At 35.7% G+C, this 53,684-nt stretch carries 52 protein-coding genes and 1 riboswitch; of the genes, 4 read left to right on the forward strand and 48 right to left on the reverse strand.

The window, feature by feature from the left end; genetic code table 11:
- Positions 1-92: 92 nt before the first annotated feature.
- The 7 genes from A3M5_RS25890 to A3M5_RS0121520 are packed head-to-tail and all read right to left on the reverse strand — an operon-like array spanning position 93 to position 5,518.
- A complete protein-coding gene (locus tag A3M5_RS25890; protein ID WP_018395816.1) occupies positions 93-260 on the reverse strand; it encodes a hypothetical protein in 168 nt (55 codons plus the stop codon).
- Between the two features lie 21 nt (positions 261-281).
- A complete protein-coding gene (locus tag A3M5_RS25620; RefSeq protein WP_018395817.1) occupies positions 282-440 on the reverse strand; it encodes a hypothetical protein in 159 nt (52 codons plus the stop codon).
- A 16-nt stretch (positions 441-456) separates the two neighbouring features.
- Positions 457-1,314, reverse strand: coding sequence for a hypothetical protein (locus A3M5_RS0121500; protein ID WP_018395818.1), 858 nt, complete (start codon positions 1,312-1,314; stop codon positions 457-459).
- A 27-nt stretch (positions 1,315-1,341) separates the two neighbouring features.
- Positions 1,342-2,283 (reverse strand): hypothetical protein, encoded by a 942-nt coding sequence (locus tag A3M5_RS0121505; RefSeq protein ID WP_018395819.1) that lies wholly within the window; start codon positions 2,281-2,283, stop codon positions 1,342-1,344.
- A gap of 3 nt (positions 2,284-2,286) precedes the next feature.
- Positions 2,287-3,810: an ATPase, T2SS/T4P/T4SS family gene (locus A3M5_RS23480; RefSeq protein ID WP_018395820.1), complete on the reverse strand. Its 1,524-nt coding sequence runs from the start codon at positions 3,808-3,810 to the stop codon at positions 2,287-2,289.
- Positions 3,811-3,835: 25 nt separating this feature from the next.
- Positions 3,836-4,621 carry a CpaE/TadZ family protein gene (locus A3M5_RS0121515; RefSeq protein ID WP_018395821.1) on the reverse strand — a complete coding sequence of 262 codons (786 nt, stop codon included), beginning with the start codon at positions 4,619-4,621 and terminating at the stop codon, positions 3,836-3,838.
- 30 nt (positions 4,622-4,651) lie between these two features.
- Entirely contained in the window at positions 4,652-5,518 is an 867-nt protein-coding gene (locus A3M5_RS0121520) for an SAF domain-containing protein (protein ID WP_018395822.1), read from the reverse strand.
- A 215-nt stretch (positions 5,519-5,733) separates the two neighbouring features.
- On the opposite strand from A3M5_RS0121520, the gene A3M5_RS23485 reads away from it, so the two are divergent.
- On the forward strand, positions 5,734-6,135 hold the full coding sequence (locus A3M5_RS23485) for a helix-turn-helix domain-containing protein (protein WP_018395823.1): 402 nt from the start codon (positions 5,734-5,736) through the stop codon (positions 6,133-6,135).
- 327 nt (positions 6,136-6,462) lie between these two features.
- Positions 6,463-6,550: riboswitch (cyclic di-GMP riboswitch) on the reverse strand.
- A 98-nt stretch (positions 6,551-6,648) separates the two neighbouring features.
- Here the strand turns inward: A3M5_RS23485 and A3M5_RS25625 are convergent.
- The 8 genes from A3M5_RS25625 to A3M5_RS0121570 form a co-directional block, all read right to left on the reverse strand.
- Entirely contained in the window at positions 6,649-6,819 is a 171-nt protein-coding gene (locus A3M5_RS25625; protein ID WP_018395825.1) for a hypothetical protein, read from the reverse strand.
- Between the two features lie 362 nt (positions 6,820-7,181).
- Complete coding sequence (locus tag A3M5_RS23940; RefSeq protein WP_018395826.1) at positions 7,182-8,354, reverse strand: hypothetical protein; 1,173 nt, start codon at positions 8,352-8,354, stop codon at positions 7,182-7,184.
- Positions 8,355-8,695: 341 nt separating this feature from the next.
- Positions 8,696-8,953: a hypothetical protein gene (locus A3M5_RS23495; RefSeq protein WP_155894794.1), complete on the reverse strand. Its 258-nt coding sequence runs from the start codon at positions 8,951-8,953 to the stop codon at positions 8,696-8,698.
- Positions 8,950-9,789 (reverse strand): ParA family protein, encoded by an 840-nt coding sequence (locus tag A3M5_RS0121550; RefSeq protein ID WP_018395828.1) that lies wholly within the window; start codon positions 9,787-9,789, stop codon positions 8,950-8,952. Before A3M5_RS0121550 ends, A3M5_RS23495 begins: the two co-directional genes overlap by 4 nt.
- A gap of 77 nt (positions 9,790-9,866) precedes the next feature.
- Positions 9,867-10,022 carry a hypothetical protein gene (locus A3M5_RS25630; protein ID WP_018395829.1) on the reverse strand — a complete coding sequence of 52 codons (156 nt, stop codon included), beginning with the start codon at positions 10,020-10,022 and terminating at the stop codon, positions 9,867-9,869.
- A gap of 286 nt (positions 10,023-10,308) precedes the next feature.
- Positions 10,309-11,667 (reverse strand): hypothetical protein, encoded by a 1,359-nt coding sequence (locus A3M5_RS0121560; protein ID WP_018395830.1) that lies wholly within the window; start codon positions 11,665-11,667, stop codon positions 10,309-10,311.
- Positions 11,660-11,875, reverse strand: coding sequence for a hypothetical protein (locus A3M5_RS0121565; RefSeq protein ID WP_018395831.1), 216 nt, complete (start codon positions 11,873-11,875; stop codon positions 11,660-11,662). The genes A3M5_RS0121560 and A3M5_RS0121565 overlap by 8 nt, the downstream gene beginning before the upstream one ends.
- A gap of 254 nt (positions 11,876-12,129) precedes the next feature.
- A complete protein-coding gene (locus tag A3M5_RS0121570) occupies positions 12,130-12,729 on the reverse strand; it encodes a recombinase family protein (protein WP_018395832.1) in 600 nt (199 codons plus the stop codon).
- A 520-nt stretch (positions 12,730-13,249) separates the two neighbouring features.
- Between A3M5_RS0121570 and A3M5_RS0121575 the strand changes: the two genes are divergently transcribed.
- Positions 13,250-14,860 (forward strand): RES family NAD+ phosphorylase, encoded by a 1,611-nt coding sequence (locus tag A3M5_RS0121575; protein ID WP_018395833.1) that lies wholly within the window; start codon positions 13,250-13,252, stop codon positions 14,858-14,860.
- A 71-nt stretch (positions 14,861-14,931) separates the two neighbouring features.
- Here A3M5_RS0121575 and A3M5_RS0121580 read toward each other — a convergent pair whose 3' ends face one another.
- The 4 genes from A3M5_RS0121580 to A3M5_RS0121605 form a co-directional block, all read right to left on the reverse strand.
- Positions 14,932-15,126, reverse strand: a complete 195-nt coding sequence (locus A3M5_RS0121580; protein WP_018395834.1) for a hypothetical protein — start codon at positions 15,124-15,126, stop codon at positions 14,932-14,934.
- A gap of 1,591 nt (positions 15,127-16,717) precedes the next feature.
- The gene (locus A3M5_RS0121590) at positions 16,718-18,001 is read right to left on the reverse strand and encodes a Y-family DNA polymerase (protein WP_018395835.1); all 1,284 of its coding nucleotides are present in this window, start codon (positions 17,999-18,001) and stop codon (positions 16,718-16,720) included.
- Positions 17,991-18,329, reverse strand: coding sequence for a YolD-like family protein (locus A3M5_RS23500; protein WP_018395836.1), 339 nt, complete (start codon positions 18,327-18,329; stop codon positions 17,991-17,993). The genes A3M5_RS0121590 and A3M5_RS23500 overlap by 11 nt, the downstream gene beginning before the upstream one ends.
- A gap of 579 nt (positions 18,330-18,908) precedes the next feature.
- On the reverse strand, positions 18,909-20,087 hold the full coding sequence (locus A3M5_RS0121605) for a hypothetical protein (RefSeq protein ID WP_018395838.1): 1,179 nt from the start codon (positions 20,085-20,087) through the stop codon (positions 18,909-18,911).
- Positions 20,088-20,398: 311 nt separating this feature from the next.
- Between A3M5_RS0121605 and A3M5_RS0121610 the strand changes: the two genes are divergently transcribed.
- Entirely contained in the window at positions 20,399-20,836 is a 438-nt protein-coding gene (locus A3M5_RS0121610) for an immunoglobulin-like domain-containing protein (RefSeq protein ID WP_018395839.1), read from the forward strand.
- Positions 20,837-21,233: 397 nt separating this feature from the next.
- Here the strand turns inward: A3M5_RS0121610 and A3M5_RS0121620 are convergent, their stop codons facing one another.
- From A3M5_RS0121620 to A3M5_RS0121740, 25 genes are all read right to left on the reverse strand, one after another.
- On the reverse strand, positions 21,234-22,193 hold the full coding sequence (locus A3M5_RS0121620; RefSeq protein ID WP_018395841.1) for a DUF3991 domain-containing protein: 960 nt from the start codon (positions 22,191-22,193) through the stop codon (positions 21,234-21,236).
- A 17-nt stretch (positions 22,194-22,210) separates the two neighbouring features.
- Complete coding sequence (locus tag A3M5_RS0121625) at positions 22,211-24,355, reverse strand: type IA DNA topoisomerase (RefSeq protein WP_018395842.1); 2,145 nt, start codon at positions 24,353-24,355, stop codon at positions 22,211-22,213.
- Positions 24,356-24,371: 16 nt separating this feature from the next.
- Entirely contained in the window at positions 24,372-24,665 is a 294-nt protein-coding gene (locus tag A3M5_RS0121630; protein ID WP_018395843.1) for a hypothetical protein, read from the reverse strand.
- 68 nt (positions 24,666-24,733) lie between these two features.
- A complete protein-coding gene (locus A3M5_RS23505; RefSeq protein ID WP_018395844.1) occupies positions 24,734-26,704 on the reverse strand; it encodes an LPD25 domain-containing protein in 1,971 nt (656 codons plus the stop codon).
- Positions 26,705-26,710: 6 nt separating this feature from the next.
- On the reverse strand, positions 26,711-26,998 hold the full coding sequence (locus A3M5_RS0121640) for a hypothetical protein (RefSeq protein WP_018395845.1): 288 nt from the start codon (positions 26,996-26,998) through the stop codon (positions 26,711-26,713).
- Positions 26,999-27,023: 25 nt separating this feature from the next.
- Entirely contained in the window at positions 27,024-27,428 is a 405-nt protein-coding gene (locus A3M5_RS0121645) for a hypothetical protein (protein ID WP_018395846.1), read from the reverse strand.
- Between the two features lie 6 nt (positions 27,429-27,434).
- On the reverse strand, positions 27,435-28,607 hold the full coding sequence (mobP2, locus tag A3M5_RS0121650) for a MobP2 family relaxase (protein WP_018395847.1): 1,173 nt from the start codon (positions 28,605-28,607) through the stop codon (positions 27,435-27,437).
- Positions 28,604-28,858, reverse strand: coding sequence for a hypothetical protein (locus A3M5_RS0121655; RefSeq protein ID WP_018395848.1), 255 nt, complete (start codon positions 28,856-28,858; stop codon positions 28,604-28,606). The genes mobP2 and A3M5_RS0121655 overlap by 4 nt, the downstream gene beginning before the upstream one ends.
- Before the next feature lie 224 nt (positions 28,859-29,082).
- Positions 29,083-29,922 carry a hypothetical protein gene (locus A3M5_RS0121660; protein ID WP_018395849.1) on the reverse strand — a complete coding sequence of 280 codons (840 nt, stop codon included), beginning with the start codon at positions 29,920-29,922 and terminating at the stop codon, positions 29,083-29,085.
- 17 nt (positions 29,923-29,939) lie between these two features.
- On the reverse strand, positions 29,940-30,527 hold the full coding sequence (locus tag A3M5_RS0121665; protein ID WP_018395850.1) for a YddI family membrane protein: 588 nt from the start codon (positions 30,525-30,527) through the stop codon (positions 29,940-29,942).
- Between the two features lie 20 nt (positions 30,528-30,547).
- Positions 30,548-31,651 (reverse strand): bifunctional lytic transglycosylase/C40 family peptidase, encoded by a 1,104-nt coding sequence (locus A3M5_RS0121670; protein ID WP_018395851.1) that lies wholly within the window; start codon positions 31,649-31,651, stop codon positions 30,548-30,550.
- Positions 31,652-31,653: 2 nt separating this feature from the next.
- The gene (locus A3M5_RS0121675; RefSeq protein WP_018395852.1) at positions 31,654-33,600 is read right to left on the reverse strand and encodes a VirB4 family type IV secretion system protein; all 1,947 of its coding nucleotides are present in this window, start codon (positions 33,598-33,600) and stop codon (positions 31,654-31,656) included.
- A gap of 11 nt (positions 33,601-33,611) precedes the next feature.
- On the reverse strand, positions 33,612-35,009 hold the full coding sequence (locus A3M5_RS25635; RefSeq protein WP_018395853.1) for a TraC-like domain-containing protein: 1,398 nt from the start codon (positions 35,007-35,009) through the stop codon (positions 33,612-33,614).
- Positions 35,010-35,028: 19 nt separating this feature from the next.
- Positions 35,029-35,313 carry a DUF5592 family protein gene (locus A3M5_RS0121685; RefSeq protein WP_018395854.1) on the reverse strand — a complete coding sequence of 95 codons (285 nt, stop codon included), beginning with the start codon at positions 35,311-35,313 and terminating at the stop codon, positions 35,029-35,031.
- 72 nt (positions 35,314-35,385) lie between these two features.
- Positions 35,386-37,857: a pLS20_p028 family conjugation system transmembrane protein gene (locus A3M5_RS23950; RefSeq protein WP_018395855.1), complete on the reverse strand. Its 2,472-nt coding sequence runs from the start codon at positions 37,855-37,857 to the stop codon at positions 35,386-35,388.
- Positions 37,858-37,879: 22 nt separating this feature from the next.
- Entirely contained in the window at positions 37,880-40,399 is a 2,520-nt protein-coding gene (locus tag A3M5_RS0121695) for a VirD4-like conjugal transfer protein, CD1115 family (protein WP_018395856.1), read from the reverse strand.
- A 19-nt stretch (positions 40,400-40,418) separates the two neighbouring features.
- The gene (locus A3M5_RS0121700; protein WP_018395857.1) at positions 40,419-40,898 is read right to left on the reverse strand and encodes a hypothetical protein; all 480 of its coding nucleotides are present in this window, start codon (positions 40,896-40,898) and stop codon (positions 40,419-40,421) included.
- Between the two features lie 70 nt (positions 40,899-40,968).
- The gene (locus tag A3M5_RS0121705; protein WP_018395858.1) at positions 40,969-41,247 is read right to left on the reverse strand and encodes a hypothetical protein; all 279 of its coding nucleotides are present in this window, start codon (positions 41,245-41,247) and stop codon (positions 40,969-40,971) included.
- Between the two features lie 16 nt (positions 41,248-41,263).
- Positions 41,264-41,539: a hypothetical protein gene (locus A3M5_RS0121710; protein WP_018395859.1), complete on the reverse strand. Its 276-nt coding sequence runs from the start codon at positions 41,537-41,539 to the stop codon at positions 41,264-41,266.
- A 5-nt stretch (positions 41,540-41,544) separates the two neighbouring features.
- A complete protein-coding gene (locus A3M5_RS0121715) occupies positions 41,545-41,997 on the reverse strand; it encodes a hypothetical protein (protein ID WP_018395860.1) in 453 nt (150 codons plus the stop codon).
- 292 nt (positions 41,998-42,289) lie between these two features.
- Positions 42,290-42,544, reverse strand: a complete 255-nt coding sequence (locus tag A3M5_RS0121720; RefSeq protein ID WP_018395861.1) for a hypothetical protein — start codon at positions 42,542-42,544, stop codon at positions 42,290-42,292.
- A 49-nt stretch (positions 42,545-42,593) separates the two neighbouring features.
- Positions 42,594-42,827 carry a helix-turn-helix domain-containing protein gene (locus A3M5_RS23520; RefSeq protein WP_018395862.1) on the reverse strand — a complete coding sequence of 78 codons (234 nt, stop codon included), beginning with the start codon at positions 42,825-42,827 and terminating at the stop codon, positions 42,594-42,596.
- A gap of 261 nt (positions 42,828-43,088) precedes the next feature.
- Positions 43,089-43,538: a hypothetical protein gene (locus A3M5_RS0121730; RefSeq protein WP_018395863.1), complete on the reverse strand. Its 450-nt coding sequence runs from the start codon at positions 43,536-43,538 to the stop codon at positions 43,089-43,091.
- A gap of 20 nt (positions 43,539-43,558) precedes the next feature.
- Positions 43,559-50,410 (reverse strand): RCC1 domain-containing protein, encoded by a 6,852-nt coding sequence (locus A3M5_RS23955; protein ID WP_018395864.1) that lies wholly within the window; start codon positions 50,408-50,410, stop codon positions 43,559-43,561.
- On the reverse strand, positions 50,407-51,924 hold the full coding sequence (locus A3M5_RS0121740) for an S-layer homology domain-containing protein (protein ID WP_018395865.1): 1,518 nt from the start codon (positions 51,922-51,924) through the stop codon (positions 50,407-50,409). Before A3M5_RS0121740 ends, A3M5_RS23955 begins: the two co-directional genes overlap by 4 nt.
- Positions 51,925-52,080: 156 nt before the next feature.
- On the opposite strand from A3M5_RS0121740, the gene A3M5_RS25640 reads away from it, so the two are divergent.
- Entirely contained in the window at positions 52,081-52,257 is a 177-nt protein-coding gene (locus A3M5_RS25640) for a hypothetical protein (RefSeq protein ID WP_018395866.1), read from the forward strand.
- A gap of 15 nt (positions 52,258-52,272) precedes the next feature.
- On the opposite strand, the gene A3M5_RS0121750 is transcribed toward A3M5_RS25640, so the two are convergent.
- From A3M5_RS0121750 to A3M5_RS25900, 4 genes are all read right to left on the reverse strand, one after another.
- On the reverse strand, positions 52,273-52,770 hold the full coding sequence (locus tag A3M5_RS0121750; protein WP_018395867.1) for a hypothetical protein: 498 nt from the start codon (positions 52,768-52,770) through the stop codon (positions 52,273-52,275).
- Positions 52,767-53,207, reverse strand: coding sequence for a hypothetical protein (locus A3M5_RS0121755; RefSeq protein ID WP_018395868.1), 441 nt, complete (start codon positions 53,205-53,207; stop codon positions 52,767-52,769). Before A3M5_RS0121755 ends, A3M5_RS0121750 begins: the two co-directional genes overlap by 4 nt.
- Before the next feature lie 75 nt (positions 53,208-53,282).
- Complete coding sequence (locus A3M5_RS25895; protein WP_018395869.1) at positions 53,283-53,444, reverse strand: hypothetical protein; 162 nt, start codon at positions 53,442-53,444, stop codon at positions 53,283-53,285.
- A 21-nt stretch (positions 53,445-53,465) separates the two neighbouring features.
- The gene (locus A3M5_RS25900; protein WP_018395870.1) at positions 53,466-53,633 is read right to left on the reverse strand and encodes a hypothetical protein; all 168 of its coding nucleotides are present in this window, start codon (positions 53,631-53,633) and stop codon (positions 53,466-53,468) included.
- Positions 53,634-53,684: the final 51 nt, after the last annotated feature.

Consider the following 53,684-nt stretch of genomic DNA (forward strand, 5'->3'; position numbering starts at 1 on the left):
CCCATAATCACGACCATCACGATCACTACCGCAAGAATAATCAAGCCTATCTTTGATATAAGATCTTGCATTCTCCTTCACTCTCCTCTGTTTTATGGTGCTACTGTTGGTGGTGCATATCCGTCAATCACCGCATCAACATGGTCTGCCCCTTCGTCTCCCATGTTATTTGAACTTGCTTTGAATACTCCCATGATCACTACCATCACAATCACAACCGCAAGAATAATCAAACCTATCTTCGATATAAGATCTTGCACTCTACTTCCCCCCTCCTATTTTTATGGTTCTGTATACTGGTTAACATCTTGAATAAGTTTTTCGCCTAATTTTGCATTACTGTCCATCAATGAATTGCCATCACCAGTAGAAAGAATGTAACCAAGAACCAATGCACAAGCAAAAATGATCCAACCTAATTTAACAATTAAATCATGCAAGATGACCCTCCCCCATTTACATAAAATCATCCATATTTTTAATGTAGTCGATCCCAAATCCGACGGTTAAGAAATTTGTTGTCAATACTAAAATTGTAGTGAAGACAAGAGCAAACAATATATTAGATCTATGTTCATTTCTCTTTCTTTTCGCCGTTTCGCGTCTAGTTCGATAAATATCTTGATATGCATCTAGTTGTTGCTTCAGATCTTCAGGATTCAAGTCGTCTAATTTTAAGAACACCTGACAGATATTCTTAGCTTCTGCTGTTCCTATTGCTGTTTCAAAGTATTGAACAGCCAGGTCTTTTTCACCAAGCTGCCAGTAACTCATGAAACGGTTAAACACCTCCCTTGTATAATTCGTGTATTGCCGTACTTCTTCCAGCACTCGTTGTGAGGAAGGTGGACGGTTTTTCTTGATTAAAAAACTGTTTTTCATTTGTGCTACTGCTAAATACAGTTCATCATTATATCGTGCGCGTCGATGTACTAACGCACTATCAATCACCAATTGAAATGGCGAGCGATAACGGAAAATGTGTGTAACTGGTTTTGTGATGAAATACAAAATCAATGTTAAAATCAAAATATATACGTTGGCTTCTTTTCCTACTAAATAACCGAATAAAAAGCTAAGAGCCAATAGTAAAAGGCTAATCCAACGGACTAATTGATAATGGTATAAACTAAAGGGGATGCCTGCCTTGACCATGATTAAATGAACTTCATCACTGTCATATTGGCGTTTAATCTCCATTCTCAAACGATTCACTTTTTCAATTTGTTTCGTTATCTCTTCTTCATCTAAACCGAATGAAAAGAACATTAATAAACATCCGGCGACAAACAGACAGAGGATTAAAACAAACATTATTTTTTCCCCCTATCCAATGAAAGATTAAAAGTCATTTTTTTCATTACGGAAATTCAGAAAGGTCAGTCCTGATATTGCAACAGCAATAAGTGAATAAAAAAACATCCTAAAACCAACCTCATTAAGGAATTGATACTCTATATATTTCGCAAATGTGAAATCGGCGTATTTGAGAATCATGATGAGCCCACCGACAATAATCCCCGGTATAAACCAATAAATCATAATTGTTCCTTCAAGATTAATCTGTCTATTTTTTTCATTTACCTGATCCAATTCTGCCAAATCCTTTGATAAATCAATTAACCCTTCTGTAATGTCATCCCCTTCGTAAACAGCTGCATAGATGAGGTTAGATAAGAGTACCGCCCATTTTGTGTTAATTTTATAATTGATCCGGTTCACCACTTCACGTAATTCTTCTGCATTTCTATAATCCTTCATTTCGAGTGCAACGTTAGCCATTAAACTTTTTACATGTGGATAATTTTTCAAGCCAATAACGGTCTGATCGACAGCTTCACTGATATTCTTATGGTGTATTCGATAATTGTTTAACAGCTCATCAATCATGTACTTTCCTTCATTTGACGTTTTCACTTGCATAGCCCGTATTCTATATAAAACGAAAGCAAAAATTAGAACAGGCGTCCCTATTGTCCATAAAAGGAGTTCATTTAAAGAAGCCCCGCTTGCATGAAGGGTTGTGAACGTGATGATAGAGACAGATACTAATATAGCGATAAAACGATAGGCAGCACCTATGCTGCTTTGCCCAAACGCTATCCCTAGCAGTTGTTGAATCTTTGATATAAAAGGACCTGCTCTTTTCTTTTCAATTTTTGCCCTCTTTGATAGAAATTTTTCTTTAAAGAGCCTTATGAAATCTTCATAAAACATGAACCAAATGCCGGTAAACAAGAGACCCCATAAAACTTGTCGAATTAGTGTTTCATACCACATCATCCGTCACCCCCCAGTTGGAATAAGCAAGCTGAATGGTGATATTCTAGTTGGATCAAAGCCTTGTTCCATCGGCTTTTCTTCAGCTAACTTTTTTAATGTCTCCCTAAATACAGCAAAGGCTTCCTCATCTTCTTCTTCTCCAATCTGAACGACTCGATCACTTAGATCAAAATTGTATTCCCAATCTTTCGACTTTTTATTGTAGCGACAGATCATATTGGTACTGACAATTAGCGTTTTAAGATCCAATCGAATTTCATGGATACCTTTTAATTTCTTCTCACTACGATTTTCCGTACTAGATGCAAATTCAAAAAGGAAGTGAAAGCCCTTTGCCGCCTGTATCATATAAGCCCATTCACTTCCCCCATACGAATTGACTATTTCTTGTGCAATATCAAAACAAAAATCCTCAGCATTACCGGTATGGAACGTGCCTTTTACACGTCGTGTTCCTTTTTTCGTAATCAATACCATTTGTCGCAATGCTTTACCATCCCTTGCTTCTCCCATGATGAGGTAATCACCATCGGAACGCATAAGAGGTTTTACAATCCCATCTAAGTCCTCATTATCTGCTATCATCTGAATGATAGGAGAGACAGGCATAATGTTATGAAGAGGAATTTCAGGATCGGTTTCGAGTAATACACCTTCCAACATCTCTTTTTCATATGATTGATAGGTTGTAAGAAAAGTTGTTTTACCGCATCTGACCGGCCCCACCATATTTACATTAAAACCACATGCTACCATTGCTTTAAGCATTGGAATACTCGCTTTATCAATTGTGTTCAAGTTGGCTATATGTTCGAATTTATATTCTTTTACAACGTATTTCCGGAAAATAATCGTCGGTTGTTTCGTATTATTGTAAATTTCAATTCGTGTACCATCTGTCATGTACACTTCTTGATAGGGCTCATTTTCACGTTTTTTTGTATCTGTCATAAGTAATGCTTTTTTCAACTGTTTAAAACGATCTTCTGATAACTTTTGTGGCTGTAAGACCATTTCGCCATGTTCCATAAAATAAATACGAGGTTGAATAACTTTGCATGAAGAGCTATTCGGATTTTTAACCCATTTCTGTATTCCTGCAAGTCCCCAATTCTCATGAAAGACACCTTCTGCAAGGCTGTCATACCACGGCAGTGTTTGTATACTCGTCTTATTCTTTGATTCGAGATAAGATCTAATATGCTCCATATAGTAATCAACTTCTTCTGGATAGCCCAAAATAGCCTTTTTTTGCTTTTCCAGCCATTGATCTGTATCTTTTTGAAACTCTTCATCAAAATAGGTTCTTACTTCTTCACATAAAGAATAGAAACTGCTGAACTGTTCTTCATCATTACGATCCACCAGGATTTCCACTTTATTTTCTTCTTGCAGAAGCACTTCTGTTTTTATATCTTCTGAAGATGGGTTTCCCGTTTCATCCATTGATTGATTCATTTGTTCTATAGGATGAAGTGTCGCAACTTTCGTTTGCTCTTCCATAAACTGATGCAATTGAAATCTCAATTTTTCCCCTCCCTTACTTTTACTTTTACTTCATCACGGCAGCGAAGCGTGCAAAGGGTGATTCCTTCTTTTCTTCTCTTTCCTCAAACAGACAATTCTCTTTTTGAGCTAATAATTGTCCTATCTTAACAAGTTGATTCTTAAAGATAGGATCGAGAAGGGATAGAGGACTTCGATTATTTTCTGATTCTTCACCTAAACGAGACTTTGGTAAAACCCCAAGCACTGTTCCTCCCATAATCTCTAATTGCTCATCCACGTTTGCTATGTCATGTTCATATTTGTTTATTAGATATAACAGTTTATCCTTTTGAATTTTCAATCCCGGAGTGATAATTTGTTCCATCTTACGCTGAAACTCTGCAAACACTGATGGTTGTTCCGTAATAACTGATACGTGATGACGTGCGCTTTGTATTGCTGAAACAAATAGAGGACTATCCACATCTGTTCCAGCATCAAGTAAGATAAAATAACGTTCCTCATCATCTAGCTGCTTTAACAATTGATTCATTGCTTTAATGGAGTACATTCTTACTTTGATAATCTCACGTGGTCCCGGTATGACACTGTAACCATTTTCATTGAATTTCGCCTTTTCAATCTCTTCGGCTGGAATGTATTCATTTGTTAAATAACTCTGAAGATGGTCTAAACTTCTATCTGTTGGAGAGATAAATTCATCGTCAGGCTTCGTTGCTAAACTCAACACTAAAACTTCTTTGTTAATTTGAGGTGCTAAAACTTCTGCTAATGAATGAACAATTTGGGTAGTACCAACCTTATGATCCCCACCGAAAAATGCAATCATATTTGTTCTCCTTCCTTATAAACGTAGTTTTTATTTACTGACTGCTGCTGTAGATTCCCTATTCGCGTCCTCATCTGCTGGATCTGTATGTTCTTCAGTCTTAAAGGGATTGTCTGTGTACATAAAGATTAATTTGTGGCCAGAATTGATCTTCGCTTCAATTTTGTTAAACTCATCCAGCGTTGTAACAATTTCAACTGCTCCAATTGCAGAGCTACCATCAAGACGATCTCCTGTACTCACAGTCACTACTTCACGGTTCGCAGAATCTTTAACATAGGCCACTTTTGTTTTAAGTAGTTCTTCAAAGTTTGATGTAGCACTCGTTGTCGTCTTTGTCGTAGAAGTAGTTGGTTTATTAGTCGAACTATTTGCGTTTGTGGCTACTGACTGACTCTGAAGCTTTTTTAACAATTCCTGATCGTATAGCGCTGAATACATGATGATGTTATCACCGCGTCGTAAAGTATCTGGTATAGCTAATGTCCACTCAATAGGAATTTGAGCGATAAATTCTCCTTCCCTTAAAACCAGTCCATTTTCGGCTAAGTAGCTTTTGTCTATTTGAGCTGATTTAGGAATAAAATGATTGGCTTGTTTGCCAATTACCATATCGGGATTCTTGAGAACTCCTTCAGCAAGCTGTGTTTTCTCGACTTTCATAAAGTTCAAATCAGTTTCCTGAATTAATTGACCTTTTTTAATGGCTTCTTTTGCTACAACTACATCTTCATAGAGCAATAACTCACGTCCGCCCCCTAGTTCATACCAAGCTCCGGCTCCAGCTGAACTTACGGCTAGAATAAGCCCCACTATAGCGTTGTTTCGCCTTTTATTAACAACCTTTTTTTTCTTCGGAGTTTTCACCTGATCCTGTTCTGTTTTTTTTTTCAGCACTTTTCACCCTCCATTCCAAAATCTTATTTAGATTACCTAAAGGAATAATTATTCATCAACATAAAATTACCTAAAGTAATTTATTGTCTACATAATAACACATACAAAGGCAATGTCAAACAATATTTATATCTTTTTCCACACAAAATTAAGAATTATGTTATGACTTATGGTAATAAAGAAGTTAAACTAATAAAAAAGGAGAGTTGCGTAGAGTGAATACTTTTGGAGAAAGATTGAAGCATGTTAGAAAGGCCAAGAAGCTAAGACAAAATGAGTTAGGTCAAACATTAGGACTAACTCAGTCAACTATTTCTCAATATGAGAAAAATCAGAAAACCCCTGATATTAATACACTAAAAAAAATAGCAGATACATTAAATGTATCTGCGGAATACTTATTATTAAGAACCGATGATCCTATAAACTATACAAGGGAACACAGAGAACTAATTGAAAAAGAAAACATTACTCCATTTATAACTCCTGAAGAGTTAAAAAAGAATTATCGGTTTATGTTAGATGGAAGAGAAGCCAAACCAGAGGAAATTGAAGAAGCAATAAGGTATATCCTTATTCAACGTGAAATGAGAAAAAAAGATAATTTTGATAATTAAGATGATCTTATTTAGTTTGTTGCCTAATAGCAATATCCAGTTTTAATTGTGGCATTAGCTGAGTTAGATCAATTTCTGTACGTTGGTTTGTACTCTTTTTTACCTCATTGACGATTGGCACTATATAAGATTGATACAATTTCAAAATAAAACCCCTTTTCTTTAACAAGCCCCTTTGAATGAACTTACGTTATCTTTTCCATTGCGATCTGTTATTTTGCTTATTTTTTAAAAGTAAGCAAAATAACTTTTCATGAGATGAATAAAGACTAATAAGACATAACAAAAAACTCTCCATTTTGTAAGCCTTGACTCACAAAACGAGAGTCTGGCAACCAGACGACCATACGCTGTATTAGCGATTAGGCTCATGGCTTTGCGTCCTATCCTTTCGAATAGTTTGCCTTTTCAGATTTTTCTATCTAATGATAAATCCATTTTAAGAACATGTTTTTGGTTGAGTATCTACGTTCTATTTAATATTAAAAAAAAAAGGTTATTTAGTCAACCTTTTTACCTATTATTTTCGACATATTCCGTCAATAATCGCTCGACAAGTTCCGACAATTTTTGTCGATCATACCCCATATCGTCTTCAAGTTTGTTTAATAATCCTACTGGTACTTTTAAAAAAATTTTAACAGGATAGTCTTTTTGATAGTCATACTTTCTTTGTCTTGGCATGCAATACTCCATTCATTTAAAGAACTAACTTCGACTCCTTATTTGTTTTTTCTTTTGAGTATAGCATAGTATTAAATTATCCTTATATGTTAAAATTTAACAAATTACTAGTTTTCTACTTTATTTGCTTACATTTTTAAATTTAGGTAAAAAGATTCATGAAAAAGGATCTATAAATATTGTTATAACAATCCCTCTTTATTATGTTTTTAAAAAAGATTGATCAAAATAGGAAAACTTCGGTACTCCCAGTTGTCGAGTCATTGGAATTTTAATGATTTAGTGGAAATAATTAAGCTTTTATTTTTTAAAATATAAGTAATAAGGCCCGTAAAAATAACCTATTAAACAGATATACCTTATCACATATCTTCAGGCATTCTGAATCCATCTATCTCTACCATTTTAGTTTTTAACATACTGTTTTGGATTTTTGCTGCAAGTTCATTGAATAATGTGCGTAGGGAAATAAACAGATAGCTATCCGGTTTTTTGATTTTAGCATCTGTACGAATTTTTCTTATATTGTTTATAACAGTCAAGATGACTTCTTCAGCAATGTTTTCATTTTCAAGACTAATAAGCATGTCAAAATTCTTTTCAACAGCTCGTTTTGCTCTTAAAAGGGTATTTAACCAGACATCTGCTTGTTTAATGTCCTCAGCAAAATTAACAATCACTTCTGGAATACGTCTATTAATTCCAGAAGGATTATTCGCCAAAAATGCTTTTTTATATAAAAAGTCTTTTTCACTCTTACTGTATATTAAAAATTCATTTTTCAAGTTTGAGCGTAAAGCATGAATTTCTGTATCTATTTTTGTATCTCTTATAGTATCTGTTTTTAAAGTGTTAGAGATATTTACTTGAGTGTTAGGTACATTAATGGGTTTTAAAAGTGAAACGGTCACCGTTTTAGTTTTGAAACGGTTTGATAGATCAACGTTTTTAGAAAAAACCTTGATATAATCAACCGTTTTAATTTTGAAACGATATGGCGTAGCAGCCTTTTTCACTTCTGGTTGTTTCACTGTCGATTTTTTTGGACGACCACCTTGAACAGCAAATGTTCTCGCTGTTGAAGAATACTCAGTATCATAATCTCTAATTTTCTCAAGACCCTTTGTTTCCAGCACTTTTTTGTTTTGTGGGTAATTATAAACAATAATGTTTAGAGCCTTTTGGCCAATTTTCGCATGATCTTTCCATTCACACACGTCAATTAATCCAACATTCCAAAGTGGCTTTAAAATTGTACGATAAAAGGTAGACTTACTTACTTTGAAAATGTTTTTCGCAACGTTTTCAATAGAACGAGGTATAGTGTTTTTATTACCGTATTTCTCCATAGCGTTTGTGTCACGGTTGACGAGTGTGATTAATTTTAGCCAGCCGCAAAATGCTTTTTCGCCTAATACGTCTATCCAGTTATTCATCATAAATGGATCAGCAGCCGGATAGTGAAGGATTGGAAGGTAATGCTCTTCACGGGATCTTTTGCCTTCTGTTACGTTTACAAATGTTTGATTTGTCATAATAAAAAACCTCCATTTAAATCACCTGACGACGACACAACGGCAGAAGATTCAAATAGAGGACATATAAATGTATTTTTTCCTTTTAAAAACCATGACAATATGCTATAATACTCACATATAGGTTTGAAAAAAATAAAAAATTCTCTAATTGAAATTTCTCTGCATGGTGACTTATTTATTGGTAAGTTTGGCGACCGAACAATAAATAAGGGGACAGGGATTTTTCTTTTTTTTGTTTAATTTTGATAACTCATGAAAAGTATAACTTATTAGTTAATAACTATCAATCTAAAAAAAATTACTCTGAATTATTTTATTATAAAAAAAGAGCAACAATGTTACTCTTTTTCTTGTGCATTCTGCTCTTTTTCTTCTTGTTCTTTTTCTTGTGCTATGAGTACAGCCACAGCTTTTTGCACCATTTCAACGATTTTCATGTCGCTAAAATAAGCCAACCTTTTTAATTGTTTATAATCCTCTTCATAAATGCGAATGGTTTTGTATGTAGAATCAACCTGTTTTTTCGTAAAAGGATTTTCTCTGGTTGCTGAAAATTTACTTGTATCTATTTCTTCAAACCTTTTTTTTGCCATCATTCGTTCACCCTTTCAATAAATTCGTTCAATACTTCTTGATACATATTCAAAACAGTTTCATCATGCATGTCTTTTTCTTGAATCCCATGTTTATTAAACCGTTTAACACGCTCTCTATGCATGATTGGTTTCTCAAACAGTAGATCTCCAAATAATTTTTGTGCATCCTTTATAACCTCTATATCCACATTGCCCCGTTTTTGAACTAAGTATGGGATGACACCGAGTAATTCAATATCTATATCTACTAATAGGTCCCTTAAATAATCTTCAGTATCTTCTTTTAGGTTCTTTAAATATTTTTCAATATCTTTATTTAGGTCCTTTAAATAATCAAGAAATTTAACTGCACCAGTGTAACTTTGTTCCTGTGTTTGCATGATAAGCACCGTGAAATCAGATGCAAAAATAGCGTTATTTGTAAAATCACTGATTGTTGGTGGAACATCAATAATAATATAATCATAATTGTCTCTGATCTCATCTAAGAGGAATTTAAGGAATATAAACCTTTTTACTTTATCCTTTGTTAAGGAGTACAAATGCATTGGAAAACCAGCTAAGTCTAATTCACTTGGCAAAAGATCCAGTGTAGGTGTGATGTTTATAATGGCCTTAGAAAGATCCTGTTGTTCCATCGCTTCGTAAAGGGTGACTTTTACCTTCGATTCAATATTAAACGTTTTAAAGGTAATTTCTGTTGCGTTATATTGAGGATCGAAATCAATAAGCAGCACTTTTTTCCCTGCTTTTTGTAACAAATAAGAAAATATAACGGAAGTCGTTGTTTTTCCGACCCCACCTTTAAAGTTTGCAAAAGTAATTGTTTTAGTCATGTTAAACACTCCTTTTTTATATGGTACCATATGGGTATTGTGTTACACAAGTATTAAAGTAGAAATGTGTAATTGTATCAATGTAGATTAATCATTTCATCATTTGCTTTTAACAAAGCCAGTTTGTACCGTTTCTCTAACATTTCATCGCTAAGGGCTGATAGATCGCTATGAGGTATTTCTTCGATTAAAGCGATCCACTCAATAATCGTTTTCTTCTCATTGATCCCCATTCAGTATTCCACCTTTCATTAATTGTATCTTTGTGTAAAAATAAAATTGTGTAATTGTATAAAAATCGAAAGATTTGCAAGCTCCCGATTTTCTATATTCATTATAACACAATTACACAATTAAACAATAGAAAAAGTGCAATTGTGTAATTATATTAAGGGTGTTATAATCACACAAAGCAATTTATAATTAACATAGAAAAATAAAAACAAAAAACGTTTTTTCTATATATGATAGAAGAAAAACGTTTTTTAATCCATTTTTAAAGATCCTATATCATGTAATTTATTTTGGGAAGAACCGTTCTTCCATTTTATTTGATTCTCCTGGGATAAATTTCACTTTAACCGTTTCCCCATCATCCATATCCTCATATTTTCTCTTTATCTTCTCAAGGTCATCTAATTTAAGGCTACTGTAAGTGGTTCGAACCTTTTTAAGAGGAACTACTGATCCGAATAATTCTATCCTCATATTATCACCAGTAACTTCAGTGGCAAAATTATTAATACTATAATCCTCTTCCTCAAATGAATTAATGATACCATTAAGAGATTCTTTTATTGAAGTACTTAATGTTAAACTAGTAAATTCATTTTGAACGGGTTTTTCAGCAATAATGCTTTCAAGTACCTGTATAGCTTCGTAATCAGTATCATCTATTTTTTCAGGCAAAGTAAAAATTAAATTAAAATGCTGTTCAATTTTATATAAGCGTTCAATAAACCGGAAATCATTTTCAAATTCCTTATCCAACTCACCATACAACTTAAATCCGCTGGATTTCATGAAATCTGTTCCATTAATTAAATTTTTAAAGGATAGTGCATACTGATCGTATTTTGATAAAGCCTGCATCAGTTTAAAAAATAAAAAATTCCCTTCTACGTCCTGTTTGTATTCATCTTTGATAGTAAAACTAAACTTTGAATCCGATGCAACAGCTGATTGAGATTCTGAATGGCTTTTAAAATCACTAAAAGGAATTATTACACTTACTAACAATTTAGAATGTTCTTGTCTACTATTATCAATTTTCATAATACTTTCTTTTTTATTAAGATCGCTGACCCCCATTTCGATATAATCTACTAAGGTTATTTCTTCAGAATCATTTTTTAAGTACATTTTTAATTTTAATGGTTCTGGCAATGGTTTAGGTTTTATTACCCATTTTGCTTCTTTTATGTTGTCCTCTAAAAAAGGAGTCGGAACTTCCTCTCCATCAATCAATGCTTGTAACGCCACCACATCTATCTCAATGTCTCTTTGCTTAATAAATGCGTCATCTATCAGTTCACCAAAATTGTCAAAACCCTTTATTTGTTCTGGGGGAATAGTAAGTTTCCCTCGATATGACAATGGGAGTTTTTCAGCAACTTCTTGTGAACGAGGTTCATGCTCGACGGAAATTCGATCTCCGAAGTTACCTATTTTATAAGTGTAATGAGGATAGTATGGGTGTTGAATACTGGCATAATCTTTTACTTGTGACATTAAACTAATAACACCGTTATAATCTCCAGCTTTCCCTAGCCTAGCTATTTCATCAAAAATAGATACATTAACAGTTATTTTTGAATTTTGCACTGCTAAGTTGCCATTACCATCTTGTTTTACAGAATTTTCTGTTTTATTAAACATCCATATTATCCTCTTTTCTATTACCATTTACTGTTATATTCGATTTTTGATAAGCATTATTTTCATTTCCGTTTTGAGCAATGTTATTATTGCTTTTATCAATATTTTTGGTTTTATTTTTTTGTATAAATTTATATGCTGCTGTTCCAAATATTGCAGCAGCTACTACACTAGCAGTAACTGACCAGATAAAAGTTGATAAGTCCATTGTGTTTCACCTCCTATTACACAGTTTTTAAAAATAATTCATAGCTGTTTAAATAAACCATTTTATTTAATTATAGTATATCCCTCAGTCCATCTTTATCATTAGAGTATTTTTAAATAGACAGAGCATGTTTTGAAAAAAGATTGATCAAAACATGGTCTTTAATATCAACTGTGGTACTTTAATTTAAATCAGTTGGAACAAAAAAACAATATCCCTGTATATATCTATATATAATAGAAGAAAAACGTTTTTCAATCCATTTTTATAGATTGTGATTTTTTAATTTCAGAATAAATTGTGGATCTTGGAACCCCAGTCAGTTTTGAAATATCCACCACACTCATACCGTTTACCTCTTTTGCTTCATAGAGCCGTATAGCTCTTTGAATATTTTCTTGTGGTCTTCCTTTACGCCCCATCTTTTTTCCATTCTGTATTGCTCTTTCTCTGCCTTCACTGGTACGTGACACAATCATATCACGTTCGAATTGTGCAAAACTGCCAAGAGTGTTAAAGAGCAGCATTTGAAACGGATCGTCTTTGGAATCAGCCTGAAATGTCATATTATGATCAAGGAAGGTAATACTGACTTCCCGATCTATTAATTCACTGACAATCTTATTTAGATCTAAAATACTTCTAGCAAGACGATCAATTTTGGTTACATAAACATGATCGCCTGACCGAGCATGTTTTAAAAGAGATTCTAATTGGGTTCTGGATAAAAGGCTTTTTCCAGTTATCTTTTCAATAAATATTTCATTGTTTTTCACGCCAACAGATTGAAGCTTTTCAATCTGTGTTTCAAGATCTTGCCCTACGGTACTCACTCTTGCATATCCCAGTTTCATTCAAAACACCATCTTTCAAAAGTAGCCAAGTGTTGTAGTTTATGTTCCCCTACACTTTGTAATTATTATACATATATATGTCTAAAATACACAATATTTCAGACTCTAATTCTAGACTATATTTTAGACGTTGAAAACTATTGAATAATGCACATATGGGTATTATATTTTATGCTGTCTAGAATTTATAAATTTTAGACACTTTAAATTATACAGGTCTTTTCCTACCCTCCAAATAATTGTAAAAAAAGGTCGGATTTATTATTTGCACTCCTATAGCTAAAATTAATGTACTAAAAGTCAAAAAAATTTCATGTCTAAAACTTATAATTTATAATAAAGAGATATTCATAAACTCAACTGTTCCTTAAATCAAATATTAAGAGTGTGAAAAATGATGGAGTTAAAATGTATTACAACAAATCAGAATAATATTACTTTTCAAAAAGGGAGAGAAATTATCCACACTTTTATAGAAAGTCACTAACTTTTTAAATAAGATTATTAAGGAGAAGGAAATTTGTCTAAAAAGAAAATAATTGAGCAACAATCCTTTGGACTAAATGGGGTTAATGCGCAATCCGAAGCAATGCGAGTAGCTTTTCCAGAACCAATCAATCCCTCAGCATTAGCAGGATTGAATGCACATGCAAATGCAATGCGAGTAGCTTTTCCAGAACCAATCAATCCCTCAGTATTAGCAGGGTTGAATGCACAAGCAAATGCAATGCGAGTGGCTTTTCCAGAACCAATTGATTTCTCAGCATTAGCAGGATTGAATGCACATGCAAATGCAATGCGAGTAGCTTTTCCAGAACCAATCAATCCCTCAGTATTAGCAGGGTTGAATACACAAGCAAATGCAATGCGAGTGGCTTTTCCAGAACCAATTGATTTCTCAGCATTAGCAGGATTGAATGCACATACCGATGCATTGCGAGTAGCTTTTCCAGAACCAATCAATCCCTCAGCATTAGCAGGGTTGAATACACAAGCAAATGCAATGCGAGTGGCTTTTCCAGAACCAATTGATTTCTCAGCATTAGCAGGATTGAATGCACATGCCGATGCATTGCGAGTGGCTTTTCCAAAACCAGTAGAAGTAGTTGGTTTATCAAAATTAAGGATGCCAACCATACTAAATGATGCAACAAAAATATCATTAACTGCTAGAGCTTTAACAAAACAAGTCTCTATTTTGGGAGAGACACATACGATATCTCCCTTAGTTACTGATTTAGCAAAGGAAGCCACATGGATAAGCACAATTGAGAACCAATCAAATAGAAAGTTTTTAGAATCACCTGTTTCTTCCGCAGCTCTGGTAAGTCGGCTAAATAAACTGCCTTCCGATTTTCATTTAGTAAGAGAAGAAAAGACTAATAAACAAAATGAACAATCAGAAATGGATTTATTTATTAAAAATAAGGTTACTAATGAAAATATTTTGTTTACAAGCGCCGTATCGAGTTTCGGGGTCTTGGATGTAGTTCGTTCAATTACTGAGAACGAGGTCATAAGTTTTTATAACTATCTTGCTAAGTATCCCATGCTTGGTTTAAACGATGATGTAGGAAAAAAAATATTTGACTGGGTTAAGAAGGCAAAACTTTATGAAATTGAGGACAACACAGAACATTTTCGTGCCCGATTAAGAGCACCAGGACAAACGAGACCATATACTGAACCTGAAATGTGGGAAGCTCCATATGGTCTTTCAGGACATGGTCGGTTTAATCCTATAGGACAAGGAGTTTTATATACTAGCAGCAGGCTGGAAGGAGCAGCTGCAGAAGTGTTAAGAGGAAGTAAAGAAGAAGTGGTAGACATAATAAAATGGATTTCAAAGGAGAAAATACAGTTTTTAGATTTAGTTGATCAGGAGTGTCCTTTATTTAATTACTGTGAATTTAGTTCCACTAGCCAATCAACCATTAAGCCTGAATATCTTATTCCTAACTTTTTAGCCCAATGTTGTCGCGCAGCAAAAATTCAAGCAATAAGATTTACAAGCACTCTTTTTCCAGATGCATACAACTATGTATTCTTAGAGAACATCGAAAGAGGGTTTGAGTACATGGGTATGACAGTTGGCTATTCCGCTAATATAAATGAAAGTGTTCATATTTAATGTTTTTAAAGGTGAGATTTGTTTGATCTAAACAACTCACCTTTATTTTAAATAGAATAGAAACATTAATATCATATATAATTATGATTTTCGTTTCTTCTGCTGTTTTGTATCAACTCTTCATGCAGCCTTTTAACTGCAAATCTTAGGATGTCCGATTTTGTGACCTCTTTAAAGGAATAATCTTGCATATGTTGCATAAGTTCAAAAAGCCTTTTTTCGTCTTCTTTAGTCGCTCTAAATTGAATGCGCGGCTTTTCTTTCATTTTACCCCTCCTTAGTAATATACTGTCATACATAGTCATATATGTTATGACAGTGTATGACAGTGTATGACTAAATATTGATTTAAAAGCTAGTGACTATAGATGCTGCTAATGCTTTTTTCATGATAATCTGCTCCTTTTTATAAGAGAGGTGTTTAAAATAAAATTTATTTGAATTTAGCACATAGTTCAAAATTCAATAATAAGAGAATCATTCTAGCTATAATTTTTGTGTACTGATATAAAGTTGTTTAATTTCATATTCTGAAATGCAGTAACCTACCGTCGATTTAAATGACAGTAGGCTATTAAAGTCGTTTAATCTTTTTATAATGATTTGTTTGATCAACTTTAAAAGCTGTTGATATGGCAATCGAATAGTTCACATAGTTAATCGTGTCTATTGCTTAGTAAAAGTGTTACGAGTAAGACGAATACCCGCAATTTTTAATTTCGTTGCACGAGAGAGTGAATCTCAAGCACATTATTCTACCTTATGAACGAACTGTTGAGAATAAAATGTATTCCTCCTTATGAGTCTACTGTGCAGTATCAACGTACTGCTCAGTTAAATATTTCCCAAACTACACAAGCACACAACCAAGCAACAAACATCCCTGCTGTAAATGATTTAAAATGCATTGGCCTTCCCCCCTTTGCAAATGAAACATACTAGGACTTAATTCATTAACGTAAAATAGCAATCCATGTATAAATTAAACTTTAATCGTTCATAATGTAAATGCGGGGATACGTCACCCCTACTAAAATTGAATAGTCTTTGATTGGAACGGGATACCTAACGGCTCATCCCTTCCCTTATCATCTTATATATTACTTTTAGTAATATATAAGATGATTATAACACATATGATCTGGATAAAACATTTAATTACCACTGAAAATTATCACTTTATACAATTACACTTTAATACTTGTGTAAATGTGTTTATACTTAATAACATCTACATGTATTAAAACAAATAAAGGAAAATCAAGACTTTTTCAAAAAAATAGGGTATAATAAGAATAACAACACATAAATTAAAAAAAGACCGCTCCGATTTACGAGATCGAAACGGTCATCAATAGCAGGTTCCCATATGGGCAATCAGCAATTAAGGGAATAATCCACTAGAGCGTCGAACTCAAGGGTGGATTATTTTTTTTGGTTAAATGACAATATCGCGACAATAAGGCTTGCAAACGTTACGGCAAACATCAATGACTCGAATGTAGTCAACAGCACCACCCCCTTTCATTTGGGGATGAGCTGACCACCCTTGAGAAAACCTATGCTATTATTCTTTAATTATATCACAAATTATACATTTACACAATTACACAATATATAAATATATAAATAAATTATCAAATTCGAATACAAAAAATCAGAAGGAAAATTCGACGAAACAATAATACAATTACACATTACTACTTGTGTAATATTAGTTGAATAACATATAAAAACATCCTGCATTCAGAATAATACAGGATTTTGAACAATCTTTTTTCATATACGCAAGCTTTATTTTAAATCCAAACAAGCGGTTTTTTATCATATCAACTTAGTTTATTCGAATTTATTAAATTATCCCTTATGTCCTCCTATATGATTTGCTCTGCTTAAATACGTTCCACCTTTCATGAGATTATATGCTTTGAAAATGGCATCTTTCCCATAACGACTCCTCAACTCATCCATCACCGTATCAATCGCATGGCTTTTTTCCATCACATCTGCCGTTGTAAATAAATCAAGTTGTTCATATTCAAATTTGCGCAGTTTACCGCATGAAACATATATTTGTCGTACAGGCTGTCCCTGCCAGTGCTGTCGAAAGATCTGGATGAAATGCCTGGTTAACTCCATCGTATGGTTTGTATTCTTCGGCAGCTGCATCTGTTTATTGAATCCTCGTTCCTCAATATCACGTGAATAGGATACGGTCAGCGCAATCTTTGCAGCAGCTACACCATGTTTACGTAGCCGAGAACTAACCTCATCCACCATTTCTTTTATAACGATGGTAATTTCATTTTCTTTATAATAGTCCCTCATAAGCACTTGTCCCTTTGAGAATGACTTTTCTCCGTTTGGAAGGCTGTCCCGTTCAGATAAAATGGTGTAGTCTACGCCCCAAGAATGAAAAAATAATTGTAGACCCATAATACCAAACCGATCTTTCAGCTTATTTTTGTCTGCGTGGGCCAAATCGTAGACGCTTTCAATTCCCATCCTTTTCAGCCGTTCTTCATAGCCATAAGAAATGCCCCACATATCTGTTAGCTTTGGAATACGCCAAATCGTTTCGGGAATGTTTTCATAGCTCCAATAGGCCATCCCATTAGGTGCTTTTTTTGCTTCGTTATCAAGCGCTAATTTGGCAAGCAAGGGATTATCTCCGATTCCAATCGTTACGACCAACCTTAATTCTTTAAATATCGTTTGCTGAATTTTCCTAGCAATTTCAAACTTATCTCCATGCAATTTAGTTACAAAAGTGGTATCAATTACCATTTCATCTATCGAATAGATGTGAAGATCCTCATCGGCAACAAATCGTTTCACGATGTCCACGATCATTTTATTTACCTTCAAATACAGCCCCATTGAGGGTTCAACAATGATTAATCGAGGATCATTTCGATTGATTTCCCAGTTCCTTGAGCCTGTGGAAATACCCAATTCCTGCTTCACTCTAGGGCTTGAAGCTAAAATAACCGATCCGGGCCGTTCTTTATTTGCTACGACGATCACATACGCATGAAGCGGATGAATTCTACGGCGGACAGCTTCTATTGACGCAAAGTAAGACTTAACATCAATAAAAAGCAGATCGCGTTTAGGCAGTGTATTATAATCAATTTCCATGCTCGTCGCCCTCTTCTACAAAGCGAATAGAAACAATGTCCTTCAAACAGAACATTCCCTTTCCAATTAGTATCAGACGCCCGTTATGGCTATTCAATGACTGCACAATGCCAGTAGCTTCAATATAAGGAAGTCCAAACGTATTTACTTCGATAAAAATGGGCTTCGATTGATGATACGATTCATTCACCATTCGATTAAACTCTTCTGCCGCTTGTTCATCCAAAAAAATCGGCGTTTTTTCTGTTTCTTCCATTTTAATCATTTCCACATGTTCAGATAGTAACATGCCCTGCCATTTCAACATCTTTCGGTCATTATAGAGCATTTTGTGTCCCTCCTATGGAACAAAGGTTCTTTTTATATAGTATACAAACGTAAGTTCCTTTATTCAAGAGTATTAAGAATAAATGTTTGGTCTATATCTACTATTTTTAGTAAAACACAATTACACATAAATACAAGTAGTATTGTGTATATGTGTAATTGTGTTAATTAGATATGAATTTTGAATAACAATATCCCGCAAACCCCTATTCTGCTGTAGCTTTTGAATTAAGTTTGATAAAAAGAATGTGATAAACGTTGATTTCACGCCATATCTCAAATTTGCTTTTTGAAAAAAGATTGATTAAAATAATCGCTTCATTAATAAATTGAAGTCTGCTTTTTATAAAAAAGTTTAATCGAAATATTGTCAATAACACTGTTATATCAGTATTTTCAAAAAGTCTACCAACGTATTTCATCGCGTCTTTTTTATAACATCGTGACTTTATTTCAAAACCACATTCTTCTCCTTATTTTTTAATAATAAAAAAGATTAGCCAACTGCTTTGCAGCTGGCCGCCTTTTTTCTCTATTCTTATTCTTAATAAAGAAATATTTATTAATGAGTTTACTATGGCTAAATAGATATATCAGTTCTCTTTACAAAATTACCTTTTTCAAAGTCTTTATAAATAGGATGGTCTACTGCCTCCCACCAAAACAAAATCTTCAAATCTGAAGGTAATAGCTTTTCAATTTCCAATACTAAATTCGTACACGTTTCTAAAACAGTAGGCAAGTCTCCATACTTAGAATCAATTAATGGTAATAAGTGTGAACTGTTGTTTTCCTCAAAAGCTGAAGCATGGATGAATCTGTTTCTAGTCTTGTTTATATCTATATATTTCTTATGCAAGCTCTTAATATGAGCAATATCATCTTTATTCTGTTCTGTGCTAAATTCAGAAATTATTAATTTATCAATTATTTGGTTGTCGTCTGGCAAAGTAGACTTAATGTACCCTTGTGCCTTTTCTGATTTAAGAGGGTACTTACCTTTTTGTATATTATAAAATACATAATATAAATAAGATTCAACAAATGTGACACCTTGTATCCACGAAGAAATATATAAAGCATGTAACTCACTGTTAAGAAGTCTAACCTTCTTCGGATCTTTGTTAAAAACTTGTTCATTTATCAACGCTTCCCGTTTATCTAAAAACACTTTGTTAAAAACTTGTTCATTTATCAACGCTTCCCGTTTATCTAAAAACATATTCCATAAAGAAACTAAATCTGCATATGTAATAAAGTCCGGAAATGACGGTACAAGACCAGCTTTTAGATCAAATTCAATCCAATGATGGTAACTCATATTAGGATTAGAATTTTTTTGAATACGTGAAAATAATGATTTTAAATCCATTACATGGTCTAAATCTTCAAATTTTAATAAATAACGAGTCTCCTTTAACTTATAATCAATAGCTTTTCTCATTAATTCTATTATTGTATCTTCTGTTTTTTTGGTACTTGGATTTTTCACAAAAATATTTTTTAATGAACTTTGAACAAGTTCATCTACCCTTTGCAACTGTTCGTCAAGCAAGAAACCTTTAGGATTATTTAATATGTCTTTACAAAAATTCATATTAATTAAGAATTCCTTTTGCTTCTTTTGTTCATCTCCAATCATTAAAGATGTAACAAACATGCCTACCAAGCAATTTCTATATATTTTTCTAGGATTACGACTTAATCTTGATATAAACTTGTTACTATATAAATCCTTCAACTCTTGATAATTTATCATAACTTTCTTCCCTCATCTCTCTAAATTAACCAAAGGTTTCCAAAGTACTTTATTATATCGTAAATACGCTCAACATGAATACAAAAAAACATTAATAGTTGGCTAAAAGAATTCTTTAATCGAAAAGAAATGAAACGGTGCAACTTTTTTACAAACCGTACAACTTTCTTTAAAACGGTACATCTTTATTTCAAATCTAGATCTGCGGCATACATTTTGATGGATACGGGTTATATTTCTTGTTTAGTTTAAAATGATAAAAAGGAGAGATTCTTATAAAAAAATATAAATTTTTTGCTTCTTATTTAATATTGTTCTCTTTTTTACTATCTGCATGTCAGCAAAATGGAAAACACGAAATTAGCTGGGCAAATGAGAACTTAACGAAAGTCGCGCATCAAGATCTTCCCTCTTCAAAAGAGGACATTTCAATAAAAACAGAAAAAGAGGATTATACGGTAACGGATAAAGAACTTACTATTCGTCTTGAGAATGAGGGAGATACGGAAATAATTTATGGACTTAGATTTAGCATTCAGAAAAAGATAGAAGGAGTATGGTTTGACTATCCACTAAAGAACCCTCTTTTTACAGATGAAGGGCATTATCTAATTCCACATAAAGTAGAATCACAAACCATTTCACTTAATAACGATCTTACAGTATATGAACTCACTACTGGCGAGTATAGAATCGTAAAGACGTTTAGTGATTCTTACATTGCTGCTCCTTTTGAAATTATAGAGTGACAAGATATTTTCGCTTCCTAATAAAGATTTTTAAATAAACACAATTACACATGAATACAAGTGTAATTGTGTTTATGTGTAATCTTGATTAAAATAAAAGCTATGTTAAGGTAAAGGGGATATTATGTTTAAAGACTTTAAAAATAAGCGTTATTGGATACTTATGCCATCATTTTTAATTGTTGCACTATTACTAAATACCTTTCTTCCTAATGAATATAGGCATTATTCATTTTTAACAATTATTATATTTTGGATTGTCTATTATATTTGGAACTATTATGCAGATAAAAAGCAACAATCAAATTAATTGAATAGTTATCGTTCTGAATGAATAATTTCAAATAAACACAATTACACATAAACACAATTATACTTGTGTTTATGTGTAATAATTTTAGCGTTCTAGTGCTGTTTCACGTGTTTTAGTAGGAGATACAGCACTTAATTTCTTCAACTCATTATTCCAATCATCCCCTAATGTTGGCGGCAAAGCCGTTTCAAGAATGTCCCATTTCACAATGGAATCCAGTTTTTTTATAAACTCATGCCCCCCTTTATCATTATCAATCCCTAAAACAACTTTCTTTATTTCTAACCCTTCTTTTTTAGCTTCAATAGTTGATTGAAAAAGAGTTTTAAATTTTAGCCCATTCATGCTAGTAAGACGTGCATTATCTAAATTCCCTTTTTGAATACTCCAATAGGAGAGCATATCAATCGGACTTTCGAAAAAGTATAAAGTTTCGGGTTTCCCTATATCGACTGTAAAGCCAGAATGTTGTTTACCATTCGGCAATATCTGTTTAAATGACCCTCGTTTATTGTCCATCTTCGTTGTACCTTGCCTATCAGCACCAACGACTTCCCCTTTTCCTCCTTGTTCCCTCCATTTAAACACAATATTTTTTCGTTGGTCTTGTGCAATCAAGTCTTTATCAAACAGCCAATTGACAAGGCGTTCATCAATTTTGCGTTCATTCACTAAATAATCCCTTGCTGCTGTCTGATCCTTGACTTCATATTCCACTGGATAGACAAATGGTTCTATCTTTTTCTGTTCTCTAGGACCCTTCTCAGCACTAATCGTTGGGTAATCTCCGTTATTAATGTCTTGGACTGCTTCAACAAATGTCATTCCATAAAACATTTTCGCAAAATTAATCGCTCCATATCCTTTTTCACTCCGACTATTCCATGCATACATATTGTCTTTTATAACGAGACTGTCATGTTCTACATGACGATAATAAGCACCTTCTTTCTTAAATTGCTCCCCTTTGTCTTCGAGATATGATAGCAAATCTACATCCCTTGCTTTCATAATTTCGTCCGCAGTGACGCTTTTTTTCGCCATGCGGCATTCCCCCTTTCCTACTGTTTATTCTTTGGAAACTCCATTTTTAATTCATTTGCATCATTTAAGATGAGCATTGCTTCGAACACTTTGTCCTTTTTACCTTTAAAGCCTTTGATCACACCGGTTTTTTTGTTTTTAAGTAATTTTTTGATATTGGTTTCACTTATGGTTTTGTTCAAATATATTTTGGGAAGTGAAAAACGGCAGCCATCGGAATATCCTTCACAACCATAAAACTTGCCTTTATCAATAATGGATTTTTGGCAGCAAGGACAAGTCCCTACAGCATTAACGGTGATTGCCTTTTCAACCCGATCAGTAATCAATTCGGACGCTAATTGTTTCGGTGCTTCCTCTAATAAGTGAGTAATGAATTTTTGAATATTGCTTAAAAATTTGGTTGGGTCTCCTTCCCGTTGACCAATTTTCTTCAGGTAAATTTCCCATTTCGCCGTCATTTCAGGACTTGAGAGCAGCGTTCCTTTAACGGATTCGCATAAAATAATCCCTTTTTCCGTAATGGAAACTTGATTTTTCTTCACTTCGATATACTGTTTCTTTTTCAGTGTTTCAATCGTTTCAGCCCGCGTTGCTTCTGTCCCAATTCCTTCCGTTTCTTTCAATATCGCTTTTTCTTCTTCATCCTTAATAGCCTGTGTTCCCTTGTAACCAGCCGTCTTCATCACCTTAATCAATTCACCCTCTGTAAAAGACTTAGGTGGTGTTGTGATGCCCTCCTTAACAGAAATGGTAGACTGAATCATTTCCCCTTCATTTACTAATGGAAGAGTGCTTGCCTTCTCTTTTTCTTCTTCATCGGATGGCTCCTGAAAAAGAGCTTTCCAGCCTTTCTTTTTCTCCACTTTTCCGGTCTTCTTAAAAAGAAGCCCTTTTATGTCTATCTCAATTTTTGTTTCTTCATATTCATAATCAGGCGCAAACATTGCAGCTGTATTGGATAGGACCTCAAGGTAAATGTTCTTTTCTTTCGTTTCGAGAGCGTTTATATCTTGCTTTGTTGGCATCTTTTTCGTTGGTATCAAGGCATAATGCTCTTGGACTTTGGATGGCTCTATGTAACCTTTTCGAGCTTCTGGATAGGCCACCTCAAATCCTAGCAATGCTTGATAATGTTCAATGTTTGCCGCAAGATATTGAAATTCGGCATTCGTAATAAAGTGACAGTCTGTACGTGGATAACTCAACAACTTTTTTTCATACAAGACCTGAACAGTTTTTAGCACATCGGCAGGACTGTATTTCCAAAGGCGATTCGCCTTTTCCTGCAAACTCGAAAGGCTATGCAATTTCGGTGATTTTTGTTTTTTTAACTGCTTGTCCACCTTGCAAATCCTCCCGGAATTTTCTTTTTCAATCCCGTGATTTCTTAATAGCTCCTGCGCTTGTTCATTAGATTCAAACTTATCGCTGTATTTAGCTGTGAATGCTCCATTTTGAGCTTGAACATCGGCAAACAGCTCATAAAAGGGAACCGGTTTAAAATGGTCTATTTCTTGCTGTCGTTGATAGATCAGAAACAAAGTAGGTGTTTGCACACGCCCGACTGAAAATACTTCTCTTATCCCTTTCTTTTGTAGTAAAAGACTGTACAGGCGGGATGTATTGATTCCTACAACCCAGTCCGCTATTTGTCTCGTTTGTGCTTCATGATACAAAGGCAAATAATCATTTCCGTCTTTCAAATTATGAAAGCCCTGAATAATTTCATCAGTTTCCAAAGAATTGATCCATAACCGTTTCGTTGGTTTTTTTGCTGCACCTGCTAATGTAATAATGGACCGAGCAATATTTTCTCCTTCTCTGTCGCTATCGGTGCCCACAATTATTTCAGTTGCATCTTTTAACAATCCTTTAACGATGTTAAATTGATTCTTTTTTGAATCGCTCACTTGAAACTTAAATGTTTCCGGCATGATCGGCAGTGCGTCCAGTGCCCACCTACCCCATTCCGGTTTATATTTTTCTGGTTCCTGAAGTTCAACTAAATGCCCGAAACCCCATGTAATAAATGCTTTTCCTTGAAAAAATCGCTTGTCTTCTACTTCAATGTATCCTTTTTTTCGTGTGTTTGAAGAAAAGGCTTCAGCGTAATGTGAAGCTTGATCTGGTTTCTCTGCTAAAATTAATGTGTATCCCATTTATAAGTCACTCCCCTTAATGCAAGCTTTTCATCGTTTGCCAATATGAAAGAACGAGTTCCCGCGCTTGCTCTGACGTTTCTGCGTTTTCGATTGAGGAAAGAAATAACTTTCCATTATGTTTAAAAAGTTCTGTGCTTCTCTTTCGATAATATAAATACTCACCAGTTAGAAGCTGTCTATGAATCACATAATTAGAGTCGTTAATCTGTTCAATTAAGTAATGAACAGGTTCCATCCCTTCAAAAATAAAGATTTCATCCGGCGTCATAAGGGTTAGATGTTTTTCATTTTCGATTGTTGTTTTCAATGGCTATACCTCCTAAAAAGAAAAAGAACTATCTATTGATAGATAGCTCTCTTCTTCGTTGTCCTAATTCACATGCTTAATTCAGGTTCTTTATTACCTTTATTTATTTTAGATCCTTCTTTTTTAGTAGCTGCTACATGGGGATCAATGTTTTGTTGTTTCATTTCTTGGCCACTTTCTTTTCCCTTATTAACCTCATTAAAGGGTGCTGCCTCCTTCTTCAAAGAATTCAAAACAGCTTCCGATAAGTTTTGTTCACTGTAAATCTGTTCTAACGGAGATTTATAAAAACCATCTCCTAAATCTAAGCGATCCATATTTATAATAGATAGTTGATTCTTTTCACTTAATTCTTTTGGGAGAATCACATGATACCTTGTTTTATCATAACCCCCTCTACCTTCTAATTTTTCTGATAAGTTGGTCATTTTTTCATTGGCTTCACCAAAAGACATAACCTCATTGCTTTTTAATTCATCATTTTCAGACCACTGAATTAATACTGTTGGTCCCTTAATATCTTTTTCTGGAATGACCGCATATCTTTCTTTGTTCAGTTCGTTAAATTCTTTTACAAAAGTGGCCACATCCATGTTTTCAAAATCCATTGGACGATAAGAAGAACCTTCCTTACTGATTTCTTTTTGCAGCTCATCAACAGTTATTAGTTGTTCTGTCGTATGACTCAAATGTTCGTACTTCACTAAAAAAAGAGCTAGAGATTCATTCTCTAACTTTTCCGCATCAATATTTATTTCATTTACTGCTATATTTTCTTTCTTTGATTCCTGCTCTTGTTGAATAACTTCCTCTATTGTATTTATAAATTCGACTGTCGTTTCATGAACTTCTTTTAATAACTGTGACTTATCTCTTAAATCTTTTCCTTGTGTCCAATTTGCCAAATAGGACAAAGAATATTCGCTTGTATCTATCCCAAAATAAGAAGAAACCGCATACGCGGTCATTTCAGCCTGGAATTCTTTTTCGGGTGCTGTATATTTATCTGCGGTCTCAGGAGTGTGCAATTTTGCATGGGCCAGTTCGTGAATGAGCGTCTTAACATTTTGTAATTGACTGTTACGTGGGTTTAAAGCCACAGCTTTTAAATCGGTATAGCTTACCCCCTTAGCAACTCCTAATTCATTAATCGGTTCAATAATCGAAATCCCATTATTACTTGCAATCTGCTCCATTCCCTTATAGAGAACATCGAAATCTTTTACTTCACCTTCAAGCCACTTATTTGGAAAGATAGTCGGCAAATCTTTGGCCGTTGCATTTGTCTGACTTATATCAAACACATGGCCGATTGAAAAGTACACGCGCCCTTGCGATAATTTAATTTTGCCACTATTAATTTTCTTTTTTTCTTCTTCAGTCGCTTCCTTCAATGTTTTCCAATTTCCTTCTTTATCTTTAAATGAAGGTTGAGTTTGGATTGGCACTAGAATTTTTATACCCTTCTCGCCTTTTTGAACAGAAAAGCCATGATCTTTCCAAAATTTAAAAGAACCTACAGCTTCTGCCCCCGAAAACTGTCTTTGTATTAAAGTAGTATTATTAGCGGAAAAATTATAAAACTTACTCATAAATGATAGGTATTCTTTCAATTGTTTTTCAGTTTGAAAGTAACCATTAATGTTATCTTCCATACTTTTTGTTAAGGCTTCTACCTCTTTTTTCTTCTCTTCAGGATCTTTTTTCTTATACTTAACCACTGGATCAGCGCCTTCCTTCAAAATAGAATACGTTAATTGTTCTTTCTTTATTGGCTTAAATGAAGCATATTCATTTGTTAGTTTTTCAGCGACAGACTCTAACGAAGGTGAAATAAAATCCATAACGGGACCATATTGATCAAAAATAGTAAATTGAAATTGTCCTAACTCTTTTGCGCTTTTATGAAGAAAACCTTCTAGCTTTTTGGATTGAAAAAGAACACCGCCTTGTTTTAAAAAGTCGGTGTTCCTCTTTAAATGATCTTCACTTTCCTTAATCAATCTGTTCAATTCTATTTCAAATTCTTCATCTGTCATTAGCTGTTACACTTTTGGATCATGATCTTCATCCAGTGGATCGGTAGCCCCTTGCAATTCCTGCATCTCTAATTCATTCCATTGCTCACCCGATCCAAGTTCCATAAACAATTCGTTTGTTTCCTTATTAATCGGAATCAATAGATTGGTTTGCTCTAGCACATACGTGTGAAGTTGAGTTGCTTCTTCTTCCGACAAGGCGCGGTTCACTTCTTTTCCTTCAACATCTAAAACAACATGACGATCTCCAACCTCTTTTATAACTCCGAGTGTGTAGTTTTCATTTAGCAGCATGTTCTTTTCCTCCTTTGGAATTTTCCTAAGTTAATTTTTTCTGACGTTGATTTTCAATTCGATTTTGCACTGTTTCTTTTGCTGTCCTTAATCCTTGTGCTTCCTGAATGTTTGTAGAAATTAAATCTCCATACCCTTCATTAAAATAAACACCGTTTAATAATTCGATCAAAATTTGTGTATTACGATCAGCATTATTCGTTCCAGCACGAATTTTATTTAATTCATTTTGAAACACCTCCTTCATATTCATCGCAACCACTTCTGAAATGTATTTAAGTGACCACTCATTGTTTTTCCTTTCTTCATGTTCTTTACAAATTAATGCAAAGGCATCACCATTATAGCGAATATTTTTTTCTTCCATGAAGAGTTCAAGGTACGCAGCTGTTTCTTGATCCAATGTAAAAACATGACGTGATTTCTCCAACCTTTATTAACCCCTTTCCTGTTCTTCTATCTTTCGTTGCAACTCATCGTAAGCTCTTTGATTTTTCCAATCACCATATTCTTTTCCAAACACTTTTTCTACTTTCCGCATTGTATAAATAAGAGAGAGATTATTTTGAAAGGCTTTCCCCTGCTTGCTTAAAAATGGATCGTTATTGTTTTTTATTTGACGGTCATACGCTTTCATTTCATTTAAAAAAGCATTACCCATTCGTTTATGCAACTCATCCATTTTATTTTGCTTATAATTCTCATAACGTTTTTTTTCTTCTGGACCTTCTCCATATGCTCGTTTTAATACATCGACTTCTTTATCTAACGTTTTGAGAAAAAGTTCATAATCCTTCTTATGATATTTCTCAATGTAATCTTTACTTAATTTGTCTAAAGAAGGACGAACCGGATCAATTGTATGATAACCATACTGCCATTGACGACGATCTTCCGGTAACTGATGATATATTTCGAGAAATTGAGATTTTAATTTTCTGTTTCTCCATTTAAATATAGAATCATCTTTCTTTCGATCCACCATATTTTTTCGGATTAAATCATTTATTTTTTTCTGTTCTTCGGATCGATTCATCAGAGAATTAATCACTTTTGATTTCATCATATCTAATGTTTTTGGTTTTCGTTTTCCCCTAGTACGTGTTGGATTAGGCTCCACAGTTGCCACATGTACATGAATGTTATCCGTATTATAGTGAATGGCTCCTGACCAAATAGCAGTCTTTTCTAATCCCTCTCTTTTCATCATTTCATTCATCGCTGCGCGAGTTGCAGACATAAGTTTTTTTTCATCAAGTGTCTTTGTTATCGGATCATATACACCATGTTCTTCAAGCCACTTATTATCAAACGAAATAACATCCTGCCATAGAATACTGTTTTTATTCTGCGCTTTTTGAAATACATTTTTTAAATCTTCTTTTTCGCCCTCACTTACCTTATCTTTCGTACTCGTAAAGAGAGAGGATGTTTTTTCAGTATTCCCCATATAATCTTGATACACTGAAAACATATCCTCGCTTACTGTATCCCCTTTTTTCGCTTCATCCCGATCAATATAATCAATGTAGTTATTAAAATTTTTTGTGTTGGTTGTCACAAACCTTGTTTTTAAAATGACACCGGGAAGAATTACTGTGTTACTCAAGATGTCTCCTCAATCATTATTTTTATAAATTCATTCATCCGACTAACGGATTGATCAAAATGTTCTAGCATGACAACATTCTTTTCAATAATAGTTTTCAATTGCAACACCTGATCATGATCTTCACGATAAAAGGCCAACGCTTCGAGTTGGCCTTTTAAAAATTCCTGTCTGGATATACCCTGCTTTTTTGCAAGTTCATCAATTTTTTTTACAGCAATCGGATCAACATTTCGAATTTTGATCTCCATTAATATCATCCTTTCAAATGCAGTAAAGCCTAACTACAGAGTTTTATGAGCATAAGGGGTTTTTGCCCCCACCGAGGGTGTGGGGTCAGGCAAAGCCTGACAAAACGATGGGTACAAGAAAACCTCTCAAGTGTTGACCTAGTGTTGACTCAAAACAGGGTAGTGTTGATACAGTGATGACCTGTAAAATTTCCCATGTTGACATACTGTTGATACAAGCTTTTTCAATTTGCCATCAAATCCTGTTCTTTTTGATTCAACTTTCCTATTTTATCTCTAGCATTTCCTTGATCAAATAAATAATCTTCGATGAGCAAGTCGCTACTTTTTATTTCATTTTCTTTTCCTTTTATCATGGATAGAGTGGCTACTTTTTCAATTTCTGTTTGATACTCAATAGCCTCTTCCAATTCATTTAGCTCTCCCTCAATCACTGACTGTCGATCTTTTTCTTCTTGAATCAACTGATCAATTTTCCTGATTTCTTCTCTAACACTCTCTCTTTCTCCCTCAATAAAATGAATCGAATAGTCTTTTTCATCTGTAACTACTAGCTTATTATCGACATTGGTTTTTGCTTGATCTGCATATATCGTTTTCAATAATGAACGATTATTCTCTTCTTTCACTTCCGTTTCACTTTCATTATCATCATTTAAGTTGATGGACGGTTCATAAATGTCAACCGCCATCGCTTCCCAATTCGGTGAAACATTTTCGATAAACAAAACATAATCATGCTGATTTTTGTAAACAATTTTTAGAGGGAGTGGGTTATTTGTATTTGTTTTTTCAAAAGCTTCAAAACGATAATCTGTAGATAGCTCACTCATTTTCAAGTAAATCTGCATTTCATTTGTCTTTCCGTTGAAATCCCATTTTTCAATTTTGACTGTGCTGGTAGAGGTCAACGCAATTTCTTTTTCTTTATCCGTATGATATAAAACGGTTTCTTCCCCTAAGTAAACTTTAGACGTTAACAGCGAAAAGAAACCCAAAACAAAGAACATCATAAGGCTGCTATACATCCAGGATTTTTTTCTTTTTAAATTAATTCGAGACATTTACTATAGCCCTCCTTTTAAATGATGCTCATATAAATTTCTTGAATATCGGTAATGATCCATTTATTCTCTTGTTTATTTAATGTCAATTTAATAACGTTATTTGTCCTTTCCGGTTCAACTTTTTGGTTATAGAGAAGGGATATATTAAACTCGACCATGACATGAACTTCCTCCATATTCGGATTATAGGACTGAAGGAAATAAGAAATATCAGTAGGTGTAGATTTATAATCATCCCCATATGGAAATGTTGGAGTGGGATAAAATATTTCAAATAGCTCTTTATTCATAATGGATTGAGCTTGATTTTTTCTTTCTTCAAAACCTTTTTTCTCTTGATACATCGTTACATTCATAAATTTTTCAACCGTTTCAATGTACGCCTGTCTTTCACTTTCTTGCCTTGAAGGTGCAACAGAAGCGAGCTGTCTTGCCATTGAATTGTTTTCTTCTGTCAGTTCCATATTCCTTGCTTGTAACTTTTCAACATGGACGCCTGAATCGAGTTTGCTGTCCAAATAAATATTGAACCCGGTAATGACAATCACTAAAATGACAAATCCAGTGAAGAGCCATATCCGTATGTCTGTCTTTACTATCAATCTGATAACCTCCTTTTTTGTTACTGAATGACACGTCTTACGTGACCACTAAAATGTTCCGTCCAGTACGTGTTTGACATTTCTTCAATAGCAACACCAGAAGAACTTTGAGAGCCTATCCACTTTCCATTGCCGATATAAATCCCAACATGACCATCCTTTTTATATGTGTCCCAAAAAATCATATCGCCCACTTTTATATCTGAAACGGAAATTTTAACACCTTTATGTTTTAATACATCTGTGTTTACAGAATGAATGGGAGCAAGGTTAACGCCAGCTTCAGCGTAAGCCCATCTGACAAAACTTGAACAGTCAAATTCTCCTCTTGCTGCGGAAGCTTCATTTCTACCTCCACCCCAGTGATAGGTTGTTTTCCCTATCCATTTCATTCCGACTTCGGCTGCTTTTTTAGCTGCACCTGATCCACCAACTTCAATCGTGCCGTCCAGTCCACCCGTATAATATTTCATTACAGCTTCGACATACATAATATCCCCGTAGCAAGCGCCAAGTGGTTTTGCTTCCTGACGAATGCAAGTATAGTTCCACGGATCACTCACCTTTGTCATCATATATTGGGAAAACTCAATGGCTAATTCTTTTGTATATTTACCGCCCCGTTTATTAATCCAATCAATAAAACCGCCGCCAAAGTTATAGCTTTGCAGCGTTAGATTTAGATCATAGTTTGCTTTTTCCAATACACTTTTGAAATGAAGAACGCCTTTATCAATCGACGTTTCAATATCAGATATACAGCCAATACTTCCACAAAACGATTCAGATGATTGCATCGGATCGTTCCCCCTACCGCCGGATTCTTGCTGCATAAGCGCCAACATGATGCCAACATATTCACTGATTCCATATTGGGATGCGTATTTTTCAACCAGCGGCTGATGCTGTAACACTTCAGCTGACACATTGGCTGTACCCCCGGTAAATGTAATTTCACCTGTTGAAGAATTACCGCCAGCCATAATCATTGCAAGGACGCCAATCATAACCGTAATCAAAAAGGCTGCTAATAGCAGCCACAGTACAATGAGATATTTTTTCCAAAAGAGAAGGACGGATAATCCTTGAAGAGTGACTTTAACTGCTTTTCCAGAGTTAGACACGCTTATGCACCTCCGCCAAACAATGCAAGTTCTTCATCTGTCACTTCAACTTGAAATCGTACATTTTTCACAGCACTAATAGAAAGTAGAACACTTCCGGTTGCAAAGTAAGGAATTTCTGCCACTTCACTTTCATTTATTTGTCCTGCAAAAATTCTTCTCAACATATCCAAACTGTTACTATCCTGCTGCATAATGAATTTATATTGAGTCAATTCAAACAGCTTTTTGATTTCTTCTACCATTGATTGATCTGATCCATCTGGAACAAAGTCTCGTATCGAATGACTTGCAAAGAACAGACCACCAAAATATTTTCGTGCTTCACGGCTGAATTTTGTTAAAAACCGTAAGGCGTGTTCACTTCCTTTATTCGTGTTAATAATGTGATGAGCTTCATCAATAATGATTAAATAGCGTATCGCATCCTCAAAAGAAAGCTCTCCATGATTAAATTGTTTAAGCTGATGAGCACCATTCTGCAGCATTCCGTCCCATAAAAGATTCATGATATTAAACAGTTGGGCTTGAAAGATTTCTGGTTTTAATTGTGATAAATGACGCAACGAAAAAGACACAACCTGTTCATCGTTAAAATTTTCAATTGTCGAAATACCATCAAACAAATAAGAATATGTTTCTACTAAGTTGACGATATTTAATTCGATTTTCTCTAATCGGTTTTTTCGGGATTCGCCTAAATTTTCATGATGTTTTTTTGTATTAAAATCCTCATACAACTCTTCACGTATAAAGGTAAGAAAATCAGTGAAGATCGGATATTCATCTACCTTCCGACCGGTAATGTTGTTCCCTAACGGGTTTTCATCATTCCACAATCCTTTTTTAATGTAGAGTTTACGCAATAAGTTTTCATATTCTTTAATGTGATCATCAATCGCATTCGGTGTAAGAAAGCGATAAAAAATCGTTAGCTTTGATAAATGTTGCATGAAGGACAATGCTTCATCAGGCGTCCCATCATCTTTAGAAGCTGTTTTAAATACTTGTAGAGGGTTGATCATTCCTTGTGAACCGTCTAGTGCAATTGTCTTTCCACCCAATTCACTTACCAGGTCTTTAAATTCCCCGACAATATCAAAGACACGAATCTTGTAACCTTTAATCGCATTATCCATCAAACTTTTTTTCAATAGAGTCGATTTACCGGCTCCCATTTTTCCAATCAAGACGGAGTTATAACTTTTACGTTGCTTGTCCCGATGAAAAAGATCAAAAATGACACTACCATTTGTTTGCGTAGTGCCATAGTAAGTCCCATATGGATCGCTTAATTGAGTAAAATGAAAAGGAAATCCTGCTGCTAGAGAAAGGGAAGGTATTTCTTTTCCCTTTCTCTTATTAATAGATTTACTTTGTGTCTCAAATCCTGTAGCTAACGCGTCAAACTCATATTCTTGTTCATTTAAAAAAATAGCCCCCCGAAAATTCAAGGCTTCGAGGGCTTCAATGACTTCTTCTACTTGTTTTTCTAATCCATCAATTGTTTTTCCTGAAACGTAAATTCTCAGATGGATACGCTTCATCACTTCCCCACTCGTAATACGCTGATATACCTCTTCAAGATCCCTATACTGTTGTGTTGCTTCAATCCTGTCGATACTATCTTTCGAATTTAAGTGACGAACACTTTGTTCTGCCATTGATTTATTAATGGATTCAATTACCCGTTTCCGATTTTCACTGATTACATCCAATGTTGTAATCACATTCGGCATATTCATAATTTCCTCAAGCCAAAAGTCAGATACATTGCTTTGGTAGTCATAAATATGAATACACGCTTCATATCCGTCGCCTTTTCGGATAAAACTTTCCTCAAATTTAATACCACCTTGTGGCTGTATTTGAGCTAAAAAGTAAGGATTATAGCCTTTCTTCTTTTTAACTTCTTCATCTGTTTTTTCTCTTATAAAAAGTTTTAACATAATAATCCCTCCTACTTTTGTGTGCCTATTTTAGAATTTTGATTATATAACTTATAAAGAATTTCAATTTTCTTTTCAGAATCCATTGGACTTAATGGTGCAGAGCGTCTTAGCAACCGGGTAACGGTGGCCACTCTCTCATGAACTTCTTTCTCTGTAGCACCATAAATACAAATGGCATATTCTCGATTCGTTCGGCCCCATTCAAGAAACTGTAATTCTTTTAGTTTTCGAAGCAAAACTTTTTCATATAATTCATTTTGACAATTATCAATTTTTTTCTGAATAAATTCTTGCTGTTTTATTGTAGAGACAGGGAAATTAAGAGCTATAAATTTTATATCGTGATGATATGCTTGAAAAAAACTAGCCAAACCGTAAATATCAATTCTGGTTTCCTCTTCATTCATTGCATAAACGTCTTTGCTCTGTATTTGCAAAATTTCGCAGTACCCATAGTCTTCTTTCAATTCGATGTAGCCCAACTCGGTTATATCAATAACAGGTAAAATATCAGCGATACTCTTTTTCGCTTGTGGTCTTTTCTTCTTTCTAGTAATTTTTTGATCTTCTTTCTCTTCTTTCTCTTTTTTAACTTTTTCCTTTTTTACCGTGATCTTTTTTGAGAAGAACTTCCTCTTTTTTTTGGGTACATCATGAGATATGTCAATTTCTTCTTCAACAAAAAGAGCCGGTACTTCTTCTGTTTCAATCTGCTGCTGATCTTCTACTTCTTGTTTTGCAAAAGGACCGGTTGAAACGGGCTTTGCATTCTCTTCTTCGATTGTTTTCCATAAATCAGTTACTTCGTCTACTACAGGAGCCTTTGGTACTTCCTGAATCGGTACTTTTACAGGCTGCTGTTCCTCTTGTTTTACAATAGGACTGGTTGAAACGGGCTTTGTTTTCTCTTCTTCGATTGTTTTCCATAGATCGGTTACTTCGTCTACTACAGGAGCCTTTGGCACTTCCTGATTCGGTACTTTTACAGGCTGCTGTTCCTCTTCCTCTTGTTTTACAATAGGACTGGTCGAAACAAGCTTTGTTTTCTCTTCTTCGATTGTTTTCCATAGATCAGTTACTTCGTCTACTACAGGAGCCTTTGGCACTTCCTGATTCGGTACTTTTACAGGCTGCTGTTCCTCTTCCTCTTGTTTTACAATAGGACTGGTCGAAACAGGCTTTGCTTTCTCTTCTTCGATTGTTCTCCATAGATCGGCTATATCGTCTACTACAGGAGCCTTTGGCACTTCCTGAATCGGCACTTTTACAGGCTGCTGTATGTCTTTCTCTTGTTTTGCAAAAGGTGTTTCCTGTGGTTGTTTATTGGGCTTTTCAAGTCGAATAATGTTTAATTTCTTCATCGACACTTTTTGATTATCTAAATCACTTTCATTAAATATACCCATTTAAATTGCACCCCTTTCCTCAATTAAAATCTCTATCAATGGCATGATAGATTCCTCTTTTTCTGAACATCGTAATAACTAATACCTCATACATTCGTTTTTTTGGGTTAGTTGGTGGTCTGCAAATCATGCTCACAGTAACTAGACCCATGAAGATGTAATATACAATTTGTAAATTCGGATGAATAAAATTATTAAAAATCATTGTTAGAATCAACATTCCGATCATGAACAATAAATCGAAAAGAAACAGCGCTTTATTAATTTTTAATTCGCTATCAATTTCTTTCGGGATTCGATACATCCTATTAACCCCCTTCTAAATAAAAAACGGGCGCTTTTATTAGCACCCGTTCACCAATCCATCTATATTTTTTTAACGATCCCAATTAACACCTTTATTTTTGTTAATCGGATAAACTCTTTTTGTATTTCTTGGTGTATTTCTTATTGGTGTAACGCTTTTTGGTTCGTTGTATGAGTTTTGGCTATTTGGATTGAACCCCTGCTTCACCTCATCTTGTGATTTTCCTTGTTCTCTTGCTGCTTTATCATTGGAATAGCTTCCCCCCACACTTGCAACAGGTTTATGTGATTGGATAGTCCCTTTTTGCTGCACTTCTATTCCAGCTTGATTGGAAGTGGAAGGTATTTCTTGTATTGATCCTTGCTTCATTCCACTTGGTAGTGCCCCTTGATCCGGTATTGGACCAGTGCCTTCATTCGATTTTCCACCCATTCCACCAGCAACAGGACTCATCGGCTGATTCGATCCTTGATTTCCTCCAATTTGTAGTGCCCCTCGATCTGACATTGGACCAGTGCCTTCATTCGGTCTTCCACCCATTCCACCAGCAACAGGGCTTATCGGCTGATTCGATCCTTGATTTCCTCCAATTTGTAGTGCCCCTTGATCCGATATTGGACCAGTGCCTTCATTTGGTCTTCCACCCATTCCACCAGCAACAGGGCTTATCGGTTGATTCGATCCTTGATTTCCTCCACTTGGTAGTGCCCCTCGACCCGGTATTGGGCCAGTGCCCTCATTTGGTCTTCCACCCATTCCACCAGCAACAGGACTCATCGGCTGATTCGTCCCTTCTTTTCCTCCACTTTGTAATGCTCCTCGATCCGTTATCGGACCAGTAGAAGGAATGGAGCCTTCATTCGGTCTTCCACCTATTCCAGCAGCAACAGGGCTTATTGGCTGATTCGTCCCTTCTTTTCCTCCACCTTGTAATGCCTCTTGTCCCGATGGCTGCGTTGATGATAATGTTTTCGGTAAATCCTCTTCTTTCCCTTTTCCCATAGCATCGCTTAAAGATGGCAATGTGCTTTGATGATCGTGACCACTATCATCTGAATCATTTTCTTTTCCACTATCAAATCCACTAGTTTTCATTTGCTCTGCTAGACTAACCGGTAGAGCTGCATCGGCGTCTTCCTTGCTTTGATCACCTTTCATTTGGTTATCTAAACTAGATTTTTCATTGTCCATTTGATTTTTTCCATTTGGTTCATGTTTCTTACCTAAATCGTCACCGCCATTTTGAGATTTCTTCTCTCCCGTCCGACCTTCTTTTTGTTTCATTTCATCATGTAAAGCGGGTTTTCCTGAATTACTATCTCCCTTAGAGGAATGGTTTGACGTATTCCCATTTCTGCTTGTCATACTTGCCATTTTACCTGTCGTTCCTATAATTGAGTCACCTACACCTTTTACAGCTCTTGCAGCAGCCACACCACCAATTACAGTTTGCCACCCACTTTTTAGTCCAGCATCAATGCCAAATAATCGCTCACACATAACAGGACCATCTACTACGGCAATTGAAATAGCAATCAGTGCTACTAAATACGCCATCCCATCCAATTCATCACTAATGAACTCTGTTGCCATGAGATAAATTTTCATCGAAATGAAGATCATAATGATAATCATAAATGTATTTAAAATTCGCTTTAAAAGCTCTTTTAGCATCTGTCCATTTGCCACATCTGCCGGTGCAATGATCGTAGCTAAAACATAGTTAAAAGCCAATTCATAAGATAATTTAGCTAGTTTGATCGAAATAAAGAGTAATGTCATGCCTGTTACAAATAATGAGATACTGATTGTCCAAAAATCCCAATGCCATCTATAATACTTTTCTTCAAAAAAATCGAACCATCCATTTTCGAGTCCCGTTACGCTGCCATTTCCACTAGCATCTAAGGTCACTCTCTTTTCTAGGATCTCTCCCCCTTTTTCTGATATTTTATTATCCTTCGATATTTCAAAGTCTCCATCAATTTGTTCTGTTATATTAATCATTCTTATATTTTCTTGTGGTATTTTATTTGGTTCAGCAAGGTCCGTTGTTTTCCAATTTTTCACGTCAAACTGCGCTACATCAGTGAGTCCTGCCTTGATAATTTTTTCACTTATTGTCCCTTCTACATTTACATCGACTGCTCCAATAGCAGCGTCAGTAAATTTGTTTGCCTTCCCCATCCCTGTATTTAGCAATACGATTACAGCAATAGAAATAAATATATTCATTGCAATTTTTTCTCTATCAATCTTTCGGTTCATAATTAACATGTAACCAATGTAAAGAAAAGAAAAGCCTAGCAAGATATATAGAAAAGGCTGAATCGACTTTACAAACTCTTGAACGCCTTCATTACTGAAGAATAGCTTTATGCCTAATACGCTGTCCGTGATGTTTTCTAAGCCGTCTACAAGCCATGCCAGCCCTTGTATTAATGCCCATCCAATCCAACGCATAACAAAGGAAATCATATTTCCTATTTCTAAGTACATATCGAACTTCTTTAATATTTCATAAATTTCTCCATCAGACACAAAGCGCCCTCCTTTCTAACGTTTATACCGATGGTTCTGATTCCATTTCACTTTTTATTTTTTTGGCTATAGCTGTGAAGGTACGGTATAAAGCTTTATCAATTTGATCTGTCGTACCTAGCATTTTTATTTCCTCCCAGACAGTAATAAACTTTTCCTTTTTAATCTCCTCAAAGTTTCTCTCTAATTTGTCCACTATTTGTTGTTCAATCAACTCTAAAAAAGGTTGATTTGATTCAAAAAACTCTTCAAATGTAACACTTTTCCAATCCCTATTTTCAATAGATTGCGTTTCCGAACTTTCAGGTTTCACCTCGGTGTACACTTGCGTCTGCGTTTCCGGCTCTACTTCAGGTTGTCTTTTCGATGGTTGTTCAACTGCTTTTTCAGGTTCTTTCACTTTTTTCTTTTGTTTTGAGAAATCGACAAGCAAGGATTTTGGATCAACCTCTCGGTGCAACGATTCTATATCCAGATCTAAAATTGATTTATCAGTATCAAATTCTTCTCCTAAATACTCCCAACGATATTTCAATGCCGTTTTATTTCGATTGTAGATCGGATAAGCTTCAATTCTTTTTCGTTCATTGTCCTGTCTTTTAATAACACGAATAACAACACTTTCGCCCTCCTTTAAACGCATTAATTCGTTTGAAGTTAATAAGTTTCGAGCATCTACACTTTCGGTCTTACTTTTGTTAAATGAAAGAGTTTGACCACTTCTTGATGTTGAATTAAGTGTATAATCACCTAGCTTTTTAGAAATTTTATCAGCTGTTTCGTAATCATTCGTCAATATATAAATGGTATTACCACAGTTTCCATCAATTGTCGGTGCATCATCACCATACTTATTTTTTAATTGAGCATAGGCTTGAATAATTAGATTAAAACGAATATTCCGGCCCAGACAAACCGTGACGATGTTCGCCATGCCTTCAATTGAAGGCATATTTCCGAACTCATCGAGCAAGAACACAACCTCTCTATGGCACTTGCCGCCCCGCGCAAGTGAAGCATATTTTGCGAGTACAAAATACAATTGACGTACAAAAATAGAAGCGATCACATGGTTACTGGAATCATAATCCGGTGTAATCATAAAAACCGCCACAGGTTTGTTGAAGTAGCGAATCTCCTTCACATGAATCGAATCACTTTTTAACACGGTTTCAAGAATGGTTTCACCGGTCTTTTCATTCATTTCTTTTACGCGGTAAATAGATTTGTTATTTTCCCCTCGATCCACTACATGTATAGAATCTCCTACGTGTACACTTTGCTTAAAATTTAATTCAAAGCGCCCTGCTTTATCGGATTTCAATACTTCTCTTGTCCCATCAGCAAAGGTGATTTCCACCTGACTAAATGGATGAACTGTGCCTTTAATCGTTTTTCCAAAACCAATCCGTTTTAAATCTATACTGTTTTTAGAAGTCATTTTTGCATTTTCATCGAACGTAAAAATCGACAATCCGTTCATGGTTTGAGTGAAAATTCCACCCCTGGTTGTCCCTTTCGAAAAGTTAGATGTGGCATACTGCATTTTTGCTACACTGTCTGCCGGAAGAGATTGAAAATACATATCAAGAGCATTTTGAAGTTCTCCTCGATCATCTAACTCTTCTTTTGAACCCAATCCAGAAAGCATATTTGCTACTGCATACATGGTTATTTTTTCTTCTGTTTTTTCATTAATGCATTTATCGGTAACAGCTAAAATCATGGCATTGCATAAGCTCATCGCGCATTGCTGCCAAAATGGATCTTTCGCATTTGGATTGTAATAAAGCGTATGAGAAAGCGTGTTGCATAGGGATTGAGCCGTTGAATAATCTCGATCCTCATAAGCGTCCTTTATTAGCTGTAGAAGGTTATAACTCATAGATTCAACAGGATTCAATAGGTTCAAGACCTCAATATGATACCCTCTTTCCTCTAATGTTTCTTTGGACGCTGCAAACAGCTCACCCTTTGGATCATTAAGGATGAGTGAGGGTTGCTGTTCCGCCCTTGAGTACACATCAATTGTTGGGAACACAAATGTTTCCCCTTTCCCAGACCTTGTTGTACCAATGATAAGGTTATTTACAGGGCTATCATCAATAAATACTTTGTGTTTATAGCTCGAAATGACAACGCCGCCCCCACCTTTATATTGATCTTTACGATCTGGAACTGCCTTATATTGGGCTTTTAATTCAGCTAATTCAGTAAAGCGACTTGAACCTTTCTGATTATGATTTAAGTCTTTAAAATTTGATCTAATGTCGTAAGTAATTTTAATAACCGCGATTGTTGCTATTATCAAAACCATTAAAAAAATAAATGGGTACTCCATATAGCTGATGTGGAAAAAGGTTTCTTTTGATATGGATAAAGGTTGGGGATTGGTAAAGTCTCTGAATAAATTTTTTTTAATAGTTAAAATGGTGTTCACAAGAAAATTTCCGAGAAGCAAGATGCTAATAAATAAAAAAGCACCCATAGGAATGAGCGTTTTTCTTTGTGCTAAGACATATTTTATTGAATTTCCTTTCACGATCTATCCTCCTCTTTCTCTATCTTGCAAAAGCTTGAATACAGCCAAATCCTGCTACCAATATAAAGAGAACGGCTACGACCTGAATAAACAGTGTGCTACCCACTTCCGATTCCCGTTCACCCCATTTTTTTTGTTCAGCTATAGGAAGATCCTTTATAGATCCCTCTAATCTTTCTGAATCAGGTACTTCTTTCTCCATTAAGTATAAAATTTCATTTTTCTTTCTTTCTTTTTCCTCCGTTAATTGCATGGCTGATAATTTCTTATAAATATGCTCGTAAAGATGATCTGCAAAACCTGATCCAATCTGCATCTTACCTTCATAAATTTCTTGACCTTTATCATTCACCACATAAAATTCAACTTCTGCAGCAAGATCTAATTCACGGTTTATCATTTCACATTTATAGGTAAGCAGACATCCTTCTGAAAACGAAATTTTTTGAAATGGTACAAACTCACTCATTTCAGATTTTTTAAAAACAACATAAAACACGATCTTTTTCCCTCCTTACAAAGAAAAGTAAGCTATACTTTGTGTATAGCTTACCTAGGTTCAAACTCTATTAACCACCAAACTTAATGTTCGAATCGACGCCTTGCGCTAATCCGTATGCTCCCATCACGATAACTAAACCAACTGCACCGCCAACAAACCATGTAATACTCTTTTGACGACCACGCTCACCACCAAAAATCAAGTAATAACCACCCATACAAAATGCAAGGGCTGCACCGATCATGGCTAATCTTTGGGCCCATTTTAGAATAGATTCACCTGTTGAGACAAGACCTTCCATACCATCTGCCGCACCAAGAGCTACGGCATTTACAAGTTCCAACATAACATTTCACTCCTTTTTACCTTGCAGATATTTGTTCAATAACGCTTACTGACCTTTCCTCACTGTTAACTTCCTCATTTTGATCATCCTCAAGATTTACATTTTCTTCATCATTATTTGTCTCTGGCGAGGATTTAAAGGCACTTAATGCTTTTATAATCAAGTTCTGATTTTCTTCTATATACTCTTGATGTTTCATTTGCAGCCAATCATTATACTTTTCACCATTGACCTTCAAAAGATTTTCAACCATTGTTTTTGAAGCTTTTAAATCTTTTGTTGTGATTGTCATCGCCTTCACTCCAAACTTTTACCTATGTTTTTTTTCATAACCTTTATGAAATATTGAACCTCTTGATTTAATTCATGTCTTGAAAAGTTCTTCAGATCCCGAAAATCAACTTCTCCAATCAACTTACCTTCCTGATAATATGCAAGTGTTCTTGTACGAGTCTTTATACCATAGTCTTCTAAATCCGGATCAGAATCAGAGATTTCAGCTGTTTTAAACAAATAAATATCAATATTTTCATCTTCTGCAACTGTTTGAATGACTTCTTTGTTGTAATCATCTAATTCTTGATCCACTTCTAAAAAGGACTCTACATAAAAAAATCCCGTTTCCTCATTGAGCATAAAATCATTGGTGTCTTCCGGAGTCATCTGAATAAATTCGCCTTTCCCTGAACATCCAGATAAGATTGCACAGAAGACGGAAAAAACTAAAATTAAGAAGAAATTATTTTTCATTCCTTTTATTCCTTTCCAGAAAAAGAAAAGACTTAATGAAAACCTTTTTTTGGCCGAAAAAGGCTAACCCTACACTGACATGCTTGTTTACAAGCTCAGTGACGCATATCGTTTTTGGCATTGAACGAAAAACCCAGAAACTTAGGTTGCAAGGTGCGTTTTAAGTAACACCCACCTAACTAATAACGGTATATCCGTTTTTCCATAGCAACCTTTCCGGAAAAGGACACCTATATAAAATTTTCAAAATGCAAAAGGAAAACAAATGAGTCAAAAGAGCCGCATTAAATCACTAAGCAAGCCTACTGCTAAAATAAGTGGCCGTGGTTAGTAACTCTTTCCCCTGACTTTTCCTTTTGGCAATTACTAAACCTTGTTGATTTTTCACAGTACGAATTTGATAATAAATATCGGAAAGTCTCTTTAATTTTCCTGTCTCGTTCTCCACCGCAAAAAATCCTCTAATCATATACACTTTTCTATTAAAAAGACGAATACTCCCTTTACTACCTGCCAATTCATAAAATGGGACTCTTCTCATTGTCACCTCGCATCCTTCCTTTCAAATAGTAGCTTGACAGAAATATGATTCATTTTTAGTCAATACACTCTTTTAATTGTTGATATTCGTCATAAAACAGATATTGAACGCTTACGTTGAAAAAGAGAGCCAATTTAATTTTATTTTTTCTACTAAAATCTTTTTGACCCAATTCGCATTGCGAAATCATACCCTGTGTAACCCCAATTTTTTCAGCTAGAGCTTTTTGCGATAAGCCTGCCTTTTTTCGCAAATTGGTTAATCGAGTATTCATTAACATCAGAAACATGTATCATATCCTTTCTTATTACCTTTAGGAATAAGAAGTATTCTTATATAAATTACCCAAAGTAATATAATGATTACATAATAACATATAAACATAACTATTAAAACTATTTTAAATAAATAAACATACCTTAAAGTAATATTTTTTTAAATTAAAAAGGGAATAATTAATTATTCCCTTTTTAACTTATGTTCAGTTTGAATTTCCATGTACATATGTTCTTACCGGCGTATGTTTTCATTTAGTATTTTATTCTGATCCTTATGGTTTAAGTTGATCCGTTTCTTGTATCTCTCTATTAGAGCCTAGAATATCACCACTTGCAGGTAAAGGAGCTAAAGACGCTGTTGTATCTTGTGTATCAGTACAAATATCGAAATATTTACAGTTATGTTCAGCTTGAATTTCCGTGTACATACGTTCATACTGGTTTACGTTTTCCATCAGCATTTTATACTGTTCTGTATCACCCTTTCCTTCTTTCATTTTGTTCATTTCTTTTATCAAAACTTCGCGTGACTCTTTTACCATTTCAGCCACTTCAACAGCAAGATTATAAGAATCTTGCTGTTCCTTGCTTACACTCTTCCCTGATTGGTCAAAATCGGCTGCTATCGGCAGTACACCCATAAATTTCAATCCAAGAACAACCCCTAAAATAACAATCAATCCTACTATCATTCTTCCACGCATACCTAATTTCCGAAGCATATACATCCCCCTATAGTTTCTTAAAAAGTCGTATGTTGCAGCCAGTATTCGTCATCGTCGATGATGATATTAACCTTATCTGTTCTTATCCAGCCATTTGAATAGGTTGATGTAAATTCGAATGTTAATGTTTCCCCATCCATGTTTTTAAAACGCTTTAGCATATCATCTTTCCATAGAGAGCCTGTCCAATCACTTGCATTGTTGGTCAATACTGTTTCATAGCCGGGAATCCCGACAATTTTCACTCGAACTGTATCTGCCGTATTAGTAGCATTCGCTTTTAACATAAACTTCTCACCCGGAAAGAAAACATCTGGTGTTCTTGGGCTATTGGCTGAACCAGTTCTATCAAAATTATATTTTTGTCTATTTTCTTCCCACTTCTGCGTGTGATTCACAAATCCTTCAATTGTCTGATCCAGCACTGTTAGTTCACCAGTCGCTGTATCTTCGGCTTTTCCATCGCTTACGGTTTGAGTAATAATCCATTTTCCAAGATCCGAAGGAAATTGGTCTGCTGGCAACATAATATTACCGTTACTGTCCATTTCTGGATCGCCGGACTGAATAGTGACAGTATCACCGTTTTGTTTCTCAATTGTATACGTATAGCTCAAAATATCGCCGTCTGGATCAGTTGCGGCAGATTCTATTTGAATCGTATCCCCGATATATACAGGGTTAGGATACGTAAATCCTGCATTTGGCTTCGTATTATTGGCCATGACAATAATATCCCGTGTCGTTGAATCTGTTTCATTCGACGGATCTTTTACGATTAAACGGACAATGTATTCACCTTGTGCTGTAAAATTTTTCGTCGGCTCATAATCGGTTGATAGAGCAGTATACGTACTGTCCGGCTCACCTTTTTTCTTTATCGCCCATTGAGCAGTTAACGGATCGCCATTTGGATCCCAAGACAAGTTTTTAAAGAGAATATCTTGTCCTACTGTGATAACGCTCGGAATCGGTTCAAATACAGCTACAGGCGGCTTGTTGATGCCTGTCGCATCCATTTTCTTAATCATGGATTCAGTGCGGCGCTGGAAGTCTACAACCGTGTTTTTGACTTCATATACCTTCTGTTCAAGATTTCCAGTCGGTAGCCCGGCTTTCCATGTTTTTTCGCCTTCTACACGCCACTGAAATGTTTGCTTCCGAATACCTGGACCATTACCGATTTCAATACTGTACTTGTCCAAATCGAGTGCTTTATTTGTGACAGAGTAGGCACCAGTTATGTTATTTATCGTAAAGCTAAAATCCGGAATTGGCTTGCGATGAGCGTAAATAAACCAGTTGTCCGCATCTTTTGCCCACAAACGATAAGTATCAAACGCATTATTATCCCAATGTACGGGATTGTCACGCCCACTATACAATGGCTGATATTTTCCGACACGTGTAAACTGCTCAATTGGCAGCGTCAAATACTTATGTGCTTTTGGATCGACACCCATGTTATTTTCAAACACGTCAGGCGTATGCATGTACTTCCAGCGTTCCGAGAATAGAGGATCGTTCTCGTAATCGCTATAAACGGTTTTATAAGTGACCGTATCATCAAGCGTCACATAAAGCTCTTTTGAATTGATCCGGTGATTTACACGTTCAATGATATAATCAGCCATTGCATTGACCGTTGTATCAATAGGTGCATCATTGATAAATGTACCGTTGGTCATGTTTTTCTGAATGACTTGATCAAATGAAGGTTTACTGATGCTGTTTCCTACCCCGATAAAGTCTGCATCTGCACCCAATACACTTTGGACAAGTTTATCACTGTCCATTGCTTGACGACTAAAAACGGAGCCGAATAGTATGTTTTTACTTTCTACAAAATCAAATCCATTTGAATTTAAGATGTTTTCAGTCGTGTTCAACTTACCAATAGCATTTACATCCGTTAAATTATAGTATCCTGTCTGAATTGTTGTTGGAGAATATAACTTACCGGTTTTCAATAAGAAAAAGTTATTTCCATGTGTTATAAAAGATTTTGAGCCACTTGTATCTTGAATATAGCCCCCATGTCCTTCCATGAATACTACTTCACTAGGGATACCAGTTACTTTTACAGGAGTAGTTTGTATATATTGATTGTAAAAGGCATATGCTCCTTCTACATCCATACTTTCTCCCATAGCGTTATCACCAAGTTGATTTCCCTGATTGCTTCCAACACCATAAATATCATTGTTTTGGAGTTTCATGTAAGAAATCAAAGGCCCAGCGCCAATATCTATTACTCTACTTGGCAAACCCTGCATTTTAACAGGCACACTTTCAAATAAAGATTTGTAATATAAAGTACATGATAGAGTACAATATACCTCATATCCATATTCACCATTACCTAAAGCGCCAGTTGCATTTTCTCCAACACCATAAACCTCACCATTATCCAGTAAAAAAAGAGTATGACTTTGTGAAGTTGATATTTTTAACACTTTACTAGGCAATGAATCTATTTTATTAAAGTGGGGAGTGTAAACACCCACACCCGACTCGTTAAGGCTATATCGAGTGAATTTTTCATAAACCTCACCGTTTTCAAGTAAAAAATAAGTCTTATCATTAAATGTATTTTGACCTGAAGACGTTACCATTTTAACCTTATCCGGTAGAGCCTGTTCTTTAATCGGCGTTGTATCTTTTTGTGAATCGCTATTATGTGATCCTGCACTATAAGCTTCACCGTTTTCAAGTATAACAAATGTACGAGTCGTGTTATTAGAACCGATAGGCTCTGCATAGATATATTTGGCTTTATCAGGAAGAATCATTTTTACTGGAACATAGCTTCCTGTCGTATTACCAGTCCCTAATTGACCATAACTATTTTGTCCTCCACCATATACACTTCCATCCTCTAGTAAAAATAGGGAATATGCCCTTGACATTGATACTGATATAACTTTATTCGGCAGGTTTATTTTCACTGGTTTTTTAATCCATGCACTACTTCCAACACCTAATTCTCCATATAGGTTATATCCTACTCCATATGCAGAACCATCCTCTAACACAAAGATTAAAGAAGATCCATTCCCTGCAATACTTGAAACATATGAATTTGTCTCTTTTTCAATAAACTTCACATTTGCTTTAATTCGTTCATCATTTAATTTCGGTTTTAAAATCTCATTGAACTTCGCTTCAAGTTGATTTCTTGTATACGGTGTATCATCCAAGCCTACTTGAAGGTCAATGGTTGTTTCATCCGATTTGTTGTTCATTTCTGCAATGATATAATCAGCAACCGATCCCATCATCATGTTTACATTGTCGTTCAATGACAGGTACGTACCTTTCCCATTATTAGCGTCGACAATGGATTCTATCTGTGCTTTGTTTATTAAATTACCTAAGCCAATGAAGTTTCCACCGGCATCTATCACAGATGAAGAGACTGCACCTGTATCAACTTCTTTATCTGATACTATTCCAGTAAATAGGTATTTGTTTGATGATCCGAAATTAGTCTTGGTATCCTTGACCACTCCGGTAGAAAATGCTGCCCTAGATGGTAACGTCATTTTTACAGGTACTTTGCTATCCGTTGTTGTCCCATTTCCTAATTGACCAGTAGTGTTATGTCCTGTACTCCACACTTCCCCATTATCTAAAGTAACACTCGTTCGATTAAATCCACCGGTTGCCGACACCGCACTACGACCAGCTGGAAGCTTCATTTTTACTGCTACTTTGGCGTTTGTATTCGTTCCATCACCTAATGCACCCGTATAGTTATACCCTGCACTCCACACTTCCCCATTATCTAAAGTAACATTTGTTTGGTAGATACCAGCGGCTATCGACACAGCATGTCGACCAACAGGAAGTATCATTTTTGTCAGGTCTTTGATCGACGCCAAACTCGACCCTATCCCGATCTGACCATAAATATTATCTCCTATATTCCACACTTCCCCATTGTCTAAGAGGACACTCATAAAACTTCCTCCACCAGCGGCTATCGACACTGCATGTCGATCAACAGGAAGCTTCATTTTTACTAGTACAAGGCTATTCGTTGTCGTGCCATTCCCTAATTGGCCATGAAGATTATATCCTACCCCCCATACTTCTCCATTGTCTAAAATAACACTCGTAGAGTTCGTGCCAATGGTAATCATCGTTGCTGTTCGACCAGAAGGAAGTATCATTCTTACAGGTACGCTGCTATTTGATGTCGCTCCATTCCCTAATTGACCATTACCATTCTTTCCTGCCCCCCATACTTCTCCATTGTCTAAAATAACACTCGTTTGCTCACGTCCTGCGGCTATTGACACGGCACTTCGACCAGCGGGAAGTGACATTTTTGTTGGTATACTTCTATCCGTTTTCGTTCCATCTCCTAATTGACCATCAAAATTATCTCCTACATTCCAGACTTCTCCGTTATCCAAAAGTACACTCGTATGATTCATTCCAGCGGCTATCGACACGGCACTTCGACCAACGGGAAGTGACATTTTTACTGGTACATTGCTATACGTTTTTGTCCCATTCCCTAATTGACCATTAATATTGTATCCTGTACTCCACACTTCTCCATTTTCTAAAATGACACTTGTATGTTCGCTTCCCAGAGCCATTTTTGATACCGAACTTCCTGTCTTTTTTTCTAGCCATTCTAAATTGATCTTATATCCTTCCGCATCAAGTTTGGGTACAATTTCCTCATTAAAAGCTGTTTCAATCATAGCTTGTGTATAGGGACTGTCGATTGCGTCTAATTGTAAATCAATCTCCTTTTTCCCTTTTACATCATAGGAAACCACAGGGCGAATATTTTTCACTTCCACCACTGATTCAGATGAAGGCTTGTCTGATGTATCATCACGCCGACGATCTGCTTCCGTCACAAATTCCTCAATTGTAGGCTGTGCAAATTCTTCAATCGTCGTTAGACTAATTTTGTACTTCCCGACTTTATTTGTGTCAAAGAAAGGTGTCTCCTCATTTCCATCGGAAAAAATGACCGAATCATCATCGTTGCTATCGAATTTGCTATCATTATTAGAATCAAATTGATACGACCATACACGCTGTCCGATAAAGTCATCATTTGAGCCACTGTTATCCTTCACACTTACACGAGTTTGAGATAGAGCAGGACGCTCCTTTACATCATCCCGTATTTTAGCTGTGACGGTCGCAAAATCAGCTGTCGGTTTTTCATCCGAACGTACCGTGTATTCGACGGTTTTTTCATTCCAGTTCTTATCTGGATCGTTGTAACTATTTCGGACAAAACGGGTTACTTTATACTTGCCTTCCTTTTTCATCAAAAGATCAATAACCTTATCTTCCGTCAGGCTGCCTTTATATTTAAGAATCTCTGGTACGTTATTAGCAGGATCAACGGCTTCTATTGTCCATTTTTCCTCCACAATTGGAAATTTCTTTGGCGTTGAAGTCGTATCTATTACGGTCCATTTACGATTTTCTTTTAACGCACCTTCTTGTTTGAAATCAGCAATCGGTGTAGGCGGCACAACGAGAATCGTATGCGTGTCGCTTGCTGTTCCCCCGGCATCATCCGTTACCGTTACCTGAACGGTTTTTTCGCCTTCCTTATTGTAATAAAGACCGCAGCCAGTTTGTCCCCATAAACTCCCTATTGCATTATAGTTCCAATCGTAAGATATAATTTCACCGTCCCGATCAGATGCGGAAGCATGTAAACAAAATTCTTCTCCTGCCCTCACCACAACTGGACCCTGAATCTCTACTTCAGGATCTAGATTCGGTATAGGCTCTGGTTCCGGTTCAGGAGGTGTTGCACTGACAATCACGGTTGCTTTTGCCGTTAGACCACTGTACGTGACGCTTACTTCACTTGTTCCCACAGAATTACCGACAAACTGTCCTTTTGTTCCCGGCTGTGCGACCGCAGAATTAACAGCCGACCAAGTTGAACCAGAGTGAGTTGTTACGACTGTTTTATTTCCACTTGCATCAAAATAATTGGCGGTGAATGATGCCGTATCGCCCACCATAATTTCTTGTGTCGATGGTTCAATGGTCAATGCCGGTTGTCCAAGTGGCGGCGGTGTTGCGCAGCCTGTTACATTGACATTCACTGTTTTAACAGTTGATCGCTGTACTTCATCTGTTACTGTTAATTTTAATTCTTTAACACCACATGAGGAAAATACGCGTGATACATCTTTTGATAAAGTGGAACTGCTCAACGTTCCTCCATCTAATCGGGTTGAATCGGCATAAAGCGTCCAAGTTAGCTCCTCTTTATACGGGCTGAATTGTTTACCACTTACCTTAATGGATAAAGGTACTCCTTTCTCTATCGTTGTTACTTTTGGGACTAAAGTGGCTTCTGGATATTTGGTTGTTTTTATCTCTACAATGGCGTTACGGTAACCATTTTCATCATAGCTTCCAGCAGTTATATCAATTTTTGCACCACTATACCGCGCAATATCACGTGAATAAGCACGGTCAACCCTTTGACTGCCGAATGTTTGTTTTATCGACGTTAGCGCCTGTTGGCCAACGTAATCTTTATTTCCATTAAAAAAACCTGCCCATTGACTCACCTGTGAAGGGTGAGCAAAGGTCAAGCCGGCTTCTGGATTATCTTTGGAGCGCATAAGCACCATAGATCCTTTTTCGCTATTATCGACGCGAACTTTCCAGTCACTATAATAGAGGTAATCGTCTTTCTTTGTAATGCCGATAGTGTAAAATTCCGTCGATTTGGGATTTTTCCACGAACTCATTTTTTTAATGTCAGGTTCGTTCACGTCCAAAGCCGACGCCGGAAGCGTCGGTATGAACAAACATAAAATTGTTATAATGAAGAATATTGGTTGAAAGAGTTTATGGTTCATTCCCAAAGTCCCTCTTTCTTCTCAAGTGGATAATTTGCGATTTCAAGACGATATGTTCCGCTTGCATCCAAAGTTACTCGTCTTGTGTCCAATCCAAGTGAATCGGCTACTTCACGAATCGGTGCATAATACGATCCATTTTTAAGCTGTCCATTTGAAAGATTAACTTTTGTTCCTTTATACGTAAGTTCTGAACCATCTTTTGCAACCGTGACTCCTGGTGCATTGGCAAAAGCTTTTTCAATATTAACAATGTAATCTTTATCAGATTTAATAGGTGTTTCAGCTAAATTGTCCGGTTTAACCAAATCTTTTGTATATGTGACAAAATTCGGGCTAAACGACATGACATCAATCAAGAACTGACCGGTTTGCGAAGGCTGGACCGGCAAGACTTCATCTACACTTGGTATTAAGATACTTGGATTGTAAAGTTCTGAATTTTTGTAGGCTTTCCCGTTGAATGCAATAATTTCGCGATTTTTCGGATAGTTGGAGCTGATCGTGACCGCAAAACCTTTCGACTCATGTTCTATCCAATCTTTAAACCACTCCTGTGGCGATTGCGTCATATATTGACCCTTTGTTGGATGATGCAGCAAGTTGTAATAGGCTTCCACATAATCGTAAGTACCGATTTTTTCTTTCCCACCTTCAACATATCGTTCAAGAATTGTAAATTCCCCGACGACCCCTTTGATTTCAGCCAGAGTCATTTTACGATAATCCTTTTCTGTTACAGGTGGCGTAGTTGTTCCTCCACCTCCACCATTAGTAGGCGGTTCTGGCGTTACAACCGGTGGTTGTGTCGTTCCACCTCCACCATCAGCAGGTTTTTCATTCAGCACATTTAGCATCCGATAAAGGAAGACCGCTGATGTTGCACGATCTGCGTATTCAGCCGGTGCGAATGAATTGTTCCCTTTCCCTTGAATAATCCCGTATTTCGTCATTTTTTTAATCGAGTCCATCGCATAAGCAGGGATTGAATTTTTGTCTGTGAATGCAAGGTCTGTTGTTTTATTATAGTTGCCTTTTAATTGCATGGCCCGATCAATCATGACGGCAATATCAGCACGAGAAACGTTTTGATCTGACTTCACGTACCCCTTTGCATCCCCTTTGATGATACCTGCTTTTGCAGCACGACTTACACTATCATAGAGGGCCATTTTTTTTGTTAAGTCTTTAAAACTTGAATCTGCTTTTGGTAGATTCAACGCTCGCGCAAGCATGGAAGCAAACTGTCCACGAGTCACCGTTTCAGATGGCTTGTACAAGTTATTCGGATAACCCATGATAATATTCTTTCCTGTTAAGCTTAGAATCGCTTCATTCGCAAAAGAATCAGCCGCAACGTCCTTAAATCCACTTATTTGTGCCGCATATACACGGTGATTCACATCATCATATTGATCGTTACCTGATGTATTTCCTCCCCCGATCCCTAATGTTCCTGCTAATATCAATGATGCCGCAATTGTTATTGTCATTTTGTGCTTCTTATTTCCCATTTTTACTCTCTTCCTTTCCTGTATCTTGACGTTATCCTTATTTATAATATACAATGAGTATACAACAGTTACGTCACTATTACAATACTATTACTCGTAAATTTGAAAATAATGGTGAATTATTTATTTTTCAATGTACAAAGGAAGGTGAAACTCTTGGCAATTCCAGAAGATAAAACAAGAATACAAGTCATTATTCCGAAAGAATCAAAGTTAGCTTTACAAAAAGTTGCAAAAGCCAATAACCGTAAAGTTAGTAACTACGTGGCCACATTAATACAAAATCATTTAGATGAACTTAAAGAACAAGGTAAAATTCCCCCCCTTGACTAATTGGGGGCTTTTTTATTATTCATCGAACGTATGAATCCCAGTCTGATAACTATCGCTATTAATAGGAATAGATGTATAATTCGCTTTCCCTGTTGAAATTGTCACGATCACCGAAGGTCCATATAGAATAAAATCCATAGAACCACTAGGATGTATATATTGATAATTTTGAGGAAAAGCAGTGAAATCATTATGATCTAAAAAGGTAATGTCATAGGTTACTTTAGAAACCTTACGCCAATAACTTTTACTAGTTGGTCTTAATTCAGCATCCAGTTTTAAACTTGAACGAATAATCGCTTCAGCAGCCTTACGACCTTCTGCTTCATTAAAACTGTAGTAACCATCTCCATATTCGTCAGATCTGTAATGCTGTGCTGCGGCTGCGGCTGCTTCCTGTGTAATGGATTTTAAAGCCTGCATTTGTTCTCTATGGATGTTATTATCTTGCTGATAAATGGTGAAAATAGTGAAGACTAAAACCATCGCGATCCCAATGATAAATTCTTTCATGGTGAAGCCGCCACATTCAGTTTTTCAGAGGAAACATCTCCTTCAACATAAAACACATACCTATTCGAATCCTGACTAATTCCAAGATATTTTGCCATCGGAACAATATTGGTTATCGGTATCCCAATTTTGTAATGAATTAATTCACTTTCAGAAAAGTTTACATCTCGGTATTTTACAGTCGTTGTCGTTGTAGATGGATCAATTACAAGGTCTAACTCTCCTACATTCATATTTAACTTTTCAGCAACATTGCTTTGTAAAGCTGTAATAATATCAGGATGAAAATATCCTAATTGTCTTGCTTGTTGAGCAGATTGATAGACTGTATTGCTAAAAACCGATCTGACATAATGCGATTTTTCGTTTGCTACAAACTGTGTGATAAAAAACATTAGGACAAAGAACATCGCCAAACCAACAATATATGACTTCACAGGAGACTTCCCTCCTTTCCTTTCTTTTAAAAAAGGTCCACTAATGTCAATTAGCGAACCTTTTATGAACCTAAATTAAGGTGCCGGCGGTGTATACCCTTGAATCACGGCATCAATATGGCTTTTCCCTTCAGTCCCCATATTAGTTGTGCTTGTCTTGAATACTCCCATAATCACGACCATCACGATCACTACCGCAAGAATAATCAAGCCTATCTTTGATATAAGATCTTGCATTCTCCTTCACTCTCCTCTGTTTTATGGTGCTACTGTTGGTGGTGCATATCCATTAATCACCGCATCAACATGGCCTTTCCCTTCGTTTCCCATGTTATTTGAACTTGTCTTGAATACCCCCATAATCACGACCATCACGATCACTACCGCAAGAATAATCAAGCCTATCTTTGATATAAGATCTTGCATTCTCCTTCACTCTCCTCTGTTTTATGGTGCTACTGTTGGTGGTGCATATCC

The organism is Bacillus sp. 37MA (assembly GCF_000372765.1).
Classification (GTDB): Bacteria; Bacillota; Bacilli; order Bacillales; family Domibacillaceae; genus Domibacillus; species Domibacillus aminovorans.

Coding starts and splice junctions, on each gene's coding strand:
- A3M5_RS0121500 (WP_018395818.1), bottom strand. CDS start 1,314: ATGTTTGTTTTAATCCTCTGTCTGTTTGTCGCCGGATGTTTATTAATG.
- A3M5_RS0121505 (WP_018395819.1), bottom strand. CDS start 2,283: ATGATGTGGTATGAAACACTAATTCGACAAGTTTTATGGGGTCTCTTG.
- A3M5_RS0121515 (WP_018395821.1), bottom strand. CDS start 4,621: ATGATTGCATTTTTCGGTGGGGATCATAAGGTTGGTACTACCCAAATT.
- A3M5_RS25625 (WP_018395825.1), bottom strand. CDS start 6,819: ATGCCAAGACAAAGAAAGTATGACTATCAAAAAGACTATCCTGTTAAA.
- A3M5_RS23940 (WP_018395826.1), bottom strand. CDS start 8,354: ATGACAAATCAAACATTTGTAAACGTAACAGAAGGCAAAAGATCCCGT.
- A3M5_RS23495 (WP_155894794.1), bottom strand. CDS start 8,953: ATGATGGCAAAAAAAAGGTTTGAAGAAATAGATACAAGTAAATTTTCA.
- A3M5_RS0121550 (WP_018395828.1), bottom strand. CDS start 9,789: ATGACTAAAACAATTACTTTTGCAAACTTTAAAGGTGGGGTCGGAAAA.
- A3M5_RS25630 (WP_018395829.1), bottom strand. CDS start 10,022: ATGGGGATCAATGAGAAGAAAACGATTATTGAGTGGATCGCTTTAATC.
- A3M5_RS0121560 (WP_018395830.1), bottom strand. CDS start 11,667: ATGTTTAATAAAACAGAAAATTCTGTAAAACAAGATGGTAATGGCAAC.
- A3M5_RS0121565 (WP_018395831.1), bottom strand. CDS start 11,875: ATGGACTTATCAACTTTTATCTGGTCAGTTACTGCTAGTGTAGTAGCT.
- A3M5_RS0121570 (WP_018395832.1), bottom strand. CDS start 12,729: ATGAAACTGGGATATGCAAGAGTGAGTACCGTAGGGCAAGATCTTGAA.
- A3M5_RS0121580 (WP_018395834.1), bottom strand. CDS start 15,126: ATGAAAGAAAAGCCGCGCATTCAATTTAGAGCGACTAAAGAAGACGAA.
- A3M5_RS0121590 (WP_018395835.1), bottom strand. CDS start 18,001: ATGGAAATTGATTATAATACACTGCCTAAACGCGATCTGCTTTTTATT.
- A3M5_RS23500 (WP_018395836.1), bottom strand. CDS start 18,329: ATGCTCTATAATGACCGAAAGATGTTGAAATGGCAGGGCATGTTACTA.
- A3M5_RS0121605 (WP_018395838.1), bottom strand. CDS start 20,087: ATGATAAATTATCAAGAGTTGAAGGATTTATATAGTAACAAGTTTATA.
- A3M5_RS0121620 (WP_018395841.1), bottom strand. CDS start 22,193: ATGGCGAAAAAAAGCGTCACTGCGGACGAAATTATGAAAGCAAGGGAT.
- A3M5_RS0121625 (WP_018395842.1), bottom strand. CDS start 24,355: ATGGGATACACATTAATTTTAGCAGAGAAACCAGATCAAGCTTCACAT.
- A3M5_RS23505 (WP_018395844.1), bottom strand. CDS start 26,704: ATGACAGATGAAGAATTTGAAATAGAATTGAACAGATTGATTAAGGAA.
- A3M5_RS0121640 (WP_018395845.1), bottom strand. CDS start 26,998: ATGCTGCTAAATGAAAACTACACACTCGGAGTTATAAAAGAGGTTGGA.
- A3M5_RS0121655 (WP_018395848.1), bottom strand. CDS start 28,858: ATGGAGATCAAAATTCGAAATGTTGATCCGATTGCTGTAAAAAAAATT.
- A3M5_RS0121660 (WP_018395849.1), bottom strand. CDS start 29,922: ATGTCTCGAATTAATTTAAAAAGAAAAAAATCCTGGATGTATAGCAGC.
- A3M5_RS0121675 (WP_018395852.1), bottom strand. CDS start 33,600: ATGTTAAAACTTTTTATAAGAGAAAAAACAGATGAAGAAGTTAAAAAG.
- A3M5_RS25635 (WP_018395853.1), bottom strand. CDS start 35,009: ATGGGTATATTTAATGAAAGTGATTTAGATAATCAAAAAGTGTCGATG.
- A3M5_RS0121685 (WP_018395854.1), bottom strand. CDS start 35,313: ATGTATCGAATCCCGAAAGAAATTGATAGCGAATTAAAAATTAATAAA.
- A3M5_RS0121705 (WP_018395858.1), bottom strand. CDS start 41,247: ATGTTGGAACTTGTAAATGCCGTAGCTCTTGGTGCGGCAGATGGTATG.
- A3M5_RS0121710 (WP_018395859.1), bottom strand. CDS start 41,539: ATGACAATCACAACAAAAGATTTAAAAGCTTCAAAAACAATGGTTGAA.
- A3M5_RS0121715 (WP_018395860.1), bottom strand. CDS start 41,997: ATGAAAAATAATTTCTTCTTAATTTTAGTTTTTTCCGTCTTCTGTGCA.
- A3M5_RS23520 (WP_018395862.1), bottom strand. CDS start 42,827: ATGTTTCTGATGTTAATGAATACTCGATTAACCAATTTGCGAAAAAAG.
- A3M5_RS0121730 (WP_018395863.1), bottom strand. CDS start 43,538: ATGCTTCGGAAATTAGGTATGCGTGGAAGAATGATAGTAGGATTGATT.
- A3M5_RS23955 (WP_018395864.1), bottom strand. CDS start 50,410: ATGAACCATAAACTCTTTCAACCAATATTCTTCATTATAACAATTTTA.
- A3M5_RS0121740 (WP_018395865.1), bottom strand. CDS start 51,924: ATGGGAAATAAGAAGCACAAAATGACAATAACAATTGCGGCATCATTG.
- A3M5_RS0121750 (WP_018395867.1), bottom strand. CDS start 52,770: ATGAAAGAATTTATCATTGGGATCGCGATGGTTTTAGTCTTCACTATT.
- A3M5_RS25895 (WP_018395869.1), bottom strand. CDS start 53,444: ATGCAAGATCTTATATCAAAGATAGGCTTGATTATTCTTGCGGTAGTG.
- A3M5_RS25900 (WP_018395870.1), bottom strand. CDS start 53,633: ATGCAAGATCTTATATCAAAGATAGGCTTGATTATTCTTGCGGTAGTG.